Origin of the sequence: Streptomyces sp. NPDC102406, assembly GCF_044765725.1 — a bacterium.
Classification (GTDB): domain Bacteria; phylum Actinomycetota; class Actinomycetes; order Streptomycetales; family Streptomycetaceae; genus Streptomyces.
Genome location: NZ_JBIWKP010000006.1, coordinates 170832 through 227885, shown reverse-complemented (window position 1 = coordinate 227885; position 57054 = coordinate 170832). Strand labels below are relative to the sequence as shown.

Genomic DNA, 57054 nt, shown 5'->3' with positions numbered 1-57054 from the left:
ATCCCGGTGTGTCCGACGAGCTCGCCGAGAACATGAAGTCCGGCTGGGCCGACACCGAGCTGCACGACCTGCGGCCGATCGCCCAGGCCGCGGAGACCGCCGCCCGCCGCGCCGCCCTGTCCGCCCGCTTCCCGGGCGAGCGCATCGTGGTGCCCGCGGGCAACCTCAAGACCCGCTCGAACGACACCGAGTACGCCTTCCGCGCCTCCGTCGAGTACGCCTACCTGACCGGCAACCAGACCGAGGACGGCGTCCTCGTCCTCGAACCCACGGCGGACGGCCACCGCTCGACGCTCTACCTCCTGCCGCGTTCGAACCGGGAGAACGGCGAGTTCTGGCTGAGCGGCGACGGCGAGCTGTGGGTGGGCCGTCGGCACTCCCTGGCCGAGGCCGCGAAGCTGCACGGCATCCCCACCGCCGACGTGCGCGAACTCACCGACAGGCTGCGCGGGGCGAGCGGCCCGGTGCGGGTCGTGCGCGGCTACGACGCCGGTGTCGAGGAGGCGCTGACCGACAAGGTCACCGCCGAGCGCGACGACGAGCTGAAGACCTTCCTCTCCGAAGCGCGGATCGTGAAGGACGCGTTCGAGATCGGCGAGCTCCAGAAGGCCGTCGACTCGACGGTGCGCGGCTTCGAGGACGTCGTGAAGGTCCTCGACAAGGCCGAGGCGACGAGCGAGCGCTACATCGAGGGCACGTTCTTCCTGCGCGCCCGCGTCGAGGGCAACGACATCGGCTACGGCTCCATCTGCGCGGCGGGCCCGCACGCCTGCACCCTGCACTGGGTCCGCAACGACGGCCCGGTCCGCTCCGGCGACCTGCTGCTGCTCGACGCCGGTGTGGAGACGCACACGTACTACACCGCCGACGTGACGCGCACCCTGCCGATCAACGGCACGTACAGCGAGATCCAGCGCAAGATCTACGACGCCGTGTACGCCGCCCAGGAGGCCGGTATCGCGGCCGTCAAGCCGGGCGCCAAGTACCGCGACTTCCACGACGCCTCGCAGCGTGTGCTCGCCGAGAAGCTCGTCGAGTGGGGTCTGGTCGAGGGCCCGGTCGAGCGCGTCCTGGAGCTGGGGCTCCAGCGCCGCTGGACCCTGCACGGCACCGGGCACATGCTCGGCATGGACGTCCACGACTGCGCGGTCGCGCGGACCGAGACGTACGTGGACGGCACGCTGGAGCCGGGCATGGTGCTCACCGTCGAGCCGGGCCTCTACTTCCAGGCCGACGACCTGACCGTGCCCGAGGAGTACCGCGGCATCGGCGTGCGCATCGAGGACGACATCCTCGTCACCGAGGACGGCAACCGGAACATGTCGTCCGGCCTGCCGCGCCGGGCCGACGAGGTCGAGGCGTGGATGGCACGTTTGAAGGGCTGATCCTCGGCATAGAGCGCTGAGCGGACAGACGCGGACGGACGCGGTCGGGCGGGGTCGTGGCCACGGTGGTTCACGGCCCCGTCCGCGCGCGTGGGTGCGGGGGTCACACCGCCAGGAGCGGGGTGTCCTCCCGCCATTTCAGGATCTTGTCGAAGCTGACCACGGTGCCCGCCCTGCCGGGTTTGTTGTCGACGCGCACGTGGTCGGTGAGTTCGTGGATGAGGCAGAGACCGCGGCCGTTCTCGGCGTCCATCGGTGCCTGGCGCGCTGGCGCGCGACCTCGGTGGACGGAGATGCCCGGCCCTGAGTCGGCCACCTCGATGCGGCACTTCTCGCCGTCCAGGTATGCGGTGACCCGGTAGGCGCCCGACGCCCCGCCCGTGGCCGCGCCGCCGCCGTGCTCGACGGCGTTCGCACACGCCTCACTGAGCGCGAGCGACAGGTCGTAGGAGATGTCCGGGTCGACACCCGCGGTCTCCATGGTGCCGATGAGAAGGCGCCTGGCGAGCGGAACGCTCGCGGCTTCGCGCCGCAGATGCAGAGACCACCAGATGCTCATGCTCCAGCCTCCCGGCCGCGGCTCGACATACCGATACGTATTGCCGCCCGCGCCCGCGCGCAATCGCTCGGCCCCCGTGATGCCGCCCAGATGGCCGACGCGGGAGCGGCACTCCGCGCGGTAGGGGAGATTTTGGACCTTGCGGACCTGCCGTACGGGACGGGCAGGGCCAGTGGGATGATGACCCCGCCATGTCTGCCCCCCACCAGCGCCAGGCGCGCAGCGCGGCCGGTCTCCGGCTGCTGAGGGCCGCGGTGTTCGCCGCGGTCTGCGTCGTGCTGTCCGCGGCGGGGCACGTGCTCGGTTCGACCGCCACCGTCCCCCTGTGGACGCTGTCGCTCGGCTTCCTCGCCGTCTTCTGTCTGTGCGTCCCGCTGGCCGGCCGCGAGCGGTCGCTGCCGGGCATCGCCCTGACGCTCGGGGCCGGGCAGATCGGTCTGCACAGCCTCTTCGCCCTCGGGCAGCACGGCCCGATGGCCATGGGTTCCACGGAACCGTCCGTCATGGAGCGGGCCGCGCGGCTCATGTGCGGGGCGGGCGCCTCGGCGCTCAGCCCGGTGCAGGCGCAGCGGATCCTCGACCAGGCGCGCGTGCCGTCCGGTTCCGCGGCCGGGGCGCACCACGACATGGCGGCCGTGGCGGGGTCCTCGATGCCGCTGCTGCCCTCCCTGCCGATGTTCCTCGGGCACCTGCTGGCCGCGGTCGGCGCCGGGTGGCTGCTGCGCCACGGCGATCTCGCCCTCGGCCGCATCGCGCGGCTCTCGAAGCTGTCGGCGCAGGGGGTCGTGGAGGGGGCGCCGATCCGTTCCCTGCGGGCGGCTCTCGCTCTCGTACGCCTGCTGCGGGCGGGTCTTCCCGGGGCGCCCGGGCCTCTTCCGCGTGCGGACCGCGCCGGGTTCCCGGCCCTGCCCGCCCTGCGGACGGCGGCACTTCAGCACTTCGTGATCCGGCGTGGGCCGCCGACCGTGGCCGACGCGTTCCTTCTCGCCGCCTGACACAGCATCCGAACTCCCGCGCGCCCGTGTGGTTCCGCTTGGGGTGAGGCGTGCTGTGCGGACGCGCGCCCCTCACCCTTTGCCGGATCCCGCTGAATGTGGAGTTCTCTGTCATGAAGAAGATGTCCCGCGCCGCTCTCGTCGGTGCCGCCGCCGTCTCCTCCGTCGTCCTCGTGTCCGCCCCCGCCTTCGCGCACGTGAGCGTGCAGCCGGAGGGCGTGGCCGCCAAGGGCGGTTACGCCGTGGTCGACTTCAAGGTGCCGAACGAGCGCGACGACGCCGCGACCACCAAGCTCGAGGTCAGCTTCCCGACCGACCACCCGCTCGCCTCGGTGATGCCGCAGCCGCTGCCGGGCTGGAAGGCGCAGGTCACGAAGTCGAAGCTCGACAAGCCGCTGGAGATGCACGGCGAGAAGATCACCGAGGCCGTCTCCAAGGTCACCTGGACCGCGACCGGTTCCGGCGCGGACAAGGGCGTCCAGCCGGGCTACTTCCAGAAGTTCCCGGTCTCCATCGGCGCCCTGCCGACCGACGCCGACGCACTCGTCTTCAAGGCGATCCAGACGTACGACAACAAGGAGGTCGTGCGCTGGATCGAGCCGCAGCAGGAGGGTCAGGAGGAGCCGGAGAACCCGGCGCCCACCCTCGCCCTGACGGCCGCCGCCGACGACGAGCACGGTGCGGCCGGCGCCGCCCACGACAAGGACGGCGAGGACGGCAAGGAAGGCGAGACCCAGTCCGCCGCGGCCTCCACCTCGTCGGACAGCTCCGGCAGTGACACCACCGCCCGCGTCCTCGGCATCGTGGGCATCGTCATCGGCGCCGCGGGTGTGGCGTTCGGCGTGCTCGCGGGCCGTCGGCGTACCACTGGCTGACCCCCTCCATGGCGGGTGCCGGGGTCGCGGTGGGCGACCCCGGCACCCGCCGGCACCTTTCACCTCTGGGACGTTTTTCCTATGCGCAAGACCATGCAGAGCAGCAAGACCAGCAACCGTACGAAGAGGGGCCGCAAGGCCCTGCTCGCCGCCGCCGGACTGGTCACGGCGGCCACCCTCACCCTGACGGCCTGCGGCGGCGGTGACGACAAGGGCGGCGGTTCTGTCGCCGACGTGTCCACCGAGGCCGGTGCACAGCAGGCCGCGACCGTTCTCGACAAGCCCTTCGATAAGCCGGACCTGGTCCTCACCGACACGCACGGCAAGAAGTTCGACCTGCGCGAGCGGACCAAGGACAAGCCGACCCTGATCTACTTCGGTTACACGCACTGCCCGGACGTCTGCCCGCTGACGATGAGCAACATCGCCGTCGCGAAGAAGGCGCTGCCCAAGGCCGAGCAGGACAAGCTCCAGGTCGTCTTCGTCACCACCGACCCCGACCGTGACACCCCGGCCGTGCTCGGCAAGTGGCTCAAGGCGCAGGACCCCGACTTCATCGGCCTGACCGGCGACTTCGCGACCATCCAGGGCAGCGCGCGCACGCTCGGCATCTCCATCGAGCCGACGGAGAAGGACAAGAACGGCAAGCTCGTGTCGATGCACGGCACGCAGGTCATCGCCTTCTCGCCGAGGACGAACGCCGGGTACGTCCTCTACGGCGAGGACGCCACCGTCGACGACTACACCAAGGACCTCCCCAAGCTCATCAAGGGGGCCCGGCCGTGAGGCGCACCCCGGCGGCGCTGGGCGCCATGGCGCTGGCCTGCGGGCTCGCGCTCACCGCGTGCGGGTCGTCCGACAGTTCCGGTGACACACCCCAGGTGAAGGTGGAGGGCGCCTTCATCCCCGAACCGGCCTCCGGTGACATGGCGGCCGGGTTCTTCGTCGTCCGCAACAGCGGCGGCGCGGACACCCTCTCCTCCGTCAGCAGCGCCATCGCCGGCCGCGTCACCCTGCACAGCACCGACAACGGGGTGATGAAGGAGCAGAAGTCCTTCACCGTGCCCGCGAACGGCGACCTCGACTTCGAACGGGGCGGCAACCACCTCATGTTCGAGAACCTGAAGCGGAAGCCGAAGGAGGGCGACAAGGTGTCGGTGGAACTGCGTTTCGCCAAGACCGGCACCGTCACCGTCTCCTTCCCGGTGAAGGCCGCCACCTACAACCCGACGGCGCACGCGTCGCACGCTTCACATTGAAGGGGCTGACCCGTACGTGAAGACCATCGCTCCCCGTTTCCGCCACCTGGTGCTGCTGTTTCTCGCCGTCACCGGCACGCTCCTGGCCGGTGCCGCCCCCGCGTCCGCGCACGCCGCGCTGACCGGGAGCGCCCCCCAGCAGGGAGCGGTGGTCCAGACGGCGCCCGAGCAGGTGTCACTGACCTTCTCCGAAGACGTCGCCATGTCGAGCGGTTCGGTACGCGTGCTGGACCCCGCGGGCAAGCGCGTCGACAGCGGCAAAGTCGGCCACCCCGGCGGCACGACCTACACGGTGGGCCTCCACTCGGGCCTGCCGGACGGCACGTTCACGGTGGCCTACCAGGTCGTGTCGGCCGACAGCCACCCCGTCTCCGGCGCCTTCACCTTCTCCGTCGGCGCCCCCTCCGCGACCTCCGCGGTCCTGGGTGACCAGAACGCCGGCGGGGGCGTCGTCGGCGGCCTCTACGGCGTCGCCCGCTATGTCTCGTACGCGGGTTTCATCCTGCTCGTGGGCGGCGCCGCGTTCGTCCTCGGCTGCTGGCCGCGCGGCGCCGGGCTCAAGCCGGTGCAGCGGGTCGTCGTCGGTGGCTGGACCGCTCTCACCGCCGCCACCCTCGCCATGCTGCTGATGCGCGGCTCGTACACCGGCTCCGGCACGGTCGGCGACATCTTCGACATGACGCTGCTCGGTCAGGTGCTCCAGACGAAGACGGGCGCCGCGCTCACCTCCCGTCTTCTGCTGCTCGCCGCGGCCGCCCTCTTCATCGCGGTGCTTTTCGGCGCCTATGTGAAGAGGACCGAGGAAGGCGACGAGAAGGAGGCCAAGGACCTCACGTTCGGGCTCGCCATCGGCGGGGCCGTCGTCGCGGCCGGGCTCGGCGCGACCTGGGCCATGGCCGAGCACGCCTCGACCGGTATCCAGGCCGGGCTCGCCATGCCCGTCGACGTCCTGCACTTGCTGGCCGTGGCCGCGTGGCTCGGCGGCCTGACGACGCTGCTCGTCGCGCTGTACCGGGCGCCCTCCATCGAAGGGTCGGCGGTGCGCCGCTTCTCGCGGGTGGCGTTCGGCGCTGTCGTGACCTTGGCCGTGACCGGGCTCTACCAGACGTGGCGCCAGGTCGGCTCCTGGTCGGCGCTGACCGGGACGCGCTACGGGCAACTGCTGCTGCTCAAGGTCGGGCTCGTCGTCGTACTCGTCGGCATCGCCTGGACGTCCCGCCGGTGGACCGGCCGGCTCTCCGAGCGACTGGCCCCCGAGGCCGCCGCCGCGGCCGTGGTGGAGCAGCGTACGTCCGCGCGGAAGAAGCCGCTGGTGGTGGGCGCCGGTGCCCAGGGCGACGACGCCGAGGCGGGCGGTGTCGGCGGCGACGAGACGGACGCGGGTGACGGCGACGGGCTCGACGGCAAGGAAAGCGGCTCCCGGACGAGCGGAGGCTCCAAGGACAGCGGCGACGGGGACAGCGGTGACGAGGACAGCGGCAGCGCGCGGGGCGGCACCGCCGGCAGCGACAAGGGCGGCGACAGCGAGGCGGACGATCCCGTGCGCGCCGCTCAGCTCGCCCGCCAGCGCGCCGCCGTCGCCGCCACCCGCGAGAAGCGCGTCCGCGACGCCGATCCGCACCGCTTCGGCCTGCGCCGCTCGGTACTCGCCGAGGCGGGCGTCGCGGTCGTCCTGCTCGCCGTGACCACCGTGCTGACGTCGACCGAACCGGGCCGCACCGAGGAGCAGGCCAAGTCCGCCACCTCCGCCGCACAGACCCAGTCCGGGCCGCTGTCCCTGAAGATGCCGTTCGACACGGGCGCCCCCGACGGCAAGGGCAGGATCCTGCTCGACCTCGACCCCGGTCGTACCGGCACCAACGAGATGCACGTCTATGTGGAGCGGCCGAACGGCAAGGCCTTCGACGTCCCCGAGGTGAAGGTCGCCCTCACCCTGGAGGCGAAGAAGATCGGCCCGCTGCCCGTCGTGCCCGACCGTATCGCCACGGGACACTGGAGCGCGAGCAACGTGCAGGTCCCTGGGGCGGGCGACTGGAAGATCGCCGTGACCGTGCGCACCTCCGACATCGACCAAGTGACCGTCACCAAGAACGCGAAGATCGGCTGAACCACCATGGCTGACACCGAAAGCCGTACGGCTCCGCAGGCGGACTCCGCGCCCGCCGCGGGCATCACCCGACGCCGTCTCATCGGGACGGCGGGCGCCACCGGCGTCGCCCTCGGTGCCGTCGGCGCGGGCGCGGGATACGCGGTGGCCTCCTCGGACGCGCCCGAGCGGCAAGCCGCGTTGACGTCTCTCGGCACGGACGAGGTGATGTTTCACGGGAAACATCAGCCCGGCATCACCACGCCCATGCAATCCTGCGGCCATCTCGTCGCGTTCGACCTGGCCGCGGGGGCGGGCCGCAAGGAGGCCGCCGCCTTGTTGCGCCGCTGGTCGGCGACGGCCGAGCGGTTGATGGCGGGCAAGGCGTCGGCGTCCGACGACACGGACGTCGCCCGGGACGCGGGCCCCTCCTCCCTCACCGTCACCTTCGGCTTCGGCCACAGCTTCTTCGCCCGTACGGGGCTGGAGAAGCAGCGCCCGACGGCGCTCGACCCACTGCCGGACTTCTTCTCCGACCACCTCGACAAGGCGCGCAGCAACGGTGACCTGTGGGTCCAGATCGGCGCCAACGACTCCCTCGTCGCCTTCCACGCGCTGCGCGCGCTCCAGAAGGACACGGGCGGGGCGGCGAAGGTGCGCTGGCAGATGAACGGCTTCAACCGCTCGCCCGGCGCCACCGGCCACCCCATGACGACCCGCAATCTGATGGGCCAGATAGACGGCACCAACAACCCGAAACCCACCGACCCCGACTTCGACAAGCGCATCTTCGTGCCGGGGTCCGGGGCGGGGTCCGGCACGCCCTCGGGCTCTCCCGCGTGGATGGCTGACGGCTCGTACGTCGTCGTACGGCGGATCCGGATGCTCCTCGACGACTGGGAGAAGCAGTCGAGGGCGGCGCAGGAGGACGTGATCGGGCGGACGAAGTCGACCGGCGCCCCGCTGACCGGGGGCGACGAGACGACCGAGCCCGACCTGGAGAAGACGGACGCGAACGGTGACCTCGTCGTCTCGATCAACGCGCACGCCCGCATCAGCCGCCCCGACCAGAACGGTGGCGCCGCGATGCTGCGCCGCCCGTTCTCCTTCCACGACGGCTTCGGCCCGGACGGCACCCCGGACGCCGGGCTGCTGTTCATCTGCTGGCAGGCGGATCCGCTGCGCGGCTTCGTACCGGTGCAGCGCAAGCTCGACCGCGGTGACGCCCTGTCGCGGTTCATCCGGCACGAGGCGAGCGGGTTGTTCGCGGTGCCGGGCGGCGCGCGGGAGGGCGGTTACGTGGGGCAGGAGCTGTTGGAGGGCTGAGAACGCGTCTTCGAGCGCCGCGGCTTGTCCCGTGCGGGAGGCGCGGGACCTCGGGACACGTCCACGAGACGCCCCGGACAGGGGCCACTAGGGTGACCCCATGCCAGCCAGCTACGCGTATCTCGGTCCTGAGGGCACCTTCACCGAAGTCGCTCTGCGTACGCTCCCGGAGGCGGCTACCAGGGAACTTATCCCCATGGTGTCCGTGCCCGCGGCGCTCGACGCCGTCCGCGGCGGCGAGGCCGAGGCCGCGTTCGTGCCGATCGAGAACTCCGTCGAGGGCGGCATCACCACCACCCTCGACGAGCTGGTCGCGGGCGAGCCGCTGATGATCTACCGCGAGGTGTTGCTCAGCATCACCTTCGCGCTGCTCGTGCGCCCCGGCACGAAGCTCGGCGACATCAAGACGGTCACCGCGCACCCCGCCGCCCAGCCCCAGGTCCGCAACTGGATGAAGGCCCATCTGCCCGAGGTGACCTGGGAGTCCTCGGCATCGAACGCGGACGGCGCCCGCCTCGTGCAGGAGGGCCGCTACGACGCCGCCTTCGCCGGGGAGTTCGCCGCCGCGCGCTACGGGCTCGAACCGCTGGTCACCAAGATCCACGACGCGGAGAACGCGCAGACCCGGTTCGTCCTGGTCGGCAGGCCCGCCCGGCCCGCGGCTCCGACCGGCGCGGACAAGACATCGGTGGTCATCTGGCAGTTCCACGACCACCCCGGCGCACTCATGGAACTGCTCCAGCAGTTCTCGATCCGCGGGGTCAACCTGATGCTGTTGCAGTCCCGGCCCACCGGCAAGGGCATCGGTGACTACTGCTTCGCCATCGACGCGGAGGGCCACATCTCGGACCGCCGGGTGGCGGAGGCGCTGATGGGCCTGAAACGGGCGTGCCCGCAGGTGCGCTACCTCGGTTCGTACCCGCGGGCCGGTGTGGCCCCCGAGGAGGTGCGTCCGCTGCGGACCGGGACGTCGGACGACGAGTTCGTGGCGGCGTCCGACTGGCTGGCCCGCTGCCAGGACGGCCGGTTCTAGCGGCTTCACTCACGGCGTCGCCCTGCCCGATCGCAGTTCTCCACCGCTCGGTACGGCTGGTCGCCAGCACGACACCCGGTCCGACCAGCGGATTGTCTCCATCCACAAAAGTTATCCACAGGGCGCTTCTCGACCTGGGGACAAGTCGACAGGAAGGCGTGACATGGTCGACAAATCGCCCTACAGCCCCCAAGTGGGTCCACAGCCCCACACGTCACCCGTCGTCCACTCTTTTGCCTTGATCAACTCTTTGGAGTGAAGCATTTACACCCGAAAGTGAGCATGTAGCGGGTTTGGAACGTGAATCCTTCGCGATACATGCGGCTTTCGGAACGATCTCTTCCGGTGTCCACAGATCTTCCTCACAGCCTGTGGATAACTGCCCAGAGCCTCACCCTCCTGTGGACAACGAAGCCTCAAGTCCCGGCCGCCGCAAGGGAGTCGGGTCAAGCCCTCACTGCGTATCTGCCCTTCGGGGGAAAGCGGGGGATTTCATTGACGGGCACCCGACCGGCACTCAAGCGTTTCTCATCGATCTTTTTCGGTCCCGTTCTGCCCTTAATTCGCATTCCGTCAAATAGGGCATAAAGCTACACAACGGATATCGGGTCGAGAGCCGGAACCCCGCACCGGTAGCCTGGAGGGGTGATTGACCTTCGCCTGCTCCGTGAGGACCCCGACCGTGTTCGCGCCTCCCAGCGCGCCCGTGGAGAGGACGTCGCGCTCGTCGACGCCGTCCTGTCCGCCGATGAGCGGCGCAGGTCGTCCGGGCTCCGCTTCGACGAACTCCGCTCCGAGCAGAAGTCGCTCGGCAAGCTGATCCCCAAGGCCTCGCCCGAGGAGAAGCAGGAGCTGCTGAAGAAGGCGGGCGAGCTCTCCGGAGCGGTGAAGGCCGCCGAGGCCGACCAGCGTGAGGCCGAGGAGGAGACCCAGCGTCTCGCCCTCCGGCTGGGCAACATCGTGCACCCCGACGTCCCGCGCGGCGGCGAGGAGGACTTCGTCGTCCTGGAGACGCACGGCACGATCCGCGACTTCGGCGCCGAGGGCTTCGAGCCCAAGGATCACCTGGAGCTCGGCGAGGCGCTCGGCGCCATCGACGTCGAGCGCGGCGCGAAGGTCTCCGGCTCGCGCTTCTACTACCTGACGGGCATCGGCGCGCTCCTCGAACTCGCGCTGGTGAACGCGGCGATCGCGCAGGCCACCGAGGCCGGCTTCACGCCGATGCTGACCCCGGCCCTGGTGCGCCCGCGCGCCATGGAGGGCACCGGCTTCCTCGGCCAGGCCGCCGAGAACGTGTACCACCTGGAGAAGGACGACTACTACCTCGTCGGCACCTCCGAGGTCGCCCTCGCCGGGTACCACATGGACGAGATCCTCGACGCGGACCAGCTCCCGCTGCGCTACGCCGGCTTCTCCCCCTGCTTCCGGCGCGAGGCGGGCACGTACGGCAAGGACACCCGCGGCATCTTCCGCGTGCACCAGTTCGACAAGGTCGAGATGTTCTCGTACGTCGCTCCCGAGGACGCGGAGAACGAGCACCAGCGCCTCCTCGACTGGGAGAAGCAGTGGCTGACCGGCCTCGAACTGCCCTTCCAGGTGATCGACGTCGCCACGGGTGACCTCGGCTCCTCGGCCTCGCGCAAGTTCGACTGCGAGGCGTGGATCCCGACGCAGGGCAAGTACCGCGAGCTGACCTCAGCGTCGAACTGCGACGGCTTCCAGGCGCGCCGCCTGTCGATCCGGATGCGCGACGGTAAGAAGGTCCAGCCGCTCGCCACCCTGAACGGGACGCTGTGCGCGGTGCCCCGCACGATCGTCGCCCTCCTGGAGAACCACCAGCAGGCCGACGGTTCCGTGCGCGTGCCCGAGATGCTGCGGCCGTACCTCGGGGGACGCACCACTCTTGACCCCAAGTAACCGCAGCCTGGAGCCGATCACCAAGTGAGCCATCCCGCTCCCCCCGCCCCCGCCTTCCCGTACAGGCTCGTCGCGACCGACCTCGACGGAACGCTGCTGCGTCCCGACGACACGGTCTCCGAGCGGACGCGCGCGGCGATCGCCGCGGCCGGCGCCGCGGGCGCCGCGCACATCATCGTGACCGGCAGGGCCGTGCCCTGGACCCGCCACATCCTCGACGACCTCGGCTACGACGGTCTCGCGGTGTGCGGGCAGGGCGCGCAGGTCTACCACGCGGGGGAGCACCGGCTCCTCACGTCGGTGACGCTCGACCGGCAGCTCGCCGGGCTCGCGCTCTCCAAGATCGAGGCGGAGATCGGCCCGCTGGCGCTGGCCGCGAGCCGCGACGGGCTGGACGGCAAGGTCATCGTGGGTCCCGGCTACCGGGAGGGGGAGGGCCATCTGCCGGCCGACCCGTTCACGGACGTCGCGGAGCTGTGGGCGGCGCCCCTCAACAAGGTGTACATCCAGCACCCGGGGCTGAGCGACGACCAGCTCGCGGAGGTCGCCCGCACCGTGGCCGGTGATCTGGTGGGCGTCACGATGGCGGGCGAGGGCATCGTGGAGCTGCTCCCGCTCGGCCTCTCCAAGGCCACGGGTCTTTCGATCGCGGCCCGGCGCCTGGGGGTGAAGCCCGCCGAGACGATCGCCTTCGGCGACATGCCCAACGACATCCCGATGTTCGCCTGGGCCGCCCACGGCGTGGCGATGTCCAACGCGCACGAGAGCCTGAAGGCCGTGGCGGACGAGGTCACGGCGTCGAACGAGGACGACGGCATCGCGGTCGTGCTGGAGCGCCTGCTGGGCTGAGGTCGCTGCGGTGACCCGACCGCCCGGCAGGGGGCGCGGGTCGCTTGCGGAGGATGCGCGGATCGAACGCGCGCGGGGTGTCACCCCGACCACGGCTTAGCAAGCCGGTGCCTTTCCACTCGGCCAATCCTCCGGGTGGGCGGCCCGCGTGCCGCCTGAGGACACGCGCTCGAAGCGGCCGCCCCGGGCAACACCCCTGGGGCGGGGCTCGACGGAGCGAGTGGCTACTCCGGAGCCTGCCTCGGGCTGCCCCGCAGGGAGCTCGACGGACTGCTGACGGACATCGTCGCGCTCCTCTCCCGGTGGACGGGCGCCGGTGTTCGGCCGACGCGGTGTGACGACAACTACTCTGCGCCTGCGGCCCGTTCGACGCCACCGAATTAACCGGGGGGTACGCGTCGGTGGCGCGACGAGCGTGCGGGCGGCCCGCCCCGGCAGTCGTCGGCGCGGGCCCGGAGGACGGTTCCTACTCCTCCCCCGCCAGCTTCAGGGACCGCAGCCGCTGACCCGCGTACCAGGTCGCCAGTACGGTCACGGCCACCAGCAGCACCGTCGCGGCGGGCAGCCCCACGTCCGAGGTGACGAGGTCGCCGCCGGCCACCTTGTGCGCGACGGCGAGCGACCACTGCTGCACGCTCAGGGTGCGGGCCCCGGCGACCAGGGAGCCGAACAGCGCCTCCCACACGAGGGCGTAGACGAGGCCGAAGACGACCGCGTGGCGCGTCACCGTGCCCAGCAGCAGGAAGATCGCGGCGTACGCGATGGAGGCCACCAGGGCGGCGATCGTGTAGGCGACGGCGATCTGCTGCCCGTTCCCGTTCAGGATCAGGCCCGCGATCAGCGTCGGGACGGCCGAGAACACCATGGTCACGGCGACGGCCACGATGAGCTTCGTGAAGATGATCGTGGGCCGCTTGACCGGCTTGGACAGGAGATAGACCACGGACCCGTCGTCGATCTCGGGGCCGATGGCGCCCGTACCCGCGATGACGCCGATGAGCGGCACCATCGTGGCGAGCGCGAAGCCGCCGAGGACGTCGGACGCGGTCTGGTCGTCGGCTCCGGTGAGGCCGCGCACCAGCGCGGAGATCACGACGAGCAGCACGGGCAGCGCGAAGAGGATGAGGGCCCGGCGACGGCCGAGCAGGGCCCGGTAGGTAAGCCGGGCGACAGTGGGGTCGTACATCAGTGGCCTCCTACGCCGCGACGAGATACGAGAAGACGGACTCGAGGGACTCGTCGGACGGCGAGACCGTGAGCAGGCGGATGCCGTGGGCCCGGGCGACCGTCGGCAGCAGCGTCGTGAACCGGCCGAAGTCGACGGCCTGGACGCGCAACGCGCCTTCCTTGAGGTCGACCTCGATACCCGCTGTGGACGGGTCCGCGATCAGCGCGGCGGCCAGGGCCCGGTCGTCGCTGGAGCGGATCAGATAGCGGTGGGGGCGGTCCGTCATGAGCCTGCGGATCTTGCGGAAGTCGCCACTGGCGGCATGGCGCCCGGCGACGATCACCTCGATGTGGGAGGCGAGTTGCTCGACCTCTTCGAGGATGTGCGAGGAGAAGAGAACGGTGCGCCCCTCGTCCCCCATGCGTCGCAGCAGGTCCATGAGTTGCATGCGCTGGCGCGGGTCCATGCCGTTGAACGGCTCGTCCAGGAGCAGTACGGACGGTTCGTGGACGAGCGCGGACGCCATCTTCACGCGCTGGCGCATGCCCTTGGAGTACGTCGAGATCTTGCGGTCCTGCGCGTACTCCATCTCGACCGTGGCGAGCGCCTTGCGGGCCTCCTTTGTGCCCAGGCCGTGCAGTTCGGCGTTGGCGACGACGAATTCCTCTCCCGTGAGGAAGTCGTACATCGCCTCGCGCTCGGGGACGATGCCGATGTGGCGGTAGATCTGTTCGTTGCGCCAGATCGGCTGTCCGTCGAGCGTCACCGTCCCGTTCGACGGGGCGAGGAAGCCGCCCATCATGTTGATGAGGGTGGACTTTCCCGCGCCGTTCGGGCCGAGCAGGCCGGTCACGCCGGGGCCGATCGTCATCGTGACGTCGTTGACGGCCACGACGTTGCCGAACCAGCGTGAGACGTGGTCGATGTTGATGGCGGTCACAGTCCGACCTTCCGGTAGCGGCGCATCAGCAGTCCGTAGGAGCCGGCGATGAGCCCGAGTACGACGAGCAGATAGACCACGCCTTGGCCCGTGGAGGGGCCGTCGGCGCCGGGGAAGGCGGAGGTGGCACCGAGGAAGGCGGTCTGTACGCCGTCGATGAGCGTGATCGGTGAGAACAGGCCGAGCCAGGACACCGCGCTCCCGTTGTCCTGCGTGTCGGCGATCGCCTGGACCGTGGAGACCGCCCCGTAGGAGATGGTCAGGACGGCGATGACGGCGGCGATACCGAACCCGCGGCGGGGCGTGACGGCGGAGACCACGAGTCCGATTCCGGCGAAGAGCAGTGACAGCAGCGCCACGGAGACCAGTCCCTGGGCGAATCCCTTGGTCTGCTCGGTGAAGTCCAGCTTGGCGAGCAGAGAGCCTACATAGAGGACGAGCAGCGGGGCGGCCGTGAGGACGAACAGAGCCGACGCCATGGCGGCGTATTTGGCGGCTACGTAGTCCACTCGCTCGATGGGGCGCGAGAAGTACAGCGGCACCGTCTTGAAGCGCAGATCGCGGGAGACGGCCTGCGGCGCCTGCGAGGCGACATAGAGGCCGATCACCGCCTGGAGGACGATCGCGTAGCGCGTGTAGTCGACCGGGAGGTCCTTCGCCTTGGTGGCGACGGCGACCGCGACCATGATCAGCGCGGGGACGCACATCACGACGAAGAGGAGCATCGGCAGCACTTTGGACTTGGCCGAGCGGCCGAGTCCGTACGCGCCGCGCAGGCTCTGGGAGAACAGCGAGCGGCGGGCGTACGCGCGGCCCAGGCGGGCGCCGTCGTAGTGGCGGTAGCCGATGTTGTGGATCTGGGTGGACGCACGGTCCGTGGCCATGGGCTCAGTGGTCATCGCGCGAGCCTCCCGTCTGCTGTGCGGTGGGGCGGAAGACCTCCGCGATGTGGTGCCTGCGCTGCTCCATGCGGATCAGGCCGAGGCCGAGGTCGGCGACGACGTCCCGGACGATGTCGTACGTCTCCTCGCCCTGTGCGGTGATCAGCACGGTGTGGCCCGCGCCGGGCAGCTCACCGCCGGTGGTCGTCTCGATGCCGCGCCGGGCGAACGCCTCCCGCAGAGCGGCTGTCCCGTCCGGGTGTTCGTCGCTGTCGGTGACCTCGACGGCGAGCGTCGCCGTGTTCTGTGTGAAGTCGGTGGTGGAACTGGAGCGCAGGAGCTTGCCGCCGTCGATGACGACGACGTGGTCACAGGTGCGCTCCAGCTCACCGAGCAGGTGCGAGGTGACGAGGACGGAGATGCCGAAGTCGGTGTGGACGCGGCGGATGAGGTCGAGCATGTCGTCGCGGCCGACCGGGTCAAGGCCGTTCGTCGGCTCGTCCAGGAACACCAACTGCGGGTCGTGAACGAGGGCCTGGGCCAGCTTCACGCGCTGCTTCATGCCCGTGGAGTAGCCGCCGATGGGGCGGTAGCGCTCCTCGTACAGCCCGACGTGGCGCAGTGTGTCGGCGGTGCGCTCGCGGGCGGCGGTGGGCGGCAGCCCCGACATGCGGGCCATGTGGACGACGAACTCGGTGGCCGAGACGTCGGGGGGCAGGCAGTCGTGCTCGGGCATGTATCCCACGCGCTCGCGGATCTCACCGCCCTTGGTCGCGACGTCGAGACCCAGCACTTCGGCCCGGCCCTCCGAGGCGGGGGACAGACCGAGCAGAATCTTGATCATGGTGGACTTGCCGGCTCCATTGGCCCCGACGAGTCCGGTCACCCCGGGCCCGATGTCCATGGTCAGCCGGTCAAGTGCGGTCACCCGGGGGAACCGCTTGCTCAGGCTTTCGGTCGCGATCACAGTCACGGTTCGACCGTAGTGGCGCAGGACACTCGGTTTCGTCAGACCACAGGGTCGACCTGTATGAGACCTGAGTATTACGGGTCCCTAGGGATCCCCCCTGAGTAGCCCTCGGCCTGCGGATCTGTCACCCGTGACGGTGGCGGGTCTGTGCACAACGCGGTCGTTCTCCACAGACTGTCGCGGACCCCTTGACGCCGCCGCCGAGCATTGTCACATTCATCAGTGTCAAGTTACGAGCGCGTAGGGCGACGGCCCGGTCACGGGTGGCCGCGACACGGACGGACGGTGGCATGGCCTCAGCAGGGGTAGGGGAGCTCTCCGCGGATCTGCGGGGGTTCAGAGCGGTCCAGAGGCTCGCGTACGAGTGCGCGGAAGCGGTGGCGGCGCAGCTCGTCCCCGGTGTGACGGAGCGGGAAGCGGCCCGGATGCAGCGGAGATGGCTGCGCGAGCGCGGGGTGCGGGACTGGTTCCATCTGCCCTTCGCCTGGTTCGGGGACCGCACGGCGTTCGTGAACTTCCGGGTGCCGCTCCAGTTCTTCCCCACGAACCGTGAGCTCGAGCCGGGGATGCCGTTCATCCTCGACATGGCCCCGGTCCTCGACGGCTGCACGGCGGACATCGGGTACTCCGGCTGTCTCGGCCTCAACCCCCTGCACGACAAGCTGCTCTCCGACCTGGAGGCACATCGTGAGCTGCTCCTGCGCGAGGTCCGCGAGCGGCGCCCGCTGCGCGAGATCTACGAGGACGTCGACCGGTTGATGGCCCGCCAGGGATATGCCAACCGGCATCGCGCGTATCCCTTCGGTGTCATCGCGCACAAGATCGACCGGGTCAAGGTGCGGCGGGTCGACCCCACCCTGTTCGGTTTCGGCACACAGGCGTTGAAGGGGCTGGCGAGCGACGCGCTGCACGGGCACCGGGACGGCTGGTCACCCTTGTGGTCCCCGTACCGGTTCTCCGATCACCCGCCGCACCCCGGTCTGTGGGCGGTGGAGCCGCATCTCGGGTTCCGTGGGACGGGCGCCAAGTTCGAGGAGATCCTTGTGGTGACCGACTCGAAGGACCCGGTGGAGAGCGCTTTTTGGCTGGACGACGATCTGCCGCACGTGCGGCGCTGGGCGGAGGGCATCTGATGACGGACCTCATGAGGATCCATGGCGCGCGCGAGCGCTGGGTGCGTACGGGCGGGATCGTGCTGTGCGTCGTCGAGCTGGGCGACGCGGCCCGGCCGACGATCGTCCTCGTGCACGGGTATCCGGACTCCAAGGAGGTCTGGTCGGAGGTCGCCACGCGCCTCGCGGACCGCTTCCACGTCGTGCTCTACGACGTCCGCGGGCACGGTCGCTCCACAGCGCCGACCCCGTTGCGCGGTGGGTTCACCCTGGAGAAGCTGACCGACGACTTCGTGGCGGTCGTCGACGCCGTGAGCCCGGACCGGCCGGTCCACCTGGTGGGCCACGACTGGGGGTCGGTGCAGTCGTGGGAGTTCGTCACGGTCAGCCGCACCCAGGGCCGCATCGCCTCCTTCACCTCGATGTCAGGCCCGTCGCTCGACCACTTCGGTCACTGGATCAAGAACCGGGTGAAGCGGCCCACGCCCCGCAAGGTGGGTCAACTGCTCGGGCAGGGCGCGAAGTCCTGGTACGTGTACATGCTGCACACCCCGGTCCTGCCCGAGCTGGCCTGGCGCGGACCGCTGGGCAAGCGCTGGCCGAAAATTCTGGAGCGTGTGGAGAAGGTGCCGTCGGGCGACTACCCGACGCCCTCGCTGCCCTCCGACGCGGCACACGGGGCATGGTTGTACCGGGACAACGTACGGGCGAGGCTGCGCCGACCGCGTGACGACGCCTACGCGCACGCGCCCGTGCAGCTCATCACGCCTCTCGGGGACGCCTTCCTCTCCCCTCGGCTCTACGACCGGCTCGAACGGTGGGCGCCCCAGTTGACCCGCAGGTCGCTGCCGGCCAAGCACTGGGTGCCGCGCACCCGGCCCGACCAGCTCACGGCCTGGATCGGCGAGTTCGTCACGGCGCACGAGGAACAGGGGGCCGGTGTGTCCGGCGCGCGCAGAGCGGCCGACGGCAGGTACGCGGACCGGTTCGGCGGGCAGCTCGTCCTGGTCACCGGCGCCGGCAGTGGCATCGGCCGGGCCACCGCGTTCGCGTTCGCCGAGGCGGGCGCGCGCGTCGTCGCCGTCGACCGGGACGCCGAGGGCGCTTCCCGGACCGCCGAGATGGCGCGGCTCGTCGGGGCACCCGAGGCATGGGCCGAGACCGTGGACGTCACGGACGAACAGGCCATGGAGAAACTCGCCGAGAAGGTCGCCGCCGAGTACGGCGTCCTCGACGTCCTGGTGAACAACGCGGGGATCGGTCTGTCGGGGTCCTTCTTCGAGACGTCGCCGGAGGACTGGAAGAAGGTCCTCGACGTGAACCTGTGGGGTGTCATCCACGGCTGCCGCCTGTTCGGCAGGCAGATGGCCGAGCGCGGGCAGGGCGGCCACATCGTCAACACCGCGTCGGCGGCGGCGTACCAGCCCTCGAAGGCGCTCCCCGCCTACTCCACCTCCAAGGCCGCGGTGCTCATGCTCAGCGAATGCCTGCGCGCCGAGCTGGCCGGGCAGGGCATCGGGGTCTCCGCGATCTGCCCCGGCCTGGTCAACACCAACATCACCGCGACGGCCCACTTCGCCGGGGTCGACGCCGAGGAGGTGAAGCGCCGCCAGAAGAAGACCGCGCGCCTGTACGGCCTGCGGAACTATCCGCCGGAGAAGGTCGCCGACGCGATCCTGAGCGCCGTCGCGCAGAACAAGGCGGTCGTCCCCGTGACGCCCGAGGCCCGCGGTGCCCGCCTCCTGTCGCGCTTCGCTCCCGGGGCACTGCGGGCGATCGCACGGCTGAACCCGCCGCTGTGAACCCGGAAGGTGGCACGCGTGGTCATGCCCGGGCAGCGGGGTGCGACCGTGTGCCGGCCTGTGCGCCCGGTCGTACCATCGCTCGTGGAAGGATGCGCCGCTCAAGGCCGTCGACCGTGCGGCGGCGTCGTGCGGGTGAGCGGCCGGGGCTTCCGCGGGGACGAACAGACACGGCCAGGGGGTGTGAGGTGTGACGGAGCAGCAGTCGGTCCCCGAGTACCGGATCGAGGACCTGGCCCATCACAGCGGTGCCACGGTCCGCACGATCCGCGCCTACCAGGACCGCGGGCTGCTGCCCCGGCCCGAGCGCCGCGGCCGGGCCAACGTGTACACCTCCGCGCATCTGTCCCGGCTGCGCCAGATCGCTGACCTGCTCGACCGCGGCTACACCCTGGCCTCCATCAAGGAGCTCCTGGAGGCCTGGGACGCGGGCCGCGGCCTGGGCGGAGTGCTCGGCCTGGTCGCCGAGGTGGACGGGCCGTGGACGGACGAGCGGGCGGGGCGCATCACGCGCGCGGAGCTCGACGAGCGGTTCGGCGGTCACCCCGACGAAGCCGCGGTGCGGGACGCGCTCGACCTGGGCGTGCTCGAACCCGTACCCGGACGCGACGACGAATTCCTCGTACCGAGCCCTCAAGAGCTGGCCGTCGCAGCGGAGTTGTACGCGGCGGGCGTGCCGCTTCCCGCAATCTCCGGCCATCTAAGGGAGTTGCGCGGCCAGGTCGAGCACATTGCCGCCCGCTTCCTGGAGTTCACGACCGAGCACGTGTTCGCGCGCTATCTCGGTCCGCACCCGCCGACCGACATCGAAGCCGCAGAAGCCGCGTCGCTCGTACGGCGTCTGCGACCCCTCGCCCAGCAGTCGGTCGATGCCGAACTCGCGCGCGCCATGCGCCTGTTCGCGACGCGGCACCTGCACCGTCACCTTTCCGAAGGCGTCTCTCCCGCTCCTGGAGAAGAGCGGCAATCCGTGGCGATACCCGCCGACACAATGCGCGCGGTGCGGGAGCTGGTTGGTCCGGAGAACGTCGCCGCGTTCGTCGCCGCGGCCACTGAACGCGAGGTACAAGCAAGGACATTGGACGCCCTTGCGACAAAAGGGGCTTAGCGGTACATAGTTGGCCAACCCCCGCAGGATGGCGCCCAGTTATCCCCAGTTACGTCAACACGCCTGTGGATAAACGCACTTGGCTGTGGATCAAACATGCGAGTCCGATCGCGCGCGTGAAATGTGCGTGCACTGCGGATGACGCCCACCGGACCGGCTCACCCGCTTCCGTGTGAGCCGAGCCGAAGTGCCTCGGCGCCGTTCGTCCCGGGCACCTCAAGCACCACCCGCCCCTTCCGCATACGCTCGCAGGCATGACCGACACGGCCCGTACGCCCCAGACCCCGTTCCGCCTGAGCACCGTGATCCTGCCCTCTCGCCGCTGGCACGAGGGTGCCCGTGAGACATGGCGGCAGGCCGAGACGCTGGGCTTCCACACCGCGTACACGTACGACCACTTGTCCTGGCGCGTGCCGTTCCGCGACGGCCCCTGGTTCGGTGCCGTCCCGACACTGACCGCCGCGGCGGGCGTCACGGAGCGACTGCGCCTCGGAACCCTCGTGACGTCCCCGAACTTCCGGCACCCCGTCACGCTCGCCAAGGAACTGATCTCCCTCGACGACATCTCGGGCGGCCGGATCACGCTGGGCATCGGCGCCGGCGGCACCGGTTTCGACGCGAGCGCCCTCTCCCGCAGCGACCAGGAGGCATGGACGCCGCGCGAGCGGGCCGACCGCTTCGCCGAGTTCGTCCCCCTGCTCGACCGGCTCCTCACCGAGGACACCGTCTCCCACGACGGCACCTTCTACTCGGCGAGTGGCGCCCAGAACATCCCGGGCTGTGTGCAGCGCCCCCGGCTGCCCTTCGCGGTGGCCGCGACCGGGCCGCGCGGACTCCGGCTGGCCGCCCGCCACGGACAGGCGTGGGTGACCACCGGCGATCCGAAGCTGTACGAGACGGGCACCCCCGAGGAGTCGATTCAAGCCATTCGCGGCCAGGTGGAAAGGCTGACCGCCGCGTGCGAGGACATCGGCCGCGACGTGGCCGAACTCGACAAGGTCCTGCTCACCGGGTTCACCCCGGACCGCGGTCGTCCCCTGGAGTCCGTCGACGCCTTCGTGGACTTCGCGGGCCACCACCGTGAGCTGGGCTTCACCGAGATCGTCCTGCACTGGCCGATCCCCGACACCGTTTTCGCGGCCGACCAGAAGGTCTTCGAGGCCATCGCGACGCAGGCCCTCGCCCAGCTCGGCTGACGCTCTGGCCGTACCCGCCCCGGGGCGGCCCGCGACGGCCCGTCGCGACACAGGGCAGGCGGGGCGCATGCGCCAGGAGAGCACTCATCTGCGCGCCCCGCCGCACGCCCGTGCACCCGGATGAGCGACGATGGAGCGGTGACCTCACCGACTCCTGGGCCCCGGACCCCGGCCCCCTCCGCCCCCGCGCCCCGGCTGATCGCCACGGATCTCGACGGCACGCTGCTGCATGACGACAAAACCGTTTCCCCTCGGACGGTGGCCGCCTTGGCCGCCGCTGAGGAGGCCGGTGTCGAGGTCTTCTTCGTGACGGGCCGCCCGGCCCGCTGGATGGACGTCGTCAGCGACCACGTACACGGTCACGGTCTCGCGATCTGCGGCAACGGCGCCGCCGTCGTGGACCTGCACGGTGGCCCCGGGCACCACCGGTTCGTCAAGATCCGGGAACTGCCCGTCCCGGACGCGCTCGACGTCGTACGCCTGCTGCGCGCGGCGGCCCCCGGGACCTCGTTCGCGGTCGAACGGACCGGCGGCCTGCACCACGAGCCGACGTATCCGCCGCTGCATCTCGACCCGGGCGAGAGCGTCGCACCGGCCGAGAAGCTGCTCACCGCGGACCGCGAGGGCTCGGCCGTGGCCGACCAGCCGGTTCTGAAGGTGCTCGCGTTCCACCCTGAACTCGGCCCCGATGAGTTCCTGGCCCTGGCGCGCGCCGCCGTCGGCGACCTGGCGGTCATCACCCGCTCCAGCCCGAGCGCCCTGCTGGAGATCAGCGGCCGGTCCGTCTCCAAGGCCAGCACGCTCGAACTGTGCTGCGCGGAGCGCGGCATCTCCGCCGCCGAGGTCGTCGCCTTCGGGGACATGCCCAACGACATGGAGATGCTCGCCTGGGCGGGTACGTCCTACGCGATGGGCAACGCGCACCCCGACGTGCTGAGCGCGGCGACGGGCGTCACGGCGACCAACAACGAGGACGGCGTGGCCCGCGTCATCGAGTCCATCCTGGCCGCCCGCTGACGCGGCCGAAGGGGCGCACCGCCGCCCGCGCGTGCGGCAGGCCCTAAAGTCGCACGCCCCGTTCGGCGAACCACTGGACCGGATCCACCCCGGACCCCCAGTACGGCGTGAGCCGCACCTCGAAGTGCAGGTGCGGCCCGGTCGAGTTGCCCGTGGTCCCGGACTGGCCGAGCCACTGCCCTGCCCGCACCTTCTCGCCCTGGTCGACGGTGACGGCCGCGAGGTGCGCGTACTGCGTGCAGTAACCGCCCGGATGGCGCACGACGACCTCGATGCCGAAGCCGCCGCCGCAGGACACCTTGACCACGCGCCCGCCACCGGCGGCCCGCACGGGCGTTCCGATGTCGACCGCGAAGTCCTGCCCGGTGTGCCGGTGCGACCAGCGCCCGCCCGCCTCGTCGAAGCCCGCGGACAGCTCGTAGCTCTCCACCGGGGGCACCCACGCGCGCGGGGCGTGGAATCCCGGCTGGTCGAGTCGTACGGCACCACGGCACTGGCCGGCCGTCACCGACCGGTCGGCGGCACCCTGCAACTCCCCCTGCGCCTGTGCGAGTCGGCGCTCGATGCGCTTCTTCAGTTGAGCCAGCCGAACGGTGCGCTCCCGTAAGGAGTGCCATTGGGCGGTCGCCTCGCGCTGCCCTTCGGCGAGTTTCCGCTCGGCGCGACGGCTTCTGCTCACGGCATTGTCGAGTGCCAGGTCGGCCTGCCAGGCGGCCCGTTGTCCGTGCACCAGCTCTTCGGGGTCGGTGGACAGCAGCATCCGTGCCGTGAGGGGGAGGTCACCGCCGCTGCGGTACTGGGCGCGGGCGATACGGCCGAGATCGTTGTGGAGGAGTGTGATGCCGCGCCGCTCCCTTGCGAGCAACCGCTCCGTGCGTCGCGCCCTTGCCTCCTGGACGTGGGCCGCCCTGCGCCCTGCCTCATAGCGCTGCGTCGCAGCCGACGCCTTCTCGAAGAGACGCGCCACCCTGGTGCTCGCCTCTGGCTCCTCCGCCTTGGTACTCGGCTCTGGGCCCTCTCCGCCCTGCGCGGGCGCGCACGGCCCGGTGAGAGCGAGGAGCGTGAAGAACGCGCACAGCAGCACCGTGACGACTGAGGAGCGGCAAGGACGTGGGCGCATGACCGGGATGCCTGCCCGTGCCCTGCGTCCGCTCGTGCGCAGACTCGTACGGCTGGGGGAAACCTTGCCCCGTACGGCGCAGGGACGTACCGCCGAACCGGGTACCGACAGCGCCCTGCCCGTGACCCGCTCGGTCACCGGGGTCGTCAGTGAGGTGCCTGCCAGACGACGGCCGTGCCACCCCCGTCGGCGCCGGTCCCGGGCCCGTACCAACTGTCGCCACCCAGTGACTCGGCGCGCCTCTTGAGGTTCCTCAGGCCGCTGCGCCGACCGCCCTCCGGGATGCCGACGCCGTCGTCGGCGACCGTCAGGCGGACGCCGTGCGCGCCGTCCGGGAGGAGCGCGGTCGCGTCGACGACGACATCGATCCGTGACGCCTTGGCGTGCCGGAACGCGTTCGAAAGGGTCTCCCTCAGGGCCGCGATGAGGTTCTTGCCGGTGAGTTCACCGACGACCGCGTCGACCGGTCCCACAAAGCGGTGCGAGGGCGTGAACCCGAGCGGCACAGCGGCCATGTTGATCTCCCGCAACACGCGGGTACGCAGGTTCGACGGCGCCTCGGCAGGGCCCTGCTGGAGCGCGAAGATGGCGGTGCGGATCTCCTGGATGGTGACGTCCAGCTCGTCGACGGCCTTGCCGACGCCCTGTTGCACCTCGGGCACCACGGAGCGGCGCTGGGCCGTCTCCAGCATCATCCCGGTCGCGAACAGGCGCTGGATGACGAGGTCGTGCAGATCGCGTGCGATACGGTCGCGGTCCTCGAAGACAGCGAGCCGTTCCCGGTCGCGCTGTGCCTCGGCCATCATCAGCGCCAGCGCGGCCTGCGAGGCGAACTGCGTGGCGAGCGTGCGCTCCACCTCCGAAAAAGGACGCTCCCCACGCGCGCGGGGCGTCACCAACGTCCCCAGGACGCGCCCGTCGCTCCGGAGCGGCAGCAGCATGGCCGGGCCGTACCCCCGCGCGAGGTCGGTCATCGCCCTGGGATCGGTGGCGGAGTCGTCGATGAACACGGCTTCCCCGCCCAGGAGTTCGGAGATGATCTCGCTCTCAGGCGGGACGATCACGCCGAGCGCGGCGGAGGGCTCGTCCGAGGCGACGGCGACGATCTCCATGCCGCCCTCCTCGGTCGGCAGCAGCACTATGCCGGCGGCCGACTCGGAGAGCTTGCGTGCTTGTTCGGCGACCACTTGCAGCGCCTCGTCCGCGTCGCCGCCCGACAACAGCGCGGTGGTGACGGCCACGGACCCGTCGATCCACCGTTCCCGCTGTCTGGCCGCTTCATAGAGGCGTGCGTTGCCGATGGCGATGCCCGCCTCCGTGGCGAGCACCCTGACCATGTCCAGGTCGTGGTCGTTGAACTCGCCGCCCCCGCGCTTCTCCGTGAGGTAGAGGTTTCCGAAGATCTCCCCCTGGACGCGGATGGGCACGCCGAGGAAGGTCCGCATCGGCGGATGGTCCGCCGGGAACCCGCAGGAGCGCGGGTCGTCCGCGAGATCGGCCAGGCGCAGGGGTACGGGGTCGTGGATGAGCGCGCCGAGCAGTCCCCGGTGCCCGTCGGGCAGCCGTCCGATCCGGAGCGCGGTCCGCGCGTCGATGCCGTGGTACACGAAGTCCGAGAGTCCGTGGCCGTCCTCGGCGATGACGCCGATCGCCGCGTACGTGGCGTCGGCCAGTTCGGCGGCGGTCTCGCAGATCCGGTCGAGCGTGGAGTGCAGCTCCAGGCCGGTGCCGACGGAACGCATCGCCTCCAGAAGCTGCGGCACGCGCGCGGTCAGCTCCGTGGACAGCCCTTGCAGGTCGTGAGGGGCCGCGGTGGGTTCGCCCGGGTTCGGAGCGGAGGATGCCGGGGACGCTGCCATGCCCTTGAGCCTAGATAGTCCCGCTTAGGGTGGAAAGTCGGATTCCTTGCTCCGCCGTGCTCTCGCGCTCCCGGAGCTGCCGCAGCGGACCCTCCACGAGGGCCAGGTCGGCGTACGGGCCACGCTGGACGACCCGTCCGCCGTCGAGCACCATCACCTCGTCGACCGCTTCCAGACCGGCGAGCCGGTGCGTGATCAGCAGCGTCGTACGTCCCCGGGTGGCGTCCAGCAGATCCGCGGTGAGCGCATCCGCCGTCTCCAGGTCGAGGTGCTCGGCCGGCTCGTCCAGGACCAGGACCGGGAAGTCGGCGAGGAGCGCGCGGGCCAGCGCGAGCCGCTGCCGCTGCCCGCCCGAGAGCCGCGCGGCGTGCTCGCCCACCAAGGTGTCGAGCCCGTCGGGCAACGCGTCCACCCACTCCAGGAGACGTACGCGACCGAGCACGGCCCGCAGTTCCTCCTGGGTCGCGTCCTTCTTGGCGAGCAGCAGATTCTCTCGGACGCTGCTGTCGAAGAGGTGGGCGTCCTGGGCGCACAGCCCGACCAAGCGGCGTACGGCGTCTCCTTCGAGCGTGTCGGCCTCGATGCCGCCGAGCGTGTAGGTCCCGGCGTCCGCGTCGAGGAAGCGCAGCATGACCTGGGCCAGCGTGGTCTTGCCCGATCCGGAGGGGCCGACGACGGCGATCCTGCGACCGCGCTCCAGGGTGAGATCGACCCCGTCGAGTGCGGGCCGCGACTGCCCCTCGTACCGGGCGACGAGATCCCGCACGACGACCGGGAAGGGGTCCCGCGGCGCCTGTGCGGTCCGCTCCGGCTCCCGTACGGGTTCGGGGGCGTCCAGGACCTCGTGGACGCGCTCGGCGCTCTTGCGGACGCGGTGGCGGTACTGGACGGCGAGCGGCAGTCCGAGCACCGCCTCGAACGCGGCCAGCGGCGTCAGGACGACGACCGCCATGGTGACCCCGTCGAGCTGACCGGCGCGGACGCCCTGCACCCCGGCCAGTGCCGCGCCGGCCACGGTCAGGCCGGTGATCAGCGCGGTGAGTCCGTCCCCCAGCGCGGTCGCGGTGGCCGCGCGCGACGCGATCCGGGTGAGCACGGAGTCGGCCTCCGCGGCTTTCTTCGTACGGCGGGGGAGCGCACCGGCGACGGTGAGTTCCGCGGTGCCGGTCAGCAGCTCGGCCACCCGGGTCGCGAGCACCCCGCGCGCGGGGGCCAGCCTCCGTTCCGCACGGCGGGCCACAGCCCCGGAGAGCAGCGGCACACCGACCCCGGCGAGCAGCAGTCCCACGGCGAGTACGGCACCGGCCGCGGGCAGCAGCCATGCCGTGAACGCCACGGAACCCGTCCCTACGAGGGCCGCGACCGACGCGGGCAGCAGCCAGCGCAGCCAGTAGTCCTGGAGGGCGTCCACGTCGGCGACGAGCCGGGAGAGCAGGTCACCGCGCCGGGTCGCGCGAAGGCCGGCGGGCGCGAGCCGTTCCAGGCGCCGGTAGACGGCGACCCGGGTGTCGGCCAGCATCCGCAGCACGGCGTCGTGCGACACGAGCCGCTCCGCGTACCGGAAACAGGCCCGGCCGATGCCGAACGCGCGCGTGGCCGTCACCGCGACCATCAGGTACAGCACGGGCGGCTGCTGCGAGGCCCGCGAGATCAGCCAGCCGCTGGTCGCCATCAGACCGACCGAGCTGCCGAGCGCGAGCGCCCCGAGCAACAGCGCGAGAGCCAGGCGCGAGCGGCGCGGACGCGCGGCGGCCCGGAGGCGGGTGAGGACGTGACGCCGCCGGTCGTCGGGCACTCCCGGTGTTCGACGGGCCGCGGGAACAGCGGGGGCCGCCGCGGAGACATCACCGGTCGCGGGGACGGCAACGGTCGCGGGAAGGGCGTCGGCCGTACCCGGCTCGCGCGTCCCCGACGCCGCCGCGAGGGGCTGACCTGACGACTGAGCCGCGCCGGGGATCTCCAGACGGACCACCCGATCATCCGCGCCGGGCGCCTCCAGACGGACCACCCGGTCGGCGACGGCGAGCAGGGCCGGCCGGTGCACGACCAGCACCACGGTGCGGCCCACGGCCAGCCTGCGTACCGCCTCGACGATGCCCGCCTCGGTCTCGCCGTCGAGTGCGGCCGTCGGTTCGTCGAGCAGCACGACCGGCCGGTCGGCGAGGAAAGCCCGGGCCAGCGCGAGCCGCTGCCGCTGCCCCGCCGACAGGCCGGACCCGTCCTCGCCGAGTTCGGTGCGCATCCCGTCGGGCAGCGCCTCGACGAATGCCAGCGCCCCGGCCTCCCCCAGTGCGGCCAGCACCGCCGCGTCGTCGGCGTCGGGGCGGGCGAGCCGCACGTTGTCCGCGATCGTCCCCGCGTACAACTGCGGTCGTTGCGGAACCCACGCCACGCGCGCGTGCCACTGTTCCCGCTCCAGTGTGGACAGCTCGGCACCCCCGACAAGCACCCGCCCGGCGCAGGGACGTACGAAGCCCAGCAGAGCGCCCAGGAGCGTCGACTTGCCCACCCCGCTGGGTCCTACGATCGCCACGGTCTCCCCGGCGGCGACGGCGAAGGAGGCATGGGAGACGGCGTCGTCGGTGCGTCCCTCATAGCGGACACAGACGTCGTCGAACACGATGTCCATGGCGGCCGGGACCGGCTCCGTCCCGGCCGGCGGCAAGGGCGTCTCCAGGACGGCGAAGATCTCCTCGGCCGCCGCGAGCCCCTCGGCCGCCGCGTGGAACTGGGCCCCGACCTGGCGCAACGGCAGATACGCCTCGGGCGCGAGGACAAGGATCACGAGTCCTACGTAGAGGTCCATGGAGCCGTGGACGAGCCGCATGCCGACGGTGACGGCGACCAGGGCGACGGACAGGGTCGCGAGCAGTTCCAGGGCGAAGGACGACAGGAAGGCGATCCGCAGGGTCCGCATCGTCGCCCTGCGGTACTGGCCCGTGATCGTGCGGATGGACTCCGCCTGCGCCTTGGCGCGGCCGAAGACCTTCAGCGTCGGCAGACCGGCGACCACGTCGAGGAAGTGCCCCGACAGCCTGGACAGCAGCCGCCACTGCCGGTCCATGCGGGACTGGGTGGCCCAGCCGATGAGGATCATGAAGATCGGGATGAGAGGCAGGGTGCCGACGATGATCGCGGCCGACACCCAGTCCTCGGTGACGACGCGGGCGAGCACCGCCACGGGTACCACCACCGCGAGCCCCAACTGCGGCAGATAGCGGGAGAAGTAGTCGTCGAGGGCGTCCACACCGCGCGTGGCGAGGGCGACCAACGAGCCGGTGCGCTGCCCGCTCAGCCAGCCGGGACCGAGCAGCGAGGCCCGCTCCAGCAGCCGGCCCCGCAGCTCCGACTTGACCGCCGCGCTCGCCCGGTGCGCGGCCAGTTCGGTCAGCCAGGAGACGAGCCCCCGCCCGGCCGCGACCACCACCAGCAGCAGCAACGGCGTCCGGAGCTGAGCGACGTCGAAGCCGTGCTGGAAGGCCCCCACCACCACCTCGGCGATGAGCATGGCCTGAGCGATGACCAGACCGGCCCCGGCGGCGCCGAGGACGACCACGGCCAACAGGAAGAGGCGGGTGGCCCGGGCGTACCGGAGCAGGCGCTGGTCGATCGGTTTCACGTGAAACACACCCTCACGGAGGCACGTCGGCCCGAAGGCACGGAGGCAGGTCGGGTTCAGTGCGCGGCGTCGGCGATGTGCTTGGTGCCGATCCGCTTGCGGAACACCCAGTAGGTCCACGACTGGTAGAGCACGACGAGCGGTGTCGCGATCACCGCGAGCCACGTCATGATCTTCAGGGTGTAAGGGCTCGACGAGGCGTTGGAGACCGTGAGGCTCCAGTCCGGGTCGAGCGACGACGGCATGACGTTCGGGAACATCGTCAGGAAGAGCATCGCGAAGGCCGCCGCGATGGTGATGCCGGAGAAGGCGAACGACCAGCCTTCACGCCCCGCCTTGATGGCGCCGATCGCCGCGACGAGCGCGACCAGGGCCACGACCAGCGCGATGAGCGAATCGCCGTCCCCCTTGTCGGCCTGGGTCCAGCCCAGGAACGCGAGCGCCAGCACCGCGGTGACCAGCCCGAGCGTGAGCGCGAACTTTCGTGCCCGTGCCCGGATGTCGCCGAGGGTCTTGAGCGAGGCGAACACCGCGCCGTGGAAGGTGAACAGCGTCAGCGTCAGCAGGCCGCCGAGGATCGCGTACGGGTTCAGCAGGTCCCAGAGGTTTCCGGCGTACTCGAAGTCCCTGTCGATCTTCACACCGCGCACGATGTTGCCGAAGGCCACGCCCCACAGCAGCGCCGGGATCAGCGAGGTCCAGAAGATCGCGTGTTCCCAGTTGGTCTGCCACTTCTCCTCGGGTCGCTTCGCGCGGTACTCGAAGGCGACACCGCGCACGATGAGGCAGACCAGGATGAGCAGCAGGGGCAGGTAGAAACCGGAGAAGAGGGTCGCGTACCACTCGGGGAAGGCCGCGAACGTCGCGCCGCCCGCCGTGAGCAGCCACACTTCGTTGCCGTCCCAGACCGGGCCGATCGTGTTGATCAGGACCCGCCGCTCGGTGCGGTCACGGGCCAGCAGCTTGGTGAGGACGCCGATCCCGAAGTCGAAGCCCTCCAGGAAGAAGTAGCCGATCCAGAGGACCGCGATGAGGACGAACCAGACGTCGTGGAGTTCCATGACTGAAGCGCTCCCTTGGCCCTAGTAGGAGAAGGCCATCGGCTTGTCGGCGTCACGGTCGCCGCCGATCTTGGTGGGCGGGTTGAGGTCGTCGTCGGTGAGCTCCGGCGGACCGGCCTTGACGTACTTGACCAGCAGCTTGACCTCAATGACGGCGAGCACCGCGTACAGCAGGGTGAAGACGGACATCGAGGCGATGACCTCCCCCTGCGAGACGCTGGGGGAGACCGCGTCGCGGGTCTGGAGGACGCCGTAGACGACCCACGGCTGACGGCCCATCTCGGTGAAGATCCAGCCCCAGGAGTTGGCGATCAGCGGGAACCCCATGGTCCACAGGGCGACCATCCAGTAGAGCTTGGTGAACTTCGGGCTGAGGACCTTGCTCTTGAAGAGCACCAGGTTCGGCGCCTCGTCCTCGCCCGTCCTCAGGTGCTGCGGCAGCATGAACTTCTTGCGGGTGAGCCAGAGTCCGGCGAGGCCGAGGGCGAAGGACGCCATGCCGAAGCCGATCATCCAGCGGAAGGCCCAGAAGGTGACGGGGATGATCGGCCGGTAGTCACCGGGCCCGTACTTCTCCTGCTCGGCCTTGTTGGTGTCGTTGATGCCGGGGATGTACGAGGTGAAGTTGTCGTCGGCGAGGAACGAGAGCACACCAGGGACGGAGAACTCGACGGAGTTGTGGCCCTTGCTCACGTCCCCGTAGGCGAAGATCGAGAACGGCGCCGAGTTCTGTCCGTCCCACAGCGCCTCGGCCGCGGCCATCTTCATCGGCTGCTGCTTGAACATGACCTTGCCGAGCTGGTCGCCGCTGATCGCGGTGAGCATGCCGGCGATGACGACGGTGATCAGACCGAGCCGCAGCGAGGTCTTCATCGTCGCGATGTTCTTCTTGCGCGCCAGGTGGAAGGCGGCGATGCCGACCATGAACGCGCCGCCGGTGAGGAACGAGGCGGACAGCGTGTGGAAGGCCTGGGTGAGCGCCGTGTTCTGGGTGAGCACCTGGAGGAAGTCGGTGAGCTCGGCTCGTCCGGTGGCCTTGTTGTACTTGTAGCCGACTGGGTGCTGCATCCAGGAGTTGGCCGCGAGGATGAAGTACGCGGACAGGATGGTGCCGATGGACACCATCCAGATGCAGGCCAGATGGATCTTCTTCGGCAGCTTGTCCCAGCCGAAGATCCACAGGCCGATGAAGGTGGACTCGAAGAAGAACGCGATCAGTGCCTCGAAGGCCAGCGGCGCCCCGAAGACGTCACCGACGAAGCGGGAGTAGTCGGACCAGTTCATGCCGAACTGGAACTCCTGCACGATGCCCGTCACGACGCCCATCGCGATGTTGATCAGGAAGAGCTTTCCCCAGAACTTGGTGGCCCTGAGGTACTTCTCCTTCTCCGTACGCACCCAGGCGGTCTGGAGCCCGGCGGTCAGCGCCGCGAGCGAGATCGTCAGAGGAACGAAGAGAAAGTGGTAGACGGTGGTGATGCCGAACTGCCATCGCGCCAGGGTCTCCGGCGCCAGAGCCAGGTCCACTGCGTCATCTCCTTACATCACCGCCGCCGAGCAGCGGTTTGCCCCTTTAATCCCGCGCTTATCCGGAGGAACCGGGACGCGCTTGTGAACGCGTTCACATTCACAAGCATTATGTCGTACTGGTGGTCGGAATCCGAAGGGGGGTCCCCTTACTGCGAGCAACGCCACAGTGGGCCACGTCCGGGGCGCCTGAGGACACAAAGACGCGCGAGGCGCCCCGTGCCGCCTCGCGCGTCGTCGCGCCCCCTCCCGCGAGCTCAGAGCTCCTTGCGGAACGCCTCCGCCGCGTGCAGGAAGACGTCATTGGCCTCGGTCTCCCCGATCGTGGCCCGCACCCCTTCACCGGCGAACGGCCGCACGACGACCCCGGCCCGCTCGCACGCGGCGGCGAAGTCCATGGTCCGCTCACCCAGCCGCAGCCACACGAAGTTGGCCTGCGTCTCCGGCACGGTCCAGCCCTGCGCCCGCAGCGCCCCGAGCACCCGGCCGCGCTCGCCGACCAGCGAACCGACCCGGCCGAGCAGTTCGTCCTCCGCGCGCAGCGAGGCCACCGCCGCGTCCTGCGCGAGCTGGCTGACGCCGAAGGGGACCGCCGTCTTGCGCAGCGCCGCCGCCACCGGCTCGTGCGCGACGGCGAACCCGATCCGCAGCCCCGCCAGCCCGTACGCCTTCGAGAAGGTGCGCAGGACCGCCACGTTCGGCCGGTCCCGGTAGATCTCCACCCCGTCCGGCACATCGGGGTCGCGGATGAACTCCCGGTACGCCTCGTCGAGGACGACCAGGATGTCGGCGGGCACACGGTCGAGGAATCGTTCCAACTCGGGGCGGCGAATGGCGTTGCCCGTGGGGTTGTTGGGGTTGCAGACGAAGATGAGACGCGTGCGGTCGGTGATCGCGTCGGCCATGGCGTCGAGGTCGTGGTCCTCGTCGGGCGTGAGCGGCACCCGCACCGACGTGGCCCCGCTGATCTGCGTGATGATCGGGTACGCCTCGAAGGACCGCCACGCGTAGATGACCTCGTCCCCCGGGCCGCTCGTCGCCTGGAGCAGTTGCTGGGCGACACCGACCGAGCCCGTGCCGGTGGCCAGGTGCGAGACCGGCACCCCGAAGCGGTCCGCCAGCTCGGCCATCAGGCCCGTGCACGCCATGTCGGGGTAGCGGTTGAAGCTCCCGGCCGCGGCGATCGCCCGCTCCATGACACCGGGCAGCGGCGGATACGGGTTCTCGTTGGAGGACAGCTTGTACGCCGCCGGCCCCCCGGCGGCGGCCGGCTTGCCCGGCTTGTAGGTGGGGATACCCGCCAGCTCCGCGCGCAGCTTGGGGTTGGTCTCGCTCACCGCAGTCCTCCTCGTGGCCACCGATCCAATACTGCTTACCTTATGAGGATTGGCCGCCCGCCCCAATGGGTCAGGACCTTCCCGCGCGCGCCAAGGCCGAAGGAAGGCGTACGGGGTGGGGGGAGCGCTCCGCGTCCTCGCGCGCGCCGGTGGCTCGCGCCGTGGCGCGCATCACCCGTGAAGGTGAGTTGAGACCTACTCGCAACATCGCCGACTTGGCAGGCTCGCACGTACCAACAAGTGACGTAGTACCTTCGGGGCCGCCAACTCCATTGTTTTCCAAGGTCATTGACGGCCAATCACCTTGCAGAAACGTGCCTGTCAACGCGTGCATATGCACCCCCGCCATGCAGCCGCATGAGCCCTACTATCGGCTCGCCATGACAGCAGCAGGGAAGCACCAGGTGAGCCGGGCGGAGACCCCCCGCAGGGGCACCCGGCCGGGTCGCGCAGGCATCAGAGACGTTGCCGCCGCCGCCGGGGTCTCGATCACAACTGTCTCCGATGCGCTCAACGGCAAGGGCCGGCTCCCGGACGCCACCCGACGCCATGTCCGCGAGGTCGCCGACCGGTTGGGCTATCGCCCCTCCGCGGCCGCCCGCACGCTCCGTACCGGCAAGTCGGGCCTGATCGGCCTGACCGTGACGACCTACGGGGATGAACCTTTCACCTTCACCGAGTTCGCCTACTTCGCGGAGATGGCGAGAGCCGCGACATCCGCCGCGCTCGCCCGCGGCTACGCCCTCGTCATCCTGCCCGCCACCTCACGCCACGACGTGTGGTCGAACGTCGCCCTCGACGGCACCGTCGTCATCGACCCCTCCGACCACGACCCGGTCGTCAGCGAGCTGGTCCGCCAGGGCCTGCCCGTCGTCTCGGACGGACGTCCCGCGGGCACCCTGCCCGTGACCGCCTGGGTCGACAACGATCACGAGGCCGCCGTCCTCGGCATCCTCGACCACCTCGCCGAGGCCGGCGCCCGCCGCATCGGCCTGCTCACCGGCACCACCACGGACACCTACACCCACCTCTCCACCTCCGCCTACCTGCACTGGTGCGAGCGGATCGGACAGGAGCCCGTCTACGAGTCCTACCCCGCGCACGACCCGTGCGCGGGCGCCGTCGCCGCCGACCGGCTGCTCGCCAGGCCCGACCGCCCCGACGCGGTCTACGGCCTCTTCGACCCCAACGGCACCGATCTGCTCGCCGCCGCCCGCCGCTACGGCCTGCGCGTCCCGGACGACCTGCTGCTCGTGTGTTGCAGCGAGTCGACGGTGTACGCCACCACCGAGCCGCCCATCACCACCCTCTCGCTCAAACCGCGCCGCATCGGCACGGCCGTCGTCCAACTGCTCATCGACGCCATCGAGAGCGTCGACTCCGACCGGCCGGTCGAGCAGGTGATACCGACCGAACTCATCGTGCGGACCTCCTCGCAGCGCCGTCCACCCCGCACCACGGTCAGCCCGCCCCGCTCCTCGGGGCAGGGCTGACCGCCCGTCCGCCCGAAGTCGCTCCCGGCGGACGAGAGGAAAAGTCCACACCAATTCGGGAGAAAAGTGTGGTGAACAGCCGCCCGTCACCGATTCACCACCCCTGGTGCATCACACAGCGCGAGCCGCATTCCTATGATGGGCGGACGACACCGCGGGCCGCTGCGACCAGGCAGTCCGATCCGGTGCACAGGCGGCGCAATGGTGGAGGGGTCGATGACTCAGGGGGCCGGTCAGGGACCCGCAGCGCGCACGGAGACGCTGCGTGACTTCCGCGTTCCCGCGTACGTCCATGACGTACCGGCGAACGTGATGCCGACCGATCCTGTGCCCGGCTCCCCCGAGGCGGCGGACTATCCGGACGGATACACGCCGACGGAGCGCGACCTGCCGGTCATCAACCGGGGGGACACGGTGCAGGTGGAGGTCGTACAGCCGGTGCAGCGCACCGCCGACGAGATGGGCCCGCTGTTCGTCGTCGGCGACGTGCACGGCTACCTCGACGAGCTGCTCGCGGCGCTCCACGAGAAGGGCCTGGTCGACACGGAGGGCACCTGGGCCGCGGGCAACGCGCGGCTGTGGTTCCTCGGCGACTTCACCGACCGGGGACCCGACGGGATCGGCGTCATCGACCTCGTGATGCGCCTGAGCGCCGAGGCCGCCGCCGCGGGCGGCTACTGCAAGGCGCTCATGGGCAACCACGAGCTGCTGCTGCTCGGTGCGAAGCGGTTCGGCGACACCCCCGTCAACTCCGGGGCGGGCACCGCCACCTTCCAGGCGGCCTGGTTGCTCAACGGCGGCCAGAAGGCCGACATGGACCGCCTCCAGGACGTACATCTCCAGTGGATGTCCCGGCTCGACGCGATCGAGATCGAGGACGACCACCTGCTCATGCACTCGGACACCACCGCCTACCTCGACTACGGCGACTCCATCGAGGCGGTCAACGACACGGTCCGCGAGACGCTCACGCGCAACGACGCGGACGAGTGCTGGGACCTGTTCCGCAAGCTCACCAAGCGCTTCGCGTTCCGGGACGGGGAGTCGGGCCCCGGCGCCGTACGCGAACTCCTCGGCACCTACGGCGGCTCGCGCGTCGTCCACGGCCACAGCCCGATCCCGTACCTCCTGGGCGAGGTCGGCACCGAGGACGCCGACGGCGAGGACAGCCGGCCCGTCGTCGAGGGCCCCCATGTGTACGCGGGCGGACTGGCCATCGCCATGGACGGTGGCGTGACCATGGCCGGAAAACTGCTGGTCCAGCAACTGCCCATGGATATCTGAGAGTTACTTGGGCAGTCGCGGTAAACGGAGGATCCGGCTGGCCGGCGGGCCAATTTCCGGAAACCCCCTGTCACCGCCTGCCGTGACCGCTCTACCATCGGCCTATCCGTAGCAGGCTCCCCTCCGTTTCTGCCCGACGGCTCGTAACCATGCGGGCCACCAAGCCCTACGGAGCATCGGGGGATGCACATGAACAGCGCTCCGCATTTGCTGAACGAGGACCGCCCCGAGTTCGAGCGGATCCTCGATGAGGCGCTGCGTACCGCACCCAACCGCCCGGATCTCGCCGCAGTGGGCCAGCGGCTCAACCGCGAACAACTGCGCACCATGGCACTCAACGCGGCGGCACTGATAAGCACCGCTGCCGCCACCGAGTACGAGCACTACACCAAGGTCCGCGACGAGCTGCGCACCGCCCCGCGGTCCGCCCGTCCGCTACGCGAAGGAGGCACTTCCGGCACGGCCGAGTCCGGTGGCAGCTCGCTGGGGTTCGCCGCCACCGTGGGCGAGGTCGCGGAGACCACGGGACCCGGGGTCGCCGCGGTCGCCGTCGTGCTCGCCCCGGTCCTCGCCGGGACCGCGGCCGCGATCTTCCTGCTGGTCGGCTGCATCCTGAAAATGCTCAACCCACCGCCCGACTTCGCGGACACCCTGCTGTCGGTCGGCTGGGTCTTCGGCGCACTCACCGCGGCGGGCATCCTCGTCGCCGCGGTGTGCCTGCTCCTGACGGCCCTGCGCAACGGTTCGACCTCGCTCCAGGCAGGCGCCGACAGCGAGGCCAACGAGGAGGTGACGCGCGCCAGGGAAGCCTGGGGCAAAGCCCTCCTCGAACGCGGCATCGTGCCGTTCCTCCGGGATGCCCAGGCGGGCCCGCCCACAGGCGGCACCTCGCTGGGCGGCGGCCCCGCCAACCGCATGCCCCAGCTCGGCTACAACAGGCCGGGGTTCAGCAGCCCCGACGGCGGCGGTACGGCCACGGGGCAGCGCGCCGGCTTCTCCAGCCCGGACTTCACCAGCCCGGACTTCGGCGGTCCGGAGCACCAGCCCGACTGAACCGCCGACCCCCGGCGAAGCACGGAGCCATGACGGGGCTCGGGGCGAATCACGGCCCCGAGCCCCGCGTCATGCCGATGCGCAGGACGCCGGTACGCCGGTCAGTCGGCCAGCGGCAGATAGACGCGGTTGCCCGCCTCGGCGAACTCCTTCGACTTCTGCTCCATGCCTGCCTCCACCTCGGCCTTGGTGGAGCCGTGCTCGCGGCGGATGTCCTGGGAAATCTTCATCGAGCAGAACTTCGGACCGCACATCGAGCAGAAGTGCGCGGTCTTGGCCGGCTCGGCGGGCAGCGTCTCGTCGTGGAACTCCCGTGCCGTGTCCGGGTCGAGCGCCAGGTTGAACTGGTCCTCCCAGCGGAACTCGAAGCGGGCGTCGGAGAGCGCGTCGTCCCAGTCCTGCGCGCCCGGGTGCCCCTTGGCGAGGTCCGCCGCGTGGGCCGCGATCTTGTACGTGATGACGCCGGTCTTCACGTCGTCGCGGTTGGGCAGCCCCAGGTGCTCCTTGGGCGTGACGTAGCAGAGCATCGCCGTGCCCCACCAGGCGATCATCGCGGCACCGATCCCGGACGTGATGTGGTCGTACGCCGGAGCGACGTCCGTGGTCAGCGGGCCGAGCGTGTAGAACGGCGCCTCTTCGCAGATCTCCTGCTGGAGGTCGATGTTCTCCTTGATCTTGTGCATCGGGACATGGCCCGGGCCCTCGATCATGGTCTGGACGCCGTGCCGCTTGGCGACGGAGTTGAGTTCGCCGAGCGTCCGCAACTCCGCGAACTGCGCCTCGTCGTTGGCGTCCGCGATCGAGCCGGGGCGCAGCCCGTCACCGAGGGAGTACGTGACGTCGTACGCCGCGAGGATGTCGCACAGCTCCTCGAAGTGCTCGTAGAGGAAGCTCTCCTTGTGGTGCGCCAGGCACCATGCGGCCATGATCGAGCCGCCGCGGGAGACGATGCCGGTCTTGCGGTTGGCGGTCAGCGGGACATACGGGAGGCGGACGCCCGCGTGGACCGTCATGTAGTCCACACCCTGCTCGGCCTGCTCGATGACCGTGTCCTTGTAGATCTCCCAGGTCAGTTCCTCGGCCTTGCCATCGACCTTTTCGAGGGCCTGGTAGAGCGGCACGGTACCGATGGGGACGGGGGAGTTGCGCAGCACCCACTCGCGCGTGGTGTGGATGTTCCGGCCGGTGGAGAGGTCCATGACGGTGTCGGCGCCCCAGCGGGTCGCCCAGGTCATCTTCTCCACCTCCTCCTCGATGGAGGAGGTGACCGCGGAATTGCCGATGTTGGCGTTGACCTTCACCAGGAACCGCTTGCCGATGATCATCGGCTCGATCTCCGGGTGGTTCACGTTCGCGGGGAGGACCGCGCGGCCCGCCGCGATCTCCTCACGCACTACCTCAGGCGCGACGTTCTCCCGGATGGCCACGTACTCCATCTCCGGGGTGATCTCTCCACGCCGGGCGTAGGCGAGTTGGGTCACGGGCTCGCCGTTCCTGCCGCGACGCGGCTGGCGCGGGCGACCCGGGAAGACGGCGTCGAGGTTGCGCAGCCCGCCGCGCGGCGACGTGTGCTTGATGCCGTCGTCCTCGGGGCGGGCGGGGCGGCCCGCGTACTCCTCGGTGTCCCCGCGGGCGATGATCCAGTTCTCCCGGAGAGGGGCGAGCCCCCTGCGGACATCGGTGTCGACGGTCGGATCGGTGTACGGGCCGGAGGTGTCGTACAGCGTGACGGCCTGGCCGTTGGTGAGGTGCACCTGGCGGACCGGCACGTTGAGGTCGGGCCGTGAGCCCTGGATGTACCCCTTGTGCCAGCCGATGGACTTCCCGCCCTCCGGCTCGGAGCCGTTGGAGGCAGGCGTGCGTGTGTCCGTTGTGGTCATGAGACCTACTCCCTACGCCGGCATTACCCGGTAACAGGTTCGGCGGTCGACGCAGCGATGTTCGTCGTCGGCGCTTCACGTTGTTTCACGTGAAACGCGCTGGGACGAAGGTCAGCGCCCTCTCAGCCCGGTGCTCCGAGCTCCCGCGTTTGCAAAGGTGCCTCCACGCTAGCGTCCCTTCGGACGCGTTGAACAGAGGGCCCCTGCCGTTCTTGCGATGATCGGGCGGTGACCACCACGCAGCAGCCCCCGCCTCCGCCGCCCCAACCGCCGCACGGTTCCACTCCGTCCGGCGCCGGTCACGGCCCGGCCGGCCATGGCCACTCGCACAGTCACGGCCCGGCCGCGCCCGTCTCCCGGCATCTGCGCAAGGTCATCGCGGCGATCCTGGTGCCGTTCTCCGTGGCGGTCGTCGTGGGGCTCGTGGTGCTGTGGCCCGGAGGCGCTCCTGCCCATGAGCGGACCGGTGTCGGCTTCGACCGGCAGACGCAGCAGGCCACGGTCGTCGGGGTCGAGAAGGTCGACTGCGCGTCCGTGAGCGCTCCGGGTACCGCACCTTCCGGTGACGCGTCCCAGGCCGCTCCGTCGGCAGGTTCCTCGGCCGAGCGGCAGGCGTCCGGTACGTGCGGGAAGGCGTCCATCCGGATCGACACGGGCAAGGACGAGGGCCGTACGTTCACGGAGGTCGTCCAGCCTGATTCACCCCGGCAGTTGCGCGAGGGGCAGAAGGTGATCGTCGCCTACGCTCCCGACGCCCCGAAGAACCTCCAGTACTCGGTCACCGATGTGAACCGGAAGTTCCCCATGGCGCTGCTGGCCGGGATCTTCGCCCTGGCCGTGGTCGTGGTGGGCCGTCTGCGCGGCGTCATGGCCCTGGTCGCGCTCGCGGTCAGCTTCCTGGTGCTGACGCTCTTCATCCTGCCGGCGATCCTCCAGGGCTCGAACCCTCTGGTGGTGGCGGTGATCGGGGCGAGCGCGATCATGCTGATCGCGCTCTACATGTGTCACGGTCTGACGGCCCGGACCTCGGTCGCCGTGCTCGGCACCCTGGTGTCGCTGCTGCTCATCGGCCTGTTGGGCTCGTTGTTCATCGGCTGGGCGGCGCTGACGGGCAACACGGACGACAGCACCGGTCTGATCCACGGCCTGTACCCGCACATCGACATGAGCGGTCTGCTGCTCGCCGGCGTCATCATCGGTTCGCTCGGCGTACTGGACGACGTGACGGTGACCCAGACGTCGGCCGTGTGGGAACTGCACGAGGCCAACCCCTTGATGGGCTGGCGCGGCCTGTACCGGGCGGGCATCCGCATCGGCCGGGACCACATCGCGTCCGTCGTCAACACCCTGGTCCTCGCGTACGCGGGCGCGGCGCTGCCCCTGCTGCTGCTCTTCTCGATCGCGCAGAGCAGCGTGACGGACGTGGCCAACAGTGAGCTGGTGGCCGAGGAGATCGTCCGCACGCTGGTGGGCTCGATCGGGCTGGTGGCCGCCGTTCCGGTGACCACGGCGCTGGCGGCGCTGGTCGTCTCCGCCGACCGGCCGAGCGGGCACAAGCCCGCACAGTCCGCTCCGGCCCGCGGTGGCAGGGGGCGGCGACGCAAGCGCTGAGCGGCACGGAACGCTCGGGTGCACCGCGCTGCTGAAGCGTTACGTCAACTGCCCTGCCGGGCCCCTGTGCTCAGCCGGCGTTCTGCTCCTCGCCGAGGATCCGGTCGAGGGCTTCGTCGAGTTCGGCCTCGTAGTCGGCCAGTGCCTGTTCCTGACCGAGCGGGACGATCCTGTCGGTGCGGTCGAGGAAGGCGACGAGGGGCGCGACGCCGACTCGGAACAGTGCGTGGTCGCCGCCCACCTGGAGCCGGATGTGCACCTCGCCCGGCATCTCGTCGCCACACCCGGCGAAGAGCACGGGAGAGATCCGCACATCGCCGTCACCGGTCGCCCCGTTGACCCCGTCGACGAGGAGTTCGCGGCCGAACGCCCAGGTCACGGGGGCGTCCCCGGGGAGATGGAAGGTGAGTCGTACCGCGTACGGATCCCCGGCCTCGTACCGGAGTTCCACCGGGATGCGGAAGGACAGCTCCTCGGAGACGAGGAAGCTCATCATGACCTCTGCCTGTACTGCTTGGACCGACTCGCGCATCGCCTACCCCGTCAACTTGCCGTCGATTGGCCAGGAATGACCTTCCTGACACTGGTGGCATCTTGCTCAACGTACACGAGGGATTACAAGGAGTGAGTTTTCAGATGCTGATAGAGAAGCCGAGTGTCCCTACGAGGCTGCCGATCTCGTCCTGCAAGCGGCGTGCCGCGGGCAGCAGTCTGTCGGCCTGACGAGAGGGGAGAGAGATGGCCAGAGCCGCCGCGGTGGAGCCGATGGTGACCGGGAACGCGGCGCAGGCCGTGCCGAGCGCGTACTGCTGGCACTCGATCAGGGGCTCCATCCGCCCCACTGTTCGCAGCTTGCGCAGCAGCGTCCGGCCGTCACGCACCGTGTACGGGGTGATGGACCGGACCGGGTAGCGGTCGAGGTGGTCCCGGCGGGCCTCCTCGTCGAGCTGGGAGAGCAGGCACTGGCCGATCGCGTGGGCGTGGCCGGTCTCGCGGAAATCGGCCCACTCCTCGACGGCCGGGCTGGCCGGGGAGTCGGCGACGGCGACGATCTCGATCTCACCGTCGCGGTAGATCGCGAAGTAGACCGGAACACCGAGGGCGTCGCGCCAGCGCCGCAACGCGTCGGTGATCATGCCGCGACGATTCTGCTGTGCTCCACTGCTGCTCAGCCGCTCGGCCGCGTCCCCGAACATGAAGACGCCTTTCTCCTTGCGGAGGTAGTTCTCGTGGGCGAGCGTGCGCAGCAAGTGGTACGCCGTGGGGAGGGCGACTCCGGCCTCCCGGGCGAGTTGCTTGGCCGGCGCCCCCTCGTCGTGCGCAGCGACCGCTTCGAGCAGCCGCAGGGCGCGCTGGACGGAGCCGATGAGCGTCTGCGGGGCTGCGGAGGCGGGGTCAGCCGTGGCCAAGGTTCACTCCCGGTACGCGTGCGTCCCCCGCGCACCCCTGGCTCACGGGGGTGGAGCCGTCGGATTCCGGACTTTAACCCTTGGCCACCGGTCGGTGCGGGCCCGGAACGGAAACTTCCCCCGGTCGTGCGAACGGTCGCACCGCACAACCACCGCGCCCGCTGCCCGCCACCGCGCCGCGGCTCACCAGTCGCCGCGCGAGGACGAGCCCGTCATGAACTTCCGTACGACGTAGACGAGTCCGCCCACGAGGGCGGCGAAGACCAGCACCTTGAACAGCAGGCCGATCACGAATCCGACGACGCTCGCGATCAGCCCGCCGAACACGACCAGGGCGATGACCGGCACCGCGACCCACTTGACCCACCACGGCATGCCCGCGAATATCTCTCGCACAGCCATCGCTCCTTCGCTTGTGAGGCCCTTGACGGGACTCTTCTGACGTCCTGCCTCGATGCTGGCACGTCGAGGGAGCGAAAGGGGCTTCGCGATCCCTTGTCCTCCCCTGACCCACCCCTTAGGGAACCCCGGGGTCCGGGGTCAGCTCTCCGGGGGAGAGAACACGACCAGAACCCGCAGGTCCTCGCTGATGTGGTGGAACTTGTGAGCGACACCGGCCGGTACATAGACGACGCTGCCGCGGCCGACCTGTGTGGTCTCCATGCCGACGGTGATCGAGGCGCGCCCGCTGACCACGAGATAGACCTCGTCCTGCCGGTGCGGTTGCTGCGGGTCGTGCTCCCCCGCGTCCAGCGCGTACAGCCCGACCGACATGTTCCGCTCACGCAGGAACTGCAGATACGCGCCGTCGTTGGCGGCACGCTCCGCCTCCAGTTCGTCCAGCCGGAATGCCTTCATCGCCCTCGTCGACCTCACTGTCCCCACTCGTCACCGGTGTGCCACCGGTCTCGTCTGCCACGATCAGACACATGTTGAATTTCGTAGTCAAGACGGTCGCCAACGCGGGGGCCCTGGCCGTCGCGGTCTGGGTGCTCGACAAGATCACCCTCACCGGCGACAGCACCGCCAAGAAGGTCGGCACGCTGATCCTGGTCGCGTTGATCTTCGGCCTGGTCAACTTTCTCGTGAAGCCGGTCGTGAAGGTCCTGACCTTCCCGCTCTTCGTCCTCACCCTGGGCCTGATCACGCTGATCGTGAACGCCTTGATGCTGCTGCTGACCTCGTGGCTGGCCGACAAGCTGGACCTCAGCTTCCACGTGGAGGGATTCTGGACCGCGGTCCTCGGCGGCCTGATCATCTCGATCGTCTCCTGGGCGCTGAACGTCGTCCTGCCCGAGAAGGACTGAACCCTGCCATGACCTACCGCGTCTGCTTCGTCTGCACCGGCAACATCTGCCGCTCGCCCATGGCCGAGCACGTCTTCCGCGCCCGCGTCGAGGAGGCCGGCCTGTCCGGCGTCGTCGAGGTCGACAGCGCCGGCACCGACGGCTGGCACGTGGGTGACGGCGCCGATCCGCGCACGGTCCACGTCCTCCAGGAGGCCGGCTACTCGGCCCTGCACACGGCCCGCCAGTTCCACCGCGACTGGTTCGACCGGCTGGATCTGGTGATCGCCCTCGACGCGGGCCATCTGCGCACACTGCGCCGGACGGCTCCGACGGGGCGGGACGCGGAGAAGGTGCGCCTGCTGCGCTCCTACGATCCCGCGGCCGACGATGACGACAGGGACGTCCCCGACCCTTACTACGGCGACCTGGACGGCTTCGAGGAATGTCTGCGGATGATCGAGGCGGCGAGCGAGGGACTGCTCGACGCCGTGCGCGACGCGGTGGAGGGGCGGGCGGCGTGAACCCTCTCCGCCCGCGCTGACCAGCCCGGCTACGCACAACGAACGGCCCGAGCCTCCCCCCTCGTGGCTCGGACCGCCCCGGTTCTGCGCGCGAAGAACCGCGCGAACAAGGCTAGTTGACTCTGTGTCAGTGTCCAATCACGGTAGCGACAGAGCCCTATCGACATATTTATAGTGGGCCGCGACCCGAGCCCGAGGGGAGGGCCTCGCCATGGATCTGGCTCTGCTGCGCACCTTTGTGACGGTCCATCGCGCCGGGTCGTTCACCCGCGCCGCCGCGCTGCTCGGCCTCTCGCAGCCCGCCGTGACCTCCCAGATACGCACACTGGAGCGGCAGTTGGGCCGCCCGTTGTTCCTGCGGCAGGCCCGCGGCGTGACCCCGACGACCATCGGGGACGAGCTGGCGCACAAGGCGGCTCCTCATCTCGACGCGCTGGTGGAGATCACCGAAGTCGGACTCGACGGGGAGTCGGCCGTACGCACCCTGCATCTGGCGGGGCCTCCGGAGTTCACGGCGGAACGAGCCCTGCCCGCGCTCACGGCGCTGACCAGGGACGACGGCCAGAGCATCGCCTTACGCGCCTCCTTCGGCACCGCCGAGGAGACCGTGGAAGGGCTCGCCGCGGGACATCACGATCTGGCCATCACGACGGCTCGTCCGCGCGGTGCCCTGCTCACGGCGACGCCGCTCTGCGACGAGGAGCACGTGCTGGTCGCCGCTCCTCGCTGGGCCGCCCGGATCGGTTCCGGCAAGCTGCATCGCGACGCGGCGCCCTCCCTGGAGAAGTTTCCGGTGGTCGAGGTCCATGAATCGCTGCCGCTGGTCTCCCGCTACTGGGCGTCCGTCTTCGATACCCGCCCGGCCGTCGCCGGCACGGTGGTCGTACCGGATCTGCGCGCGGTGCTGGCCTGTGCGATCAACGGAGCCGGTCTTGCCGTCCTGCCGCGCTATCTCTGCGCCCCCGCCCTGGAGCGCGGCGAAGTCGTGGCGCTGCTCGATCCGACGGTGCCGCCGCTGCGCACGTATTTCCTCGTCGTCCGCACCGGCACACTCGCTCTGCCGCACATCGCGCGGGCGCACGAGTGGCTGCTGGGCGCTGCTGTCGACTGGTCGTGAGCGGGACTGTCCCGGTGCGGAATGTTTCACGTGGAACCAGCCGGGCCACATTTCTCCCATGACCGTCCGACCCGTGGTCAAGCGCACCGCACGCGCTGTTCTGCTCGATGGTGACGACCTCATCCTGATCAAGCGGACCAAGCCCGGCGTCGATCCGTACTGGGTGACGCCCGGTGGCGGGGTCGAACCGGAGGACACGACCGTCGTCGACGCCCTGCACCGCGAGGTGCACGAGGAACTGGGCGCCAAGGTCACCGACGTGGTGCCCTGTTTCGTGGACACCGTGGAGCACATCGGCGAGGACGCCGCCACGACCGGGGTGAAGGTCCAGCACTTCTTCGTCTGCCGTCTGGAGTCGATGGATCTCGACCAGCGCCACGGCCCCGAGATCGAGGAACCGTGCGGCGAGTACGAGGTCGTACGTGTGCCGTTCACCCGTGTCGGCATCGCCTCGGTGCATCTGGTCCCGCTGTCCTTGCGCCACTACCTGGACGGCAACATCGAAGGCGTTCGGGCGATGCACGCACCGGATCTCGGCTGACCTCGTACGGGGTCAGTGCGCGGCGGCGGCCTGGTCCTCCACCACGTCGTGGCGGATCCGGTCGACCGGGACGCCGAGGTCGCGCAGGGCGTCGACGCCGTTGCGGATCATGCCCGGTGGACCGGACAGATAGGCGTCGTACTCGTTCCACGGGCCGTACTCCCGCACGGCGTCCGGGAGCCGGCGGCGGGCCCACTGGTCGATGACCGGGCGCACCGCTAGCCAGGGATGGCTCCGCTGGAGCCGCAACATCGTGTCGATGTCGTACAGGTCCTGGTCGGTGCGGGCGCCGTAGAACACCTCGACCGGCCGCCGTTTCCCGTGCTGGGCGACGTCCTCGACAAGCGCTTTGATGGGGGCGATGCCGGTGCCGCCGCCCAGACAGAGGAGACCGCTGTCGGTGCTGTGGTCGACGGTCATGGACCCGGCGGGCGGGCCGAGCCGCACCACGTCACCGGGGCGGGCACGGTGGACCAGGGCGTGGGAGACCCAGCCGGCCGCGACGGCCTTCACGTGGAACGACAGCAACCCGTCCGGCCGGGGCGCAGCCGCGAACGAGTAGTGCCGCCAGATCCTCGGCCACCACGGCGTCTCCAGCGTCGTGTACTGACCGGCCAGGAACGGGTACGGCTGCTCGGGCCGGACGGTGACGACCGCGATGTCGGCCGTGCGCGGCTCGTGCGCCACGATCTCCGACAGCCACCAGGCGGGGGCCTTCAGCTCGTCCTCGGCAGCCGCGTCGATCATGACCTGCGAGATCGTCGTATAGGTACGCACCCATGCGGCCTCGGTCCGCGCGTCCCAGGTCGCCGCGGCGTATCTGCTGAGCGCCGCGATGAGGCATTCGCCGACGGCCGGGTAGTGCTCGGGCCGCGTGCCGTACTTGCGGTGACCGCGGCCCAGGTTCTTCAGGTAGGGCACCAGGACGAGCTTGTCGTCGATGTGCTCCACCGCCGTCAGCAGCGCTCTGAGGAGCCGGTCACGCTGTGCGTCCATCGCGGCGGGGAACAGAGGGCGCAACTCGGGGTGGCGGACGAACAGGAGCGCGTAGAAGTACGAGGTGAAGCCGTCGGCGACGGGGCCGACCTCGTCCATCGTGCGGCGGACGAGGAGCGCTTCGGGCGAGGCGTTCTCCCGTACGGACGCTGCCGGTCCGGGCCCCGCTGTGGGGCGGGGCGGAGGTGTCCGGCTGCCGATGTGCGGGGTGAACCAGCCGTCCGCACCCTCCGGGCCGGGAGCGGCCGATGTCGTGATCGGAGCGTCCATGTGCTGCCTCGCCTCGAACATCTCTGGTCGGCCTGCGTGCAGTCCCCTCGTCGCAGCGTGCCGTCGGATCCCGGTGTGTCGAACACGAACCGGAAAGCCCGGGTCTTCGATCTTTCCGTCTGGTTAGGCTGCTGCGGCCTGTGGACCGCCCGCGGTCCCGCCCCTGTGTTTCACGTGAAACACGGCGTCCGTGGCGTCGGGCTCGGCCCGTCCTCACCCGGGACGCGACCGGACGTGGCCGAAACCACCGGACCACTCCCGTGAAAGCGGTGGACGCCACCCTGCCGAGTCCGACAGCCTGACCTGCGTGTCGACACCTTCCCTCTCCGATCTGCCCATCCGCCGTCTCACCCCGCGTGATGTGCGCGCGTGCGCCGACCTCTCCGAGAACCGGGGCTGGCCCCGCGAGGAACACAAATGGGGCCTGCTGCTCGCCGCCGGTACCGGCCACGGCATCGACGACCCTGACGGCGGACTGGTCGCCGCCTGCGTGGTGACCGAGTACGGCCCCCGGGAGCAACCCGAACTCGGCGCGATCGGCATGGTCCTGGTCGCCGAACGGTACGCGCGCCGAGGGGTCGGCAGACGCCTGATGCGCCACGTCGTCGAGCGGGCGGGCACGACACCGCTGACCCTGTACGCGACACCGTACGGGCAGCCGCTCTACGAGGAGCTGGGCTTCAAGCTCGCCGGGCGGAGTGAGATGGTGCGCGGGCGGTTCATCGACGGGGGCACACCCTCGGTGGTGGCCACGCGCCCGGCCACCGCCGAGGACCTGTCGGCCATTCTCCGCCTGGACGCCGAGGTGTTCGGCACCGACCGCACGCACATCATCGCCCGCCTTCCCGCCTTCTCGGACCAGCTACGCGTGGCCGAGGAGGGTGGCGTGCTCATCGGTTACGCCGCCGCCTGGCCCAATATGGAGACCCACGTCGTCGGCCCCCTGGTCGCCCGTGACACCGAGACCGCCAAGGCTCTGGTCGCGGGTCTCGCGGCGGGCACGGACCGGCCCCTGCGCACCGATGTCGACGTACGTCACGAGGAACTGCTGGCCTGGCTCAAGGAGCGCGGTCTCGAAGGTCTCGCCCTCAACGCGGTGATGAACTACGGCGCCCCGGATCTCCCCGGTGACTGGACCCGCCGCTTCGCCCCGCTGACGGTCGCGGCCGGCTGAGACATGGTGCCGGGCCCGCCCCGAGCGCCGCTCTGCTGCGACTTCTCGGAGGCGGGCCCGTCGGCGTACACGCCTGTCAGACGAGCGAGTTCACGGCGCTCGTGGCGAAGCCGTGGTCCTCGTCGGGGGCGCCGCCGCCGACACCGATCGCGCCGATGAGCCGGCCGTCGCGGTGGACCGGCACGCCGCCCGCGATGAACAGCAGCGGCCTGTCGAGGGCGGTGGGCAGGCTGTGGAAGGGGCCGTCGGGCTTGACCAGGTCGACGAGTTCGGCCGTCGGCGCGTCCAACTGCAGAGCGGTGTACGCCTTGCGGGTGCTCGTCTCGCCGGAGATGAGGACGGCGCGGTCGTCACGGCGGAACGCGAGGAGCTGACCACCGGCGTCGAGAACGGTGACGCTGACGGCGACCCCGGTGGTCTCCGCGGCCCGGCGGGCGGCATCGACGAGCGTCTCGGCGTCCTGGATGGTCAGCGGGGCGACAGCGGTGGTGGTGCTCATGGGGTGCTCCTTGCGGGGTGGTGCGTGTAGCGAGGGGTGCTTGGTGTGTTCGGTCGGGGCGGCGGGCGGGCGCGGGTCCCGCCTGCCTCGGGGGCCCGTCAGTGGTGGACCGGCTCGGCGTGCCGCTGCTCGGCACCGGTGACGACCGGGCTCGGCGTCGGAGTGCGGCGCTCCAGCGCAGCGGACACGACGGCCAGGACGAGGGCGCTCGCGGCGAGCACCGCGCCGACCCAGTTCGGGGCGGTGTAGCCGAGGCCCGCGGAGATCACCAGGCCGCCGAGCCAGGCGGAGAGTGCGTTGCCGAGGTTGAAGGCGCCGATGTTGACGGCGGAGGCGAGCGTGGGCGCGCCGGAGGCCTGATCGAGGACCCGCTTCTGGAGCGGCGGAACGGTCGCGAAGCCGAAGGCGCCGATCAGCACGATGCTGAGGGTGGCAAGGGCCTTGTTGTGCGCGGTGACCGTGAAGAGGCCGAGGACGACCGCGAGAGCGCTCAGAGAGACGTACAGCATCGGCATCAGGGCACGGTCGGCGAACTTGCCGCCGACGAGATTGCCGCCGACCATGCCGAGACCGAAGAGGACGAGCAGCCAGGTCACCGAGGCGTCGGCGAAACCGGTGACGTGCGTCATCATCGGCGCGATGTAGGTGATGGCCGCGAAGACGCCACCGAAGCCGAGCACGGTCATCGCCATGGCGAGCAGGACCTGGACGTTCTTGAACGCGGCCAGTTCATGACGGAGCTGGACGCCTGCGGGCTTGGGCAGATCCGGCACGAGCTTGGCGATGCCGACGAGCCCGAGGACACCGAGCGCGGCGACCAGCGTGAAGGTGACGCGCCAGCCGGCGGACTGGCCGACGAAGGTGCCGAGCGGGACACCGACGACGTTGGCGACGGTCAGGCCGGTGAACATCATGGCGATCGCACCGGCCTTCTTCTGCGGGGCGACCAGCTCGGCCGCGACGACGGCGCCGATGCCGAAGAAGGCACCGTGGGCGAGCGAGGCGACCACTCGGCCGACCAGCATCACGGCGAAGACGGGTGCGACGGCGGAGAGCAGGTTGCCGGCGATGAAGAGGCCCATCAGCAGCATCAGCATGCGCTTACGCGGGATTCGGGTGCCGAGGACGGTCATGAGGGGGGCGCCGAACATGACGCCGAGGGCATAGCCGGTCACGAGGAAACCGGCCGTAGGGATGGAGACGCCGAAGTCACCCGCGACCTCAGGGAGCAGGCCCATGATCACGAATTCGGTGGTTCCGATCCCGAAGGCCCCGATCGCGAGGGCGAGCAGCGCGAGAGGCATGGGGGTTCACCTTCCAGGTTGTTGCGGGTGCGTTTTACGAGACCTCACAATAGTTGCAGACGCTGGTTAATTGCAAGCGCGGGCAGTTTCATGGATCGACTACCCTGGGGGCAGCCGCTCCGGGACGGAGGATCCACGAGCCATGACCGCGACAGACCCCGCACTCACTGCCCTCTCACAGGGCTGGTGCGCGCTTTCCCTGCTTCACGGGAAGATCGAGGGGCACATCGAGCGCGCCCTCCAGGCCAAGCACGATCTCAGCGTGCGTGAGTACTCCCTGCTCGACGTCCTGAGCCGACAGCACGACGGAGAGGGCGGTCACCTTCAGATGAAGCAGGTCGCCGACGCGGTCGTGCTCAGCCAGAGCGCCACCACCCGCCTGGTGACGCGGCTGGAGGATCGCGGGCTGCTGCTGCGCTACCTGTGCCCCACAGACCGGCGCGGCATCTACACGAACGTCTCCGACGCGGGCCTCGCGCTCCTTGAGGAAGCGCGCCCCACCAACGAGACAGCGCTGCGCGAGGCTCTGGACGCCGCGGCCGAGAACCCGGAACTCGCCCCGCTCGTCCGGGCCGTCGAAGCGCTGCACGTTCCGGCCTGACCAGGCCCACCGGCCGGGACATCCGGCCTAGGCTGCGGCCATGGAAGATCTTGAGATAAGAGCGGCGTCGGCTGAGGACGTCCCGGCGATCGTCGCGATGCTGGCGGACGATCCGCTCGGCGCGCGACGGGAGTCGCCGGACGACCTCACGCCGTATCTCGCCGCCCAGGCACGGCTGTCCGCCGATCCGAACCAGCACCTCGTCGTCGCGGTCCGTCAGGGCCGTGTCGTCGGCACTCTTCAGCTCACCGTCGTCCCGGGCCTCTCCCGGAAGGGGGCCACCCGGTCGATCATCGAGGGCGTACGCATCCACGCCGACGAGCGCGGCAGTGGCCTTGGGACCCGGCTCATCGAGTGGGCCATCGAGGAATCACGGCGCCAGGACTGCCAGTTGGTGCAACTGACGTCGGACGCGACCCGCACCGATGCTCACCGCTTCTATGAGCGGCTGGGGTTCACGGCCTCCCACGTGGGATTCAAGCTGGCGCTGTGACCGACCGGAGCCCGCGGCGCTGCCGGGTGGCTCCGGTTTCACGTGAAACAGCGAGACGCCCGGCTACTGCGGCAGGCCCCGCCATCCCTCCGGGTCGACCCCTCCGGGTACCGGGGCGTCCACCCCATAGGGCGTGCGGGTGAAGACGAACGACCCGAGGTCCAGATGGCTCACCGAGCCGTCGTGCCGACGCACCACCCGAAGCACCTCCCCCGCGTAGTAGCCGTCCAGGCCGGTCCAGGTGCCGTCGCCGTTCTTCCGGAACCGGGAGCGGCGCCCACCGCCGGCCGCGGGCCCCAACTCCACCCCGCCGTGGGCCGTCAGACGCAGGGCGACGATCTGCGTCCCCCAGTACCAGGGCCCCGCGAGGCCCAGTACCGCGGCGTCGACCTCGGGCAGGGGGCGCCAGGGCTCGGGGATCCGCGGTTCGGCCTCGGCGACGATCTCCAGGAGGTCGGCGGCGACCGTGGCAGCGGGCAGCCCCGACGTGCAGTTGGTCAGCGTGACGGAGACCAGCCCGTCCTCCTCGTTCAGCCACAGCCCCGCCACGAATCCCGGCAACGACCCCGTGTGTCCTGCCAGGGTCCTTCCCTCCCGCCGCAGTACCTGCATGCCCAGTCCGTACGCGGCGTCCCAGTCGCCCGGCAGGGTCGGTGCCGCCGGCGTCCGCATCTCCCGTACGGACTCCGCACTCAGTACGCGATCGTCGCCCGTGAGGAGAAACGCACCGAAGGCCGCCAGGTCGCCTGTGGTGGACCACAGTTGACCGGCGGGCGCCATCAGGCCGAGGTCCTCATTGGGCTCCGGCAGCAGCACATCGGCGTACGGATGCACGGCCCAGCCTCCGGCGTGCGGGGCCTCGGCCTTCACGCTGGTCCGGCTCAGACCGAGCGGTTCGAGGATCTCGCCGCGCAGCGCCTCCTCCCAGCTCACACCACGCACCGCCGCCACCAGCGAGCCCAGCAACGTGTAACCGGGGTTGGAGTAGTGGTGACGGCGACCGACCGGATGACGGAAGGGCTGCTCGCCCAGGACATCGGCGAGGGTGGGGCGGAGCGCGGCGGACGAGCGCTCCCACCACTCGCCGGGCGTCTCGGCCGCCAATCCGCCGGTGTGCGCGAGGAGTTCCGCGATGGTGACCTCTCCGACCCCTGTCCCGGGGAGGTACTTCTCCAAGGGGTCACCCAGGTCGAGCAGCCCCTCGTCGCGCAACCGCAGTACGAGCACGGCGGTGAAGGTCTTCGTGATCGAACCGATCCGGTACTGCACGTTCTCGTCGGGCCCGTGCCCGTCCACCGAGGTGCGCGAGCCGGTCCACACCAGCTCCCCGTCACGGGCCACCGCGGCGACGAGGGAGGGCGCCCGCCCCTCGCGCTGCGCGACGGCGATGCGATGCAGGAGGGCACGGCGAGTGGCGGGCAACAGCTCCGAGGGTGTCGTCATGCACCCAGTCCACCCTGCCCACAGAGCCACGTCGACCGATTTCACCCGCGGCTGACCACGACTCTGGTCGACGCGTCGACGGGCCTCGGGCCGCTCCCTCCGAGTTCGACCTGCCCGGTCACCCGGCCTTCGGCGTCGACCTCGAAGTAGAACCAGGTGCCTTACTCGTCCGAGTAGTGGACCGGCCGCGTTCCGCGCGTGCGAACAGCGCTTGCCCGAGGTCCCGCACCGCCGATGTGCCATCGGAGCCGGGCCCACCCCGCGCCATCCGAGGCCCGGCGCCCGCCCGGTCAGGTCTGTGCCATGTCCACGAAGCGCGAGTAGTGGCCCTGGAACGCGACCGTGATCGTGGCCGTCGGGCCGTTACGGTGCTTGCCGACGATGATGTCGGCCTCGCCCGCGCGCGGTGACTCCTTCTCGTAGGCGTCCTCGCGGTGCAGCAGGATGACCATGTCGGCGTCCTGCTCGATGGAGCCGGACTCACGCAGGTCGGAGACCATCGGTTTCTTGTCCGTGCGCTGTTCGGGACCACGGTTCAACTGGGAGAGCGCGATCACCGGGACCTCCAGCTCCTTGGCCAGGAGCTTGAGGTTTCGGGACATGTCCGACACCTCTTGCTGACGGCTCTCGGACCGCTTCGATCCGCCAGCCTGCATCAGTTGCAGATAGTCGATGATCACGAGCTTGATGTCGTTGCGCTGCTTGAGGCGGCGGCACTTCGCGCGGATCTCCATCATCGACAGGTTCGGCGAGTCGTCGATGTAGAGCGGCGCGGCCGAGACCTCGGGCATCCGGCGCGCGAGCCGTGTCCAGTCCTCGTCCGTCATCGTGCCGGACCGCATGTGGTGCAGAGCCACCCGCGCCTCGGCCGACAGCAGACGCATCGCGATCTCGTTGCGCCCCATCTCCAGGGAGAAGATGACGCTGGGCAGGTTGTGCTTGATCGACGCCGCTCGCGCGAAGTCGAGGGCGAGCGTGGACTTACCCATGGCGGGACGGGCCGCAATGACGATCATCTGGCCGGGGTGCAGGCCGTTGGTCAGCGAGTCGAAGTCCGTGAAGCCGGTCGGGACGCCGGTCATCTCGCCGCTGCGTGAGCCGATCGCCTCGATCTCGTCGAGGGCGCTCTCCATGATGTCGCCGAGCGGGAGATAGTCCTCGCTGGTGCGCTGCTCGGTGACCGCGTAGATCTCCGCCTGTGCCCTGTTGACGATCTCGTCGACGTCGTCGTCCGCCGCGTACCCCATCTGCGTGATGCGCGTGCCCGCCTCGACGAGGCGCCGCAACACGGCCCGCTCGTGCACGATCTCGGCGTAGTACTCGGCGTTCGCCGCGGTCGGGACCGTCTGGACGAGGGTGTGCAGATACGATGCGCCGCCGACCTTGTTGATCTCACCGCGCTTGGTGAGTTCGGCGGCGATGGTGATGGGGTCGGCGGGCTCGCCCTTGGCGTAGACGTCGAGGATCGCCTGGAAGATCGTCTCGTGAGCGGGCTTGTAGAAGTCGGCACCCTTGAGAACCTCGACCACATCGGCGATCGCGTCCTTGGACAGGAGCATGCCACCGAGCACCGACTGCTCGGCGTCCAGATCCTGCGGCGGGACGCGCTCGAAGGTGGCCGGACCGTCGTCCCAGACGCCCCCCTCCCGCCCCCGCTCGTGCTCGTCGCTCTGGCCGCGACCACCACCACGGCTCTGCCGGGAAGGGGGAAGACGGTCACTGGGACCGCTGTCGGCCCAGGGGTCGTCCAAGGGCTCGGAGATACTCACCGGGCCACCTCCTCCCGTCCGCCGAGCGGACCTCGCCGTGCCACTCATTGCTACGGCACGACACTGACAAATACGGGGGCCCGATTCCGGTTCTGACGCGTCGGTTCCGCAAGGTTTCGGGACCGGACGACGCGGTGGGCGCCGCCCCACGGTAGGCCTGTCGGCACCGTCAGCCAATCTGGTTATCCACAGGCGGTGTGGATGACGGGCCTCTCGCTGTGGAGAAGTCGGCCAAACCTGTGCACGACCCGGTGGACAGTCCTGTGAACAAGCCCTCACGTATCGCTGAACACCCCTGCTCACCTGCGGAAATGCCATCCACCGGCTGTGCAGAAGAAAAAGTTTCCCGGTCGGCCCAACTTCTTCACAAGCCCGGTTCGCCCCCACGTCCGACCCCCTCCCAGGTAAGGGTCTCGACGGCATTGAATCTCTTACCTGTGGAAGATTAGATTGGTGCCCATGACACAGGCTTCCGCGACGCCCAGAGCGAGTCGGCGACAACACGACCGCGAGATCATCACCCTCGCCGTTCCCGCCTTCGGCGCGCTCGTCGCGGAGCCCCTCTTCCTCATGGCCGACAGCGCCATCGTCGGCCACCTCGGCACGTCACAACTGGCCGGGCTCGCCATCGCCTCGGCCCTCCTCACGACCGCCGTCAGCGTCTTCGTCTTCCTCGCCTACGCGACCACGGCCACCGTCGCACGCCGGGTCGGCTCCGGTGATCTGCGCGCGGCGATCCAACAAGGCATGGACGGGATCTGGCTCGCCATTCTGCTCGGCGCCGCCGTCATCGCGGTCGTCCTGCCCACGGCCCCGTCCCTCATCGAGCTGTTCGGCGCCTCCGACACCGCCGCGCCGTACGCGGTGACGTATCTCCGCATCTCGCTGCTCGGCATCCCCGCCATGCTCGTCGTCCTGGCCGCCACCGGCATTCTCCGTGGTCTCCAGGACACGAAGACGCCCCTGTACGTCGCCATCGGCGGCTTCGTCGCCAACGGCGCGCTCAACGCCGGGCTGGTCTACGGCGCCGATCTCGGCATCGCCGGTTCCGCCTGGGGCACCGTCATCGCCCAAGTGGGCATGGCCGCTGTCTACCTGGTGGTGGTCGTCCGAGGAGCCCGCCGCCACGGCGCTTCCCTGCGCCCCGACGCCGCGGGCATCCGCGCCTCCGCCCAGGCCGGAGTGCCACTGCTCGTCCGTACACTCTCCCTGCGCGCGATCCTGATGATCGCCACAGCCGTCGCAGCCCGGCTCGGCGACGCCGACGTGGCCGCGCACCAGATCATCCTGTCCCTGTGGAACCTGCTGTCCTTCGCCCTCGACGCCATCGCCATCGCCGGTCAGGCCATCATCGGCCGCTACCTCGGCGCCGACGACGCCCCGGGCGCACGTGACGTCTGCCGGCGCATGGTCCAGTGGGGAATCTCCGCCGGAGTGGTCCTCGCCGTGCTGGTCATCGCGGCGCGTCCCCTGTACGTCCCGCTGTTCACGAGCGATCCGACCGTTCAGGACGCGGCTCTGCTCGCGTTGATCGTGGTGGCTCTGTCCCAGCCCATCTGCGGCATCGTGTTCGTCCTCGACGGCGTCCTCATGGGCGCGGGCGACGGACCGTACCTGGCCGGGGCCATGCTCGTCACTCTGGCGGTCTTCACCCCGGTGGCCCTGCTGGTGCCGTCCCTCGGTGGCGGGCTCACGGCACTGTGGGGCGCCATGACGCTGATGATGGCGGTGCGCATGGTGACGCTCTGGGTGCGCTACCGCTCGGGCCGTTGGGCCGTCACGGGCGCGACTCGTTGACACCGGCGCGAGACGCGCGTTGTTTCACGTGAAACCGCGCCACGACGACGCGACACACCAGGACCGCAAGCGTGTGGGGCCGCACCCCGAAGGATGCGGCCCCACATGTGCTTCAGCTCTGCTCAGGGCAGGGCTCAGGCAGCGACGACCTCGACGTTGACCTTGGCGGCAACCTCGGGGTGCAGACGCACGGACGTCTCGTGCGCGCCCAGCGTCTTGATCGGCGAGCCCAGCTCGACACGACGCTTGTCGATCTTCGGACCACCGGCAGCCTCGATCGCCGAAGCGACGTCGGCCGGGGTGACGGAACCGAAGAGACGACCGGCGTCGCCGGAGCGGACGGCCAGACGGACGTTCACGCTCTCGAGCTTGGCCTTGATCTCGTTGGCCTGCTCGATCGTGGCGATCTCGTGGATCTTGCGGGCGCGGCGGATCTGCGCCACGTCCTGCTCGCCACCCTTGGTCCAGCGGATCGCGAAACCACGCGGGACCAGGTAGTTGCGGGCGTACCCGTCCTTGACGTCGACGACGTCGCCGGCGGTGCCGAGGCCAGAGACCTCGTGGGTCAGGATGATCTTCATTGTTCGGTCACCCTTTCCTTATCGCGCGGTGGACGTGTAGGGCAGCAGCGCCATCTCACGGCTGTTCTTCACGGCCGTGGCGACGTCACGCTGGTGCTGCGTGCAGTTGCCGGTCACGCGGCGGGCACGGATCTTGCCGCGGTCGGAAATGAACTTCCGCAGCATGTTCGTGTCCTTGTAGTCCACGTACGTGACCTTGTCCTTGCAGAAAGCGCAGACCTTCTTCTTCGGCTTGCGCACAGGCGGCTTCGCCATGGTGTATCTCCTGTGTGATCAAGAAGTGGGGGTACGGCCCACCCTCGGCCCCTGGCCCGAAGGCCCGGAGGCTTAGAAGGGGGGCTCGTCCGAGTAGCCGCCGCCGGAGCCGCCGGAGCTTCCGCCCCAGCCGCCACCGCCGCCGCCCTGCTGCTGGCCGCCGCCGGCCGGCGTACCGGTCGCCCACGGGTCGTCGGCGGGAGCACCGCCGCCGCCCTGCGGCTGACCGCCGCCGGAGCCACCGCTCCAGCCGCCGCCCTGCTGGCCGCCACCGCCGCCGTAACCACCCTGGCCACCTCGACCGGTGGTCTTGGTGACCTTGGCCGTGGCGTTCTTCAGGCTGGCGCCGACTTCCTCGACGTCCAGCTCGTAGACCGTGCGCTTGACGCCCTCACGGTCCTCGTAGGACCGCTGCTTCAGCCGGCCCTGCACGATGACGCGCATGCCTCGCTGGAGCGACTCCGCGACGTTCTCCGCCGCCTGACGCCAGACCGAGCAGGTCAGGAACAGGCTCTCGCCGTCCTTCCACTCGTTGGTCTGCCGGTCGAAGGTGCGGGGGGTGGACGCGACACGGAACTTCGCGACCGCCGCACCGGAGGGGGTGAAGCGCAGCTCGGGGTCGTCGACAAGATTGCCGACGACCGTGATGACGGTCTCGCCTGCCATGGGGTAC

At 70.1% G+C, this 57054-nt stretch carries 51 protein-coding genes, 1 tRNA gene and 1 riboswitch (1 of these 53 cut by a window edge); of the genes, 27 read left to right on the top strand and 25 right to left on the bottom strand.

Features of this window, described 5'->3' with window-relative positions:
- Positions 1 to 1385, top strand: partial view of an aminopeptidase P family protein gene (locus tag ACIRF8_RS25050; protein WP_404217870.1) — the 3' portion only. 88 nt of this gene lie to the left of the window's left edge; the window shows 1385 of its 1473 coding nt (coding positions 89-1473); its start codon lies off the left edge, out of view; its stop codon occupies positions 1383 to 1385.
- Between the two features lie 103 nt (positions 1386 to 1488).
- On the opposite strand, the gene ACIRF8_RS25045 is transcribed toward ACIRF8_RS25050, so the two are convergent.
- On the bottom strand, positions 1489 to 1944 hold the full coding sequence (locus ACIRF8_RS25045) for an ATP-binding protein (RefSeq protein WP_404217868.1): 456 nt from the start codon (positions 1942 to 1944) through the stop codon (positions 1489 to 1491).
- A gap of 191 nt (positions 1945 to 2135) precedes the next feature.
- Between ACIRF8_RS25045 and ACIRF8_RS25040 the strand changes: the two genes are divergently transcribed.
- The 9 genes from ACIRF8_RS25040 to ACIRF8_RS25000 all read left to right on the top strand — a co-directional run bounded on the left by ACIRF8_RS25040 (position 2136) and on the right by ACIRF8_RS25000 (position 12284).
- On the top strand, positions 2136 to 2939 hold the full coding sequence (locus ACIRF8_RS25040; protein ID WP_404217866.1) for a hypothetical protein: 804 nt from the start codon (positions 2136 to 2138) through the stop codon (positions 2937 to 2939).
- 113 nt (positions 2940 to 3052) lie between these two features.
- Positions 3053 to 3814 (top strand): YcnI family protein, encoded by a 762-nt coding sequence (locus tag ACIRF8_RS25035; protein WP_404217864.1) that lies wholly within the window; start codon positions 3053 to 3055, stop codon positions 3812 to 3814.
- 81 nt (positions 3815 to 3895) lie between these two features.
- Positions 3896 to 4600, top strand: a complete 705-nt coding sequence (locus tag ACIRF8_RS25030; RefSeq protein WP_404217862.1) for an SCO family protein — start codon at positions 3896 to 3898, stop codon at positions 4598 to 4600.
- Entirely contained in the window at positions 4597 to 5073 is a 477-nt protein-coding gene (locus ACIRF8_RS25025; protein ID WP_404217860.1) for a copper chaperone PCu(A)C, read from the top strand. Before ACIRF8_RS25030 ends, ACIRF8_RS25025 begins: the two co-directional genes overlap by 4 nt.
- Before the next feature lie 16 nt (positions 5074 to 5089).
- Positions 5090 to 7180 (top strand): copper resistance CopC/CopD family protein, encoded by a 2091-nt coding sequence (locus ACIRF8_RS25020; RefSeq protein ID WP_404217858.1) that lies wholly within the window; start codon positions 5090 to 5092, stop codon positions 7178 to 7180.
- 6 nt (positions 7181 to 7186) lie between these two features.
- Positions 7187 to 8485, top strand: a complete 1299-nt coding sequence (efeB, locus tag ACIRF8_RS25015) for an iron uptake transporter deferrochelatase/peroxidase subunit (RefSeq protein WP_404217856.1) — start codon at positions 7187 to 7189, stop codon at positions 8483 to 8485.
- A 100-nt stretch (positions 8486 to 8585) separates the two neighbouring features.
- Positions 8586 to 9518 (top strand): prephenate dehydratase, encoded by a 933-nt coding sequence (gene pheA, locus ACIRF8_RS25010; protein WP_404217854.1) that lies wholly within the window; start codon positions 8586 to 8588, stop codon positions 9516 to 9518.
- Positions 9519 to 10163: 645 nt separating this feature from the next.
- Positions 10164 to 11435 carry a serine--tRNA ligase gene (gene serS / locus ACIRF8_RS25005; protein ID WP_404217851.1) on the top strand — a complete coding sequence of 424 codons (1272 nt, stop codon included), beginning with the start codon at positions 10164 to 10166 and terminating at the stop codon, positions 11433 to 11435.
- Between the two features lie 24 nt (positions 11436 to 11459).
- Positions 11460 to 12284 (top strand): HAD family hydrolase, encoded by an 825-nt coding sequence (locus ACIRF8_RS25000; protein WP_404217848.1) that lies wholly within the window; start codon positions 11460 to 11462, stop codon positions 12282 to 12284.
- A 47-nt stretch (positions 12285 to 12331) separates the two neighbouring features.
- Here the strand turns inward: ACIRF8_RS25000 and ACIRF8_RS24995 are convergent.
- From ACIRF8_RS24995 to ACIRF8_RS24975, 5 genes are all read right to left on the bottom strand, one after another.
- A tRNA-Ser gene (locus tag ACIRF8_RS24995) sits at positions 12332 to 12417 on the bottom strand.
- Between the two features lie 333 nt (positions 12418 to 12750).
- Positions 12751 to 13470 carry an ABC transporter permease gene (locus tag ACIRF8_RS24990; protein ID WP_404217846.1) on the bottom strand — a complete coding sequence of 240 codons (720 nt, stop codon included), beginning with the start codon at positions 13468 to 13470 and terminating at the stop codon, positions 12751 to 12753.
- Positions 13471 to 13480: 10 nt separating this feature from the next.
- Entirely contained in the window at positions 13481 to 14392 is a 912-nt protein-coding gene (locus ACIRF8_RS24985) for an ABC transporter ATP-binding protein (protein ID WP_404217844.1), read from the bottom strand.
- A complete protein-coding gene (locus tag ACIRF8_RS24980) occupies positions 14389 to 15291 on the bottom strand; it encodes an ABC transporter permease subunit (protein WP_404217841.1) in 903 nt (300 codons plus the stop codon). The genes ACIRF8_RS24985 and ACIRF8_RS24980 overlap by 4 nt, the downstream gene beginning before the upstream one ends.
- A complete protein-coding gene (locus ACIRF8_RS24975; RefSeq protein ID WP_404218198.1) occupies positions 15281 to 16240 on the bottom strand; it encodes an ABC transporter ATP-binding protein in 960 nt (319 codons plus the stop codon). The genes ACIRF8_RS24980 and ACIRF8_RS24975 overlap by 11 nt, the downstream gene beginning before the upstream one ends.
- A gap of 293 nt (positions 16241 to 16533) precedes the next feature.
- Here ACIRF8_RS24975 and ACIRF8_RS24970 point away from each other — a divergent pair, with 293 nt between their 5' ends.
- The 5 genes from ACIRF8_RS24970 (at position 16534) to ACIRF8_RS24950 (ending at position 22478) form a co-directional block, all read left to right on the top strand.
- Positions 16534 to 17376 carry a M24 family metallopeptidase gene (locus ACIRF8_RS24970; protein ID WP_404217838.1) on the top strand — a complete coding sequence of 281 codons (843 nt, stop codon included), beginning with the start codon at positions 16534 to 16536 and terminating at the stop codon, positions 17374 to 17376.
- 11 nt (positions 17377 to 17387) lie between these two features.
- Positions 17388 to 19157, top strand: a complete 1770-nt coding sequence (locus ACIRF8_RS24965) for an SDR family oxidoreductase (RefSeq protein ID WP_404218196.1) — start codon at positions 17388 to 17390, stop codon at positions 19155 to 19157.
- 190 nt (positions 19158 to 19347) lie between these two features.
- Entirely contained in the window at positions 19348 to 20265 is a 918-nt protein-coding gene (locus ACIRF8_RS24960; RefSeq protein WP_404217835.1) for a MerR family transcriptional regulator, read from the top strand.
- Between the two features lie 254 nt (positions 20266 to 20519).
- Entirely contained in the window at positions 20520 to 21461 is a 942-nt protein-coding gene (locus ACIRF8_RS24955) for an LLM class flavin-dependent oxidoreductase (RefSeq protein ID WP_404217832.1), read from the top strand.
- A 120-nt stretch (positions 21462 to 21581) separates the two neighbouring features.
- Entirely contained in the window at positions 21582 to 22478 is an 897-nt protein-coding gene (locus tag ACIRF8_RS24950) for an HAD hydrolase family protein (RefSeq protein WP_404217829.1), read from the top strand.
- Between the two features lie 43 nt (positions 22479 to 22521).
- Here the strand turns inward: ACIRF8_RS24950 and ACIRF8_RS24945 are convergent, their stop codons facing one another.
- From ACIRF8_RS24945 to hisC, 6 genes are all read right to left on the bottom strand, one after another.
- On the bottom strand, positions 22522 to 23598 hold the full coding sequence (locus ACIRF8_RS24945; RefSeq protein ID WP_404217827.1) for a M23 family metallopeptidase: 1077 nt from the start codon (positions 23596 to 23598) through the stop codon (positions 22522 to 22524).
- Positions 23599 to 23744: 146 nt separating this feature from the next.
- Complete coding sequence (locus ACIRF8_RS24940; RefSeq protein ID WP_404217825.1) at positions 23745 to 25457, bottom strand: GAF domain-containing sensor histidine kinase; 1713 nt, start codon at positions 25455 to 25457, stop codon at positions 23745 to 23747.
- A 10-nt stretch (positions 25458 to 25467) separates the two neighbouring features.
- Positions 25468 to 29076 (bottom strand): thiol reductant ABC exporter subunit CydD, encoded by a 3609-nt coding sequence (cydD, locus tag ACIRF8_RS24935; RefSeq protein WP_404217823.1) that lies wholly within the window; start codon positions 29074 to 29076, stop codon positions 25468 to 25470.
- 56 nt (positions 29077 to 29132) lie between these two features.
- Positions 29133 to 30137 carry a cytochrome d ubiquinol oxidase subunit II gene (cydB, locus tag ACIRF8_RS24930; RefSeq protein ID WP_404217821.1) on the bottom strand — a complete coding sequence of 335 codons (1005 nt, stop codon included), beginning with the start codon at positions 30135 to 30137 and terminating at the stop codon, positions 29133 to 29135.
- Positions 30138 to 30158: 21 nt separating this feature from the next.
- A complete protein-coding gene (locus ACIRF8_RS24925; protein WP_404217819.1) occupies positions 30159 to 31664 on the bottom strand; it encodes a cytochrome ubiquinol oxidase subunit I in 1506 nt (501 codons plus the stop codon).
- A 257-nt stretch (positions 31665 to 31921) separates the two neighbouring features.
- Complete coding sequence (gene hisC, locus ACIRF8_RS24920; RefSeq protein WP_404217817.1) at positions 31922 to 33001, bottom strand: histidinol-phosphate transaminase; 1080 nt, start codon at positions 32999 to 33001, stop codon at positions 31922 to 31924.
- A 380-nt stretch (positions 33002 to 33381) separates the two neighbouring features.
- Here hisC and ACIRF8_RS24915 point away from each other — a divergent pair, with 380 nt between their 5' ends.
- The 3 genes from ACIRF8_RS24915 (at position 33382) to ACIRF8_RS24905 (ending at position 36831) form a co-directional block, all read left to right on the top strand.
- Positions 33382 to 34494 carry a LacI family DNA-binding transcriptional regulator gene (locus ACIRF8_RS24915; protein ID WP_404217815.1) on the top strand — a complete coding sequence of 371 codons (1113 nt, stop codon included), beginning with the start codon at positions 33382 to 33384 and terminating at the stop codon, positions 34492 to 34494.
- A gap of 216 nt (positions 34495 to 34710) precedes the next feature.
- Entirely contained in the window at positions 34711 to 35778 is a 1068-nt protein-coding gene (locus ACIRF8_RS24910; RefSeq protein ID WP_404217813.1) for a metallophosphoesterase, read from the top strand.
- 183 nt (positions 35779 to 35961) lie between these two features.
- The gene (locus ACIRF8_RS24905) at positions 35962 to 36831 is read left to right on the top strand and encodes a hypothetical protein (RefSeq protein WP_404217810.1); all 870 of its coding nucleotides are present in this window, start codon (positions 35962 to 35964) and stop codon (positions 36829 to 36831) included.
- Positions 36832 to 36932: 101 nt separating this feature from the next.
- Here ACIRF8_RS24905 and thiC read toward each other — a convergent pair whose 3' ends face one another.
- Positions 36933 to 38711 (bottom strand): phosphomethylpyrimidine synthase ThiC, encoded by a 1779-nt coding sequence (gene thiC, locus ACIRF8_RS24900; RefSeq protein WP_404217808.1) that lies wholly within the window; start codon positions 38709 to 38711, stop codon positions 36933 to 36935.
- Positions 38704 to 38868, bottom strand: a riboswitch (TPP riboswitch). It overlaps the preceding gene by 8 nt.
- 71 nt (positions 38869 to 38939) lie before the next feature.
- On the opposite strand from thiC, the gene ACIRF8_RS24895 reads away from it, so the two are divergent.
- Entirely contained in the window at positions 38940 to 40322 is a 1383-nt protein-coding gene (locus ACIRF8_RS24895) for a YibE/F family protein (RefSeq protein ID WP_404217806.1), read from the top strand.
- A gap of 70 nt (positions 40323 to 40392) precedes the next feature.
- Here the strand turns inward: ACIRF8_RS24895 and ACIRF8_RS24890 are convergent, their stop codons facing one another.
- The 4 genes from ACIRF8_RS24890 to ACIRF8_RS24875 all read right to left on the bottom strand — a co-directional run bounded on the left by ACIRF8_RS24890 (position 40393) and on the right by ACIRF8_RS24875 (position 42589).
- Positions 40393 to 40854 (bottom strand): SsgA family sporulation/cell division regulator, encoded by a 462-nt coding sequence (locus ACIRF8_RS24890; RefSeq protein WP_404217804.1) that lies wholly within the window; start codon positions 40852 to 40854, stop codon positions 40393 to 40395.
- A 100-nt stretch (positions 40855 to 40954) separates the two neighbouring features.
- Positions 40955 to 41731 carry an IclR family transcriptional regulator gene (locus ACIRF8_RS24885; protein ID WP_404217802.1) on the bottom strand — a complete coding sequence of 259 codons (777 nt, stop codon included), beginning with the start codon at positions 41729 to 41731 and terminating at the stop codon, positions 40955 to 40957.
- Positions 41732 to 41914: 183 nt separating this feature from the next.
- Positions 41915 to 42127, bottom strand: coding sequence for a DUF5326 family protein (locus ACIRF8_RS24880; RefSeq protein WP_404217800.1), 213 nt, complete (start codon positions 42125 to 42127; stop codon positions 41915 to 41917).
- Positions 42128 to 42271: 144 nt separating this feature from the next.
- Positions 42272 to 42589 (bottom strand): cupin domain-containing protein, encoded by a 318-nt coding sequence (locus tag ACIRF8_RS24875; RefSeq protein ID WP_404217798.1) that lies wholly within the window; start codon positions 42587 to 42589, stop codon positions 42272 to 42274.
- Positions 42590 to 42660: 71 nt separating this feature from the next.
- Here ACIRF8_RS24875 and ACIRF8_RS24870 point away from each other — a divergent pair, with 71 nt between their 5' ends.
- The 4 genes from ACIRF8_RS24870 to ACIRF8_RS24855 all read left to right on the top strand — a co-directional run bounded on the left by ACIRF8_RS24870 (position 42661) and on the right by ACIRF8_RS24855 (position 45199).
- Positions 42661 to 43038, top strand: a complete 378-nt coding sequence (locus tag ACIRF8_RS24870) for a phage holin family protein (RefSeq protein ID WP_404217796.1) — start codon at positions 42661 to 42663, stop codon at positions 43036 to 43038.
- Positions 43039 to 43046: 8 nt separating this feature from the next.
- Entirely contained in the window at positions 43047 to 43541 is a 495-nt protein-coding gene (locus ACIRF8_RS24865; RefSeq protein ID WP_404217794.1) for a low molecular weight protein-tyrosine-phosphatase, read from the top strand.
- 211 nt (positions 43542 to 43752) lie between these two features.
- Complete coding sequence (locus ACIRF8_RS24860; RefSeq protein WP_404217792.1) at positions 43753 to 44658, top strand: LysR family transcriptional regulator; 906 nt, start codon at positions 43753 to 43755, stop codon at positions 44656 to 44658.
- A 58-nt stretch (positions 44659 to 44716) separates the two neighbouring features.
- Positions 44717 to 45199, top strand: a complete 483-nt coding sequence (locus ACIRF8_RS24855) for an NUDIX domain-containing protein (protein ID WP_404217790.1) — start codon at positions 44717 to 44719, stop codon at positions 45197 to 45199.
- Between the two features lie 12 nt (positions 45200 to 45211).
- Here the strand turns inward: ACIRF8_RS24855 and ACIRF8_RS24850 are convergent, their stop codons facing one another.
- A complete protein-coding gene (locus tag ACIRF8_RS24850) occupies positions 45212 to 46465 on the bottom strand; it encodes a globin domain-containing protein (protein WP_404217788.1) in 1254 nt (417 codons plus the stop codon).
- A 307-nt stretch (positions 46466 to 46772) separates the two neighbouring features.
- Between ACIRF8_RS24850 and ACIRF8_RS24845 the strand changes: the two genes are divergently transcribed.
- Positions 46773 to 47639, top strand: a complete 867-nt coding sequence (locus ACIRF8_RS24845; RefSeq protein WP_404217786.1) for a GNAT family N-acetyltransferase — start codon at positions 46773 to 46775, stop codon at positions 47637 to 47639.
- 76 nt (positions 47640 to 47715) lie between these two features.
- Here the strand turns inward: ACIRF8_RS24845 and ACIRF8_RS24840 are convergent, their stop codons facing one another.
- Both ACIRF8_RS24840 and ACIRF8_RS24835 read right to left on the bottom strand, forming a co-directional pair.
- Positions 47716 to 48138: a heme-binding protein gene (locus ACIRF8_RS24840; protein WP_404217783.1), complete on the bottom strand. Its 423-nt coding sequence runs from the start codon at positions 48136 to 48138 to the stop codon at positions 47716 to 47718.
- 98 nt (positions 48139 to 48236) lie between these two features.
- Complete coding sequence (locus ACIRF8_RS24835; protein WP_404217780.1) at positions 48237 to 49442, bottom strand: MFS transporter; 1206 nt, start codon at positions 49440 to 49442, stop codon at positions 48237 to 48239.
- Between the two features lie 142 nt (positions 49443 to 49584).
- Between ACIRF8_RS24835 and ACIRF8_RS24830 the strand changes: the two genes are divergently transcribed.
- Together ACIRF8_RS24830 and ACIRF8_RS24825 are read left to right on the top strand one after the other, a co-directional pair.
- Complete coding sequence (locus ACIRF8_RS24830; RefSeq protein ID WP_404217778.1) at positions 49585 to 50043, top strand: MarR family winged helix-turn-helix transcriptional regulator; 459 nt, start codon at positions 49585 to 49587, stop codon at positions 50041 to 50043.
- A 40-nt stretch (positions 50044 to 50083) separates the two neighbouring features.
- Complete coding sequence (locus tag ACIRF8_RS24825; RefSeq protein WP_404217775.1) at positions 50084 to 50536, top strand: GNAT family N-acetyltransferase; 453 nt, start codon at positions 50084 to 50086, stop codon at positions 50534 to 50536.
- Between the two features lie 63 nt (positions 50537 to 50599).
- On the opposite strand, the gene ACIRF8_RS24820 is transcribed toward ACIRF8_RS24825, so the two are convergent.
- Both ACIRF8_RS24820 and dnaB read right to left on the bottom strand, forming a co-directional pair.
- Positions 50600 to 51979 carry a serine hydrolase domain-containing protein gene (locus ACIRF8_RS24820; protein WP_404217773.1) on the bottom strand — a complete coding sequence of 460 codons (1380 nt, stop codon included), beginning with the start codon at positions 51977 to 51979 and terminating at the stop codon, positions 50600 to 50602.
- A gap of 290 nt (positions 51980 to 52269) precedes the next feature.
- Complete coding sequence (gene dnaB / locus ACIRF8_RS24815; RefSeq protein ID WP_404217771.1) at positions 52270 to 53748, bottom strand: replicative DNA helicase; 1479 nt, start codon at positions 53746 to 53748, stop codon at positions 52270 to 52272.
- Positions 53749 to 54207: 459 nt separating this feature from the next.
- Between dnaB and ACIRF8_RS24810 the strand changes: the two genes are divergently transcribed.
- The gene (locus ACIRF8_RS24810; RefSeq protein WP_404217769.1) at positions 54208 to 55545 is read left to right on the top strand and encodes an MATE family efflux transporter; all 1338 of its coding nucleotides are present in this window, start codon (positions 54208 to 54210) and stop codon (positions 55543 to 55545) included.
- A 134-nt stretch (positions 55546 to 55679) separates the two neighbouring features.
- On the opposite strand, the gene rplI is transcribed toward ACIRF8_RS24810, so the two are convergent.
- From rplI to ACIRF8_RS24795, 3 genes are all read right to left on the bottom strand, one after another.
- A complete protein-coding gene (gene rplI, locus ACIRF8_RS24805) occupies positions 55680 to 56126 on the bottom strand; it encodes a 50S ribosomal protein L9 (RefSeq protein ID WP_404217767.1) in 447 nt (148 codons plus the stop codon).
- An 18-nt stretch (positions 56127 to 56144) separates the two neighbouring features.
- The gene (rpsR, locus tag ACIRF8_RS24800) at positions 56145 to 56381 is read right to left on the bottom strand and encodes a 30S ribosomal protein S18 (protein WP_003949403.1); all 237 of its coding nucleotides are present in this window, start codon (positions 56379 to 56381) and stop codon (positions 56145 to 56147) included.
- Positions 56382 to 56453: 72 nt separating this feature from the next.
- Complete coding sequence (locus tag ACIRF8_RS24795; RefSeq protein ID WP_404217765.1) at positions 56454 to 57047, bottom strand: single-stranded DNA-binding protein; 594 nt, start codon at positions 57045 to 57047, stop codon at positions 56454 to 56456.
- Positions 57048 to 57054: the final 7 nt, after the last annotated feature.

Coding starts and splice junctions, on each gene's coding strand:
- ACIRF8_RS25045 (WP_404217868.1), bottom strand. CDS start 1,944: ATGAGCATCTGGTGGTCTCTGCATCTGCGGCGCGAAGCCGCGAGCGTT.
- ACIRF8_RS25040 (WP_404217866.1), top strand. CDS start 2,136: ATGTCTGCCCCCCACCAGCGCCAGGCGCGCAGCGCGGCCGGTCTCCGG.
- ACIRF8_RS25035 (WP_404217864.1), top strand. CDS start 3,053: ATGAAGAAGATGTCCCGCGCCGCTCTCGTCGGTGCCGCCGCCGTCTCC.
- ACIRF8_RS25030 (WP_404217862.1), top strand. CDS start 3,896: ATGCGCAAGACCATGCAGAGCAGCAAGACCAGCAACCGTACGAAGAGG.
- efeB (WP_404217856.1), top strand. CDS start 7,187: ATGGCTGACACCGAAAGCCGTACGGCTCCGCAGGCGGACTCCGCGCCC.
- pheA (WP_404217854.1), top strand. CDS start 8,586: ATGCCAGCCAGCTACGCGTATCTCGGTCCTGAGGGCACCTTCACCGAA.
- ACIRF8_RS24990 (WP_404217846.1), bottom strand. CDS start 13,470: ATGTACGACCCCACTGTCGCCCGGCTTACCTACCGGGCCCTGCTCGGC.
- ACIRF8_RS24980 (WP_404217841.1), bottom strand. CDS start 15,291: ATGACCACTGAGCCCATGGCCACGGACCGTGCGTCCACCCAGATCCAC.
- ACIRF8_RS24970 (WP_404217838.1), top strand. CDS start 16,534: ATGGCCTCAGCAGGGGTAGGGGAGCTCTCCGCGGATCTGCGGGGGTTC.
- ACIRF8_RS24965 (WP_404218196.1), top strand. CDS start 17,388: ATGAGGATCCATGGCGCGCGCGAGCGCTGGGTGCGTACGGGCGGGATC.
- ACIRF8_RS24955 (WP_404217832.1), top strand. CDS start 20,520: ATGACCGACACGGCCCGTACGCCCCAGACCCCGTTCCGCCTGAGCACC.
- ACIRF8_RS24950 (WP_404217829.1), top strand. CDS start 21,582: ATGAGCGACGATGGAGCGGTGACCTCACCGACTCCTGGGCCCCGGACC.
- ACIRF8_RS24945 (WP_404217827.1), bottom strand. CDS start 23,598: ATGCGCCCACGTCCTTGCCGCTCCTCAGTCGTCACGGTGCTGCTGTGC.
- ACIRF8_RS24940 (WP_404217825.1), bottom strand. CDS start 25,457: ATGGCAGCGTCCCCGGCATCCTCCGCTCCGAACCCGGGCGAACCCACC.
- cydB (WP_404217821.1), bottom strand. CDS start 30,137: ATGGAACTCCACGACGTCTGGTTCGTCCTCATCGCGGTCCTCTGGATC.
- ACIRF8_RS24915 (WP_404217815.1), top strand. CDS start 33,382: ATGACAGCAGCAGGGAAGCACCAGGTGAGCCGGGCGGAGACCCCCCGC.
- ACIRF8_RS24910 (WP_404217813.1), top strand. CDS start 34,711: ATGACTCAGGGGGCCGGTCAGGGACCCGCAGCGCGCACGGAGACGCTG.
- ACIRF8_RS24905 (WP_404217810.1), top strand. CDS start 35,962: ATGCACATGAACAGCGCTCCGCATTTGCTGAACGAGGACCGCCCCGAG.
- thiC (WP_404217808.1), bottom strand. CDS start 38,711: ATGACCACAACGGACACACGCACGCCTGCCTCCAACGGCTCCGAGCCG.
- ACIRF8_RS24890 (WP_404217804.1), bottom strand. CDS start 40,854: ATGCGCGAGTCGGTCCAAGCAGTACAGGCAGAGGTCATGATGAGCTTC.
- ACIRF8_RS24875 (WP_404217798.1), bottom strand. CDS start 42,589: ATGAAGGCATTCCGGCTGGACGAACTGGAGGCGGAGCGTGCCGCCAAC.
- ACIRF8_RS24870 (WP_404217796.1), top strand. CDS start 42,661: ATGTTGAATTTCGTAGTCAAGACGGTCGCCAACGCGGGGGCCCTGGCC.
- ACIRF8_RS24865 (WP_404217794.1), top strand. CDS start 43,047: ATGACCTACCGCGTCTGCTTCGTCTGCACCGGCAACATCTGCCGCTCG.
- ACIRF8_RS24860 (WP_404217792.1), top strand. CDS start 43,753: ATGGATCTGGCTCTGCTGCGCACCTTTGTGACGGTCCATCGCGCCGGG.
- ACIRF8_RS24855 (WP_404217790.1), top strand. CDS start 44,717: ATGACCGTCCGACCCGTGGTCAAGCGCACCGCACGCGCTGTTCTGCTC.
- ACIRF8_RS24850 (WP_404217788.1), bottom strand. CDS start 46,465: ATGGACGCTCCGATCACGACATCGGCCGCTCCCGGCCCGGAGGGTGCG.
- ACIRF8_RS24840 (WP_404217783.1), bottom strand. CDS start 48,138: ATGAGCACCACCACCGCTGTCGCCCCGCTGACCATCCAGGACGCCGAG.
- ACIRF8_RS24835 (WP_404217780.1), bottom strand. CDS start 49,442: ATGCCTCTCGCGCTGCTCGCCCTCGCGATCGGGGCCTTCGGGATCGGA.
- ACIRF8_RS24830 (WP_404217778.1), top strand. CDS start 49,585: ATGACCGCGACAGACCCCGCACTCACTGCCCTCTCACAGGGCTGGTGC.
- ACIRF8_RS24825 (WP_404217775.1), top strand. CDS start 50,084: ATGGAAGATCTTGAGATAAGAGCGGCGTCGGCTGAGGACGTCCCGGCG.
- ACIRF8_RS24820 (WP_404217773.1), bottom strand. CDS start 51,979: ATGACGACACCCTCGGAGCTGTTGCCCGCCACTCGCCGTGCCCTCCTG.
- ACIRF8_RS24810 (WP_404217769.1), top strand. CDS start 54,208: ATGACACAGGCTTCCGCGACGCCCAGAGCGAGTCGGCGACAACACGAC.
- rplI (WP_404217767.1), bottom strand. CDS start 56,126: ATGAAGATCATCCTGACCCACGAGGTCTCTGGCCTCGGCACCGCCGGC.
- rpsR (WP_003949403.1), bottom strand. CDS start 56,381: ATGGCGAAGCCGCCTGTGCGCAAGCCGAAGAAGAAGGTCTGCGCTTTC.
- ACIRF8_RS24795 (WP_404217765.1), bottom strand. CDS start 57,047: ATGGCAGGCGAGACCGTCATCACGGTCGTCGGCAATCTTGTCGACGAC.